Source organism: Micromonospora sp. NPDC049559, assembly GCF_040676675.1.
GTDB lineage: Bacteria > Actinomycetota > Actinomycetes > Mycobacteriales > Micromonosporaceae > JBFAPK01.
Genome location: NZ_JBFAPK010000029.1, coordinates 57,246 through 113,252, shown reverse-complemented (window position 1 = coordinate 113,252; position 56,007 = coordinate 57,246). Strand labels below are relative to the sequence as shown.

Below are 56,007 nucleotides of genomic sequence, written 5' to 3'. Positions count from 1 at the left end.
ACTCGACTCGTTGGCGGCCTCGACCGACTCGTCATCCGCCGCCGTCGCCACCGAGGACTGCTCGTCCACGGACTCGGCGGTCTCGTCGTACTCAGGCACGCTCGCTCACTTCCGTCACTATCTGCTGTGTCAGCTGCTCAGCCGCCGTTGCCGAAGACGAACAACACGCCCTTGGCGAAGCCGAAGTCCAGCCCGGCCACGATCGTCAGCATCACGGCCACGAACACGACCACCACGGCGGTGTAGGTCAGCAGCTCCTTGCGGGTCGGCCAGATGACCTTACGCAGTTCGGCCACGATCTCGCGGAAAAACCGCCCGAGCCGGCCGAATATTCCCACCCGACCGGTGCCGGCCTTGGCCTTCCGGCTGTCGGCGGGGTCCGCCTTGGTGCGCTCACGAGTGGCCGTGCCGCCGCCCCGGGCGGCCGGCTCGTCGGCGTCATCGTCGACGGCGTCGTCGATCGTCTCGTCGTCGAGGCGGTCGTCGGCGGCGTCGTCCTCGCCGCGCCGATTGCTCTCGGCCACTTCGCCCTCCGTCGCGGGTGTCGGTTCGCACGTCGGTGGACGCACGCGTACTGGTCCTACCGTCCCGGGACGGGCCGGCCGAACTCCGACCCCCGGGAACGGTCAGGCCTCAGGCGCAGGGGTGACAGGACTTGAACCTGCAGCCTGCGGTTTTGGAGACCGCTGCTCTGCCAATTGAGCTACACCCCTGTGCGGGAAGGAGCCACCCGCTCCGGCACGCATGCCTGGTCGGGAGGCCACTTGCCCCACGGCGGACCAGTGTACGGGTACGACCGCAACTTTCCCAACCGGTCCCGCGACGCGCGCCGGACGACCTCTCAACCCCGGCTACGCACGGTGGCCTTGGCCTGGCCCAGCACCTTCACACCCAGGCAGGTCGCGGTCAGTTCGAGCCGGGTCAGCCCGTCCTCGGTGACCTCCTTGACCACCGCGCTGACCTCGATCTCGGTCCCCTCGTCGTCGTCCGGTACCACCACCGGGCGGGTGAAGCGGACGCTGTAGTCCACCACCGCGTCCGGCGAGCCGGCCCACTCGGTGACCGCGCGGCCCACCAGCGCCATCGTGTACATGCCGTGCGCGATCACCCCGGGGAGCCCCACCTTCGTGGCGAACCGGTCGCTCCAGTGGATCGGGTTGAAGTCCCCCGAGGCTCCGGCGTACCGGACCAGATCGGCCCGGGTGATCCGGAAGGTCTTCACCGGTAGTTCCACGTCAGCCCTCTTCCCCGCGTACGACGAGCTTCGACCAGACGGTGACCACCGGCTCGCCGGCGACCGTCGCGACCTCGGTCCGGGTGGTCAGGAAGTCGTGCCCCGCCCGGGAGGTGATCTCCTCGATGGTGTTCACACAGACCAGCTCGTCGCCGGCCGCCACCGGGCGGGTGTACGCGAAGCGCTGGTCGCCGTGGACCACCCGGCTGTAGTCCACGCCCAGGGCGGGATCCTCGACGATCTGGGCGGTGGCCGCCATCGTCATCACGAACGGGAAGGTCGGCGGCGCCACGACGTCGGGGTGACCCAGCTCACGCGCGGCGGCGGGATCGTGGTACGCCGGGTCGGTGGCACCGATCGCGGTGGCGAACTCACGGATCTTCTCGCGCCCCACCAGGTACGGGGCGGTCGGCGGGTAGCTCCGGCCGACGAAGGACGGGTCCAAGGGCATGCCGGTGAAGATACCCGGCGGGGCCGCCGGGTCGGCCGGCCGGAGAGGTCGTGCGCCGGCGGGCCTCCCGCGCACGCGGAAACGCCGATCCGGTCCGAGGCGCGTCGGGCGCGCTCTCGGGCCGGATCGGCGTTTTCGAAGCTACGGGTGCGAGCGGTGCTGGGAGCCGGCGCGGGGCCGGCGGTGATCAGCGGGTCTCGCGGTGAACGGTGTGCCGGCCGTCCCGGGGGCAGAACTTCTTCAGCTCGATGCGGTCCGGGTCGTTGCGGCGGTTCTTGCGCGTGATGTAGTTGCGCTCCTTGCACTCCACACACGCCAAAGTGATCTTCGGACGGACATCGGTCGCCTTGGCCACGGCGGAGGGCCTTCCTCGCTAGCGGAACAACTACAACGCACCAGCGTAGACGCTAGCTGCGCGGACATGCAAAGCGGGCGCCACTGGCGCCCGTCACCTTCGGGACTCCGGGAAGATCCCGGCGGCCAGAAGTAGCGGTGGCCGGACTTGAACCGGCGACACAGCGATTATGAGCCGCTTGCTCTGCCAACTGAGCTACACCGCCGTACCTGGGTCCGGCTAGACCCACTGAGCCCCCTTACGGAATCGAACCGTAGACCTTCTCCTTACCATGGAGACGCTCTGCCGACTGAGCTAAGGGGGCCTCCGCGCGATCTCCCCGGGAGGCGCGCAGGGATTAGAGTACACGGCCCCGATCCAGAGGTGAAATCAGAGCCCCCACCCTCCGGCGCCGCTCGGGTTCGCGCAGCTCAGAGCGCTCGACGGCGGGCCGGCAGGCGCGGCACGGCAGCGCGAGCCTCCGGGCGGAAGGTGCGGCGGTGACGGCTGGGCGCGTGGTGGCCTCGGCGCGGTGTTCCGCCCGCTCGCTCGCGGGTCGGACCGGATCCGGGCGGGGCGGGCGGGAACCGTCAGGGAACGACCCGCAGCCGCCGTACGTCGGCCGGAACGGCCCCGTCCGCCTCCGGCTGCGCCCCGAACCAGGCCTCCAACCGTTCGTACGGCAGCGGCCGGCTGAACAGGAAACCCTGCCCGATCTCACAGCCGATGTCCTGGAGCAGTTCGAGGGTCAGCTCGCTCTCTACCCCCTCGGCCACCACGGTCAGCCCGAACTGCTGGGCCAGGGTCACCACCGCGTTGACGATCGCGAGGTCGCCGGGGTCGGTCGCCATGCCCTGGACGAAGGAGCGGTCGACCTTCACCTCGTGCACCGGCAACCGGCGCAGGTGGGCCAGCGGGGAGGAGCCGGTGCCGAAGTCGTCGACGGAGAGCCGTACGCCGATCTCCCGGAGCCGCCGGAGGGTCGGCATGGGCCGATCCGTGCCGTCGAGTACGCCGACCTCCTTGATCTCGAAGGTCAGCCGGTCGGGCGGCACCGCGTACTCGGCGAGCAGGTCCTGCACCAGGCCGGGGAAGTCGACGTCGCTCAGCGTACGGGCGGAGAGGTTGACCGCGACGGCGAGCGGCCGGTCGACGGCGCTCCAGTCGCGGCTGCGCCGCAACCCCTCCCGGAGCACCACCTCCGTCAGCCGGCTCAGCTGTCCGGTGTGCTCGGCGACCGCGACGAAGTCCTCCGGCGCGACCGCACCGTGGGCGGGATGCTCCCAGCGGGCCAGGCACTCCACCCCGACCAGACTCCGGTCACCGAGGGTCACCTTCGGCTGGAAGTAGACCTGCAGATCGCCGTTGTCCAACGCCTGGCGCAGGTCCGCGGCGAGGCCGAGCCGGCGCATGGACCGGGACTCGAGGCCGGTGCTGAAGAGCTGGATCCCGCCGGGGGTCGTCTTGGCGGCGGAGGCGGCGAGATCCACCCGCTGCAGCAGCAGGGCCGGGTCGCTGCCGTGGTCCGGGTGCACCGCCACCCCGACGGCCGTGTCCACGTCGAGGGTCAGCGCGTCGAAGACCATCTGGTCGCGGATCTGGGCGCGCAGCTCGGTGGCGAGGGCGAGCGCCGAGTCGGCGCTCTCGACCCGCAGGGTCACCACGAACTCGTCGCCGCTGAGCCGGCCGACGAGCGCGCCCGGGGGTGCGGAGGAGCGCAACCGGTTGGCCACCTCGACCAGCACCTTGTCCCCCGCGGCGTACCCGAGGGACTCGTTGACCCGGCGCAGGGCGTCGACGTCGAAGAGGAGTACGGCGACCATCTCGCCGGGCGCGCGTACCCGGACCGCCTCGTCCAGCGCCTCGGTGACCCGCCGCCGGTTCGGCAGCTTGGTCAGCCCGTCGTGGTACGCGTCGTAGCGCAGCCGGTCGACGAGCCGCGAGTTCTCCAGCGCGACCGCCACGTGCGCGGCCACGGTCTCGAACACGGGAACGTCGGCCGTCGCGAAATGGCCGAGGTCACCGAGCCGGTTCACCACCTCCAGCGTTCCGATCACGGCCTGGCCGGACCGGAGTGGAACAACGATCACGTCCTTCACGCCGCTTCCGCGGAGCTGTTCCCGGAGTTGCTCGTCGCCACGGACGCGCTCACCTAGGGCAATGGTGCGGCCCTGCTCGGTCGCACGCTCCCGGACGACCGAGGGTGCCTTCGCGAAGTCGAGCAGGCCCGGGTCGTGTACGCGGGCGGTGAGCAGGATTTCGGGGTGCCGGCCCTGCGCGGGCACCCACAGCGTCGCGTATTCGGCCTGCATCAGGGCTCGAACCCGGCCCAGTAACGAGTCCGCCAGCGTGCCGTCCTGCCGGCTCTCGGACATCGCGCGGGTCAGGTCGTACATGTCCGTGAGGGTGCGGTGCTGGCGGAAGAACCGCGCGTAGGACGCGTAAACGAAGATGAGGGCGGCGGTCAAGGCCCCCAGTGGGATCACAGACCACCAGGTGGCGACCAGCGTGATCAGGATGATCAGGCCGATCGCGACGTTGATGACCGCGGTCGCGAGGGCGGTCGAGGCCGCCCTGCGCAGCGCATCCCATCCGGCCTGCCAGCCTTGGACCAGCGTGATAACGCCGATCACGGAGGCGAGGGTGACGAGGGTGACGAGGGTGACCGCGGCGAAGAGGACGCCCCACGTGCCGGGTCCGGTGCCCTTGATCGGCGGCAGGGCCAGAAGCAGCAAACTTCCCAGCGAGGCGGCTGCGGCGGCGCGTGCGACGTTGAACCAGAACTTCGCCGGCCCGAGCTTACGGCGCAGTTGGATAATCAGCGCCGCAAGCGTGTAGACGAGCACCACAGTGAGCGGTGGCAGGAAGAAAAACGCGAGAACCAGGGGGATCTCGGTCAACGAGACGGAGAGCGCCTGCCCCCGGGTCACGAACGTCAGGATCGGCAGGCCGGCGGCCACCATGAACACCAGCAGAAGGCCGGCGCCGAACCACCCGCCGAACCAACTATCACCGGCCAGGCCCACCAGGATCGAGCAGAGTACTGTGAGAAGGCTCAGCGGGCCGGTGATCAGCCAGGCGAGCTCGTTGGATCTCTTCGTTGGCTTCTCGCGCCTGACCATCCCGCCCCCTCATCGCCCACGACGCGACTTCGTCAGCTGTGCGCTAAGGGGTCGCTCACACGCCGACGCCCCAGGGTTACAGATGCGACGCGTCGAGAACAGCCGCCGGCACCGAGGCCGACCATTCCCAGTCGTCGGTGCGCAGAGTGCCGTCGTCGGCGGCACCAAGAAGAACGGCGGCGATTGCCATGAGTGCCAGGGTCGTGCCGAGCAGCCGGCCCAGTCTTCGAGCAGACATCGGTTGCTCCTGTCGAGGATGGTGGAGAAAGAGGTGGCATGGAGGTTCCCATGATGGTGCCACAATCCCGGAAGGCGGCAAAGCTGCAGCAGCCCGGACGGGCCCCCGGCGAGAAAGTTTAACCGTTCGGTAGGGACAAGTCCGCCGGCCGGACGCAACCCCATCACCCCTCGAACCGGGGTCTGATTCACTCAACGCCCAACGAGACCTCTCGTGCCAATCGGCCTCCGCACACGAATGCGTCGTGTCCATCATGTACGACTTAACCAGGTATTTCGGGCATGCGATGCAACGTTTCCTGCGGCTGGCCACCCACCGGACCACGTTCGATGGTCCGGCAGCCCGGGCCTCGCCCCCAGCAAGGCGCACATGGGCGGCTCCCGCAACCACCCAGACGTCACCGCGCAGATCCGCACCAGGAACCGGTACGGAGTGGCGAAGGAAGCACCGAAAGTAGTGTCGCGGGCGCGGCAAGCCGTTCCATCGCAATTGTTGTATCCCATCCGGGTAACGCTGCGCACCTAAACGATCGCAATCATCGAAATACGTCTCATCAAATTTTCTGTACTCGGCGCCAGCGGTTCGTAATTCATTGCCAACTCGGTTTGGGTGGACACGGTCAGTGACCGGGAGTCGAGCCTTTCCGACCCCCGTGGTCGACTTAGGCGAACCTGGCGTGGCCGCCCGCCCTCCCGCCCCGCCGACCCGTACCGCTGCGACCGACAGCGCGCCGGCGGGCCCGCCGGCGCCGGCGCGGGCTGGGCGGCGTGGTTCGCCCGGCGTCGAGTGGGCGGGTCGGCCAGACGTGGAGTTCCGGGAGCAGGCCGCAGCGGTGGGACGAGGCGGCGAGGGCCGGCGCAACCCCGTAGGCGACCACCTCGTTACTGCCACAGGGCGGACAGGGACGGGAGATGGTGGCGGGACGCGGTGCCGAGCTGCTGCGCCCTGCGACGAGCTCGGGGCGCGCCACGTTCCTGGAGCTCTTCTTCGACCTGGCCTTCGTCGTCGCCCTCACCCGGGTCTCGCAACGGTTCGCCGACCTCGGCGGCGACACCGGCTGGGCGCTCGTTGCCGGGCTCGGTCGTACCCTGCTGCTGTTCCTGGCGCTCTGGTTGATCTGGTCGCACACCGCCTGGATCACCAGTCGGTACGAGCCGGAGCGGTCGATCATCCAGGCGGTCGTGGTCGGAACCATGTTCGCCGCACTGGTGATGGCGGTGACGCTGCCGCGCGCCATGGAGGAGCGGGCGTTGCCGTTCACGGTCGCGTACCTGCTGGTGACGGTGGTGCGGCCGCTGGTGGTCGCTGTTGCGCTGCGTGGCCATCCACGACGGCTGGTGCCGTTTCGGCTCGCCGCGTGGGCGGCGGTTTCCGCGCCGCTCTGGCTGCTCGGCGCGTTGGGCCCGGACCGGCTTCGCCTGCCGCTATGGGCCGCCGCGCTCGCCGTGGACTACCTCGCCTGGGCTCTCGGCTGGCCGCTGCCGTGGCTCGGGGCCGCGGCGGTGGGCCGCTGGCGGATCGCCGGGCAACATCTGGCCGAGCGTCACCAGCAGATGTTCCTCGTCGCGCTCGGCGAGTCGATTATGGTCATCGCCCTCGCCTTCAGTGGCGTGGACTACTCCGCGCAGCGCGCCGCCGCCTTCGGGGTCGCGTTCACCACGAGCGCGCTGCTGTGGCGGATCTACTTCCACCGCGCCGGTCTGTTGCTGACCGAGGCGTTGGGTCGGGCGGGCATGCCCGGCCAGTTGGGTACGGCGTTGGAACGGACGCACGTGTTGATCGTGCTCAGCGTGCTCGTCACCGCGGTCGGCTACGAGTTGGTGATCGCCCATCCGTACGGGCCGGTGCGGCCGACGTGGCTCCTGTTCGTGGTGGGCGGTCCGGTGCTCTTCCTCGGCGCTCGGATGCGGCTGGATTACCAGATCTTCGGCCGGGTCCCGCGGTCGCGGATACTCGGCTTGGTGGTCCTGCTACTGGTCACGGCGGCGTTGGCCCGCTGGTCGCCGATGGTCGGACTGAGCGTGGTGGCCGGAGTGCTGGCCCTTGTCGCGGTGCTCGACGCGTTGCGAAATCGGCAGCGGCCGCGGGAGGATCCCGCCTCGCCGATCGGGCGGGAGACGCCCGGCAGTCAGGGGTCCGAGGAATGACCGCGCGCTACCGACCAGCAAGAACGCCGATCAGCACGGACACGGCGGCGCGGATTGACACACGGGGCGCCAACTAAGATCCGGTAGCCACGTCGGAGGGGTCGGATGGAGACATGGCGGTTCCTGGCGGGCGTCGTCACGAGCCTGGCTCTGAGCCTCGCGGGCGTCTGCCTGGCCACCAACTTTCGCGGCGTCACTGAGTGGCACGTGCGGCGGTCAACGTCGAACGCGAGCGTGCTGCGGCGAGTTCCACCGTGGCGCCGGTTGCCGGACGACCCGCACGAGAGGCGTCTAGCGCGCTTCGTCCTGCTGGAGCGGCTGGTTGGCGCGGCCTTCGCGGTGACCGGCGTCCTGATCTTGGTTGGTGTCGGCTACGGCATCTTGACCGGCCAGCCCGTGCGGATGGTGAAGTAGGCGGGCGCATCTCAGTCTCCGGCCAACTCGACGAATACCGTAGCTATCGCTTCCATGCTCGTGATCACGACATCAGCCCCAGCGGCGCGAAGCGCCTCGACCTTGGTTGGTCGGTTCGCGTAGCCGATCACCGGCACGCCGGCGGCCCGCGCCCCCTCGATGTCCGACAGCGAGTCGCCCACGAGCACGCAGCGGCCCGGCGACTCGTTGAGGTCTTGAACGGCCCGCAGGATCGGTTCCGGGTTCGGCTTCATCCGGTCCGGGTCGGCATACGCCCGTCCGATCATGACCGAGACATACTCGGCGAGGCGGTGTGCGGCCAGGTACGCAGCGACGGCGCCCGCCGAATTGTTGCTGACCACTGCCACGGACCGCCCTGCCCGCCGGGCGGCCACGATGACCTCTCGGCTGTGGGCCGTAGGTTCGGCAGTCTCCACGGCACGACGCTCTGCGGCACAGAGCGCATCCTCAACGATCCGCGTGGCCTCTCGGTTGCCGGTTGCACCCATCCAGCGCAGCACTTCAAGGGGATCCGGCTCGATGGCGAGGCTCGCTGGGAAGTCGATGCCCTGGCGCCGGAGCACGTCGACCAGTTCGACCGCGATCCGCGGGGCGGGGTAGCCCGCGAAGACGCCGCAGACCGGGCCGTCGAAGTCGAGTAGCACCGGGCCCGTCTCAGCAACGAGCCGGCCGAGGTCGCCGAACGCGGTCATGTTGTCGATGATCCCGTCCGCCGCTCGCCGCGTGGTCCGTTCGGCCCGCTGCCGCACCGCCCGATCGTCCGCCTACGTCTCCCGCGACCCGGTAGCGGTATCGGCACGGCCATGTCCGAGTTCAGTGCGCGACGGCGAACGGTCTCCGGCGCCAGCCTGCCGACCCGCACGTTGTCGGCTCTCTCGGTCAACGCGTCCCGCAGCGTCGCGCCCGAGACCCCGGCGAAGTCGATGGTCACGAGTAGCCGTTCAAACGCCGGTTCGACGTGCGGGCGCGGCTCGACCGGCCGCTGTGTCTGCGCTCAGACGAAGGTGCCACTCCCCTGGCCACGCCCGTCAGAGTCGACCCGCCGGACCGACGCCCGGGAAACAGCGCCCCTGAGGGAGAGGCGTAGCCGGACGGGAAAGACGCTCTGATAGCTTCGCGGCACAGCCGAGCGAGGTGCGTGTGACGGAACAGCAGGAAGCTTCAGATTCGGCCGCCCATAACGCGAGGTTCTGGGCGATACCGGATCGCCGGCCAGTCCTCGGTGGTCTTGGCTTCAGCCTGCTCGGTCACGTGCTTGCCATCGTCGTTGTGGGTATCGCGGTCCGGGGAGCCGCCGCTGGCGACAGCAGTGCGGACCTCGACTCGGGCGGCCGAACCGCCGCCCTCTACCCGGCCCTGTGCACCTCCGTCGCCGCACAGATGATCCTGCTGACCGGCGTCGTCATCTTGTCCTCGTACGGCACTCAGCGGTTCAGAACCTGGCTACTCGTGGGGTGGGGCGGCGGGATAGGGCTGATCATCAGCGCGGTCGTCGGCTGGGCATTCCTCAACGCGCCGTAGTTTCCGATCTGGGCCGCGGATCAGCTCGACCTGCCCGGCCATGGCCCGACCTGGCACGCACAGCACACGAGATGCCTGCGGACCGGTGGCAGCGCCAGGTTGTTGCAGCGTCCCGGTCGGCCTGGTGCACGCACTGTGGCTGGGGACGCGTGGGGCCACTGGCGTGCCCTGCCCCACCAGGGGTTCGGATCCCCTCCGATCCGCACTCGACCCCGCCCGCCGTCGGCTCGGGTTAGATGTGGCCGTGACCGCTCATGATGTTGCTCAAGTCCTGCCGGACATCGCGACGCTCCGCGACCGGTGCCGCGCGTTGGCGATGCTGGACGCCATCATGAGCCCGGAGTGGGCGTTCCGCTATTACTCCTTCGACTCGCGCTGGGCACCGGGTGAGGAGATGGCGTCGATGCGGAACGGCTCGGGTGACGGCTATTCGATCGTGTTCTCGCCGGCCGGTGTGTTCGTCCGGGGGTTCGCCCACGAGTCGCCCATGAGCCCCGCCCGGAACGGCCTCCTGTGGCCGGGCCTGGTCGACAGCGTGCCGGAGGTGTTCTCCGCGCAGGTGCACGAGCCGGCGTTCACCTTCAAGGGTGTGTTGGAGGCGACGGTGTGCCTGTGGCGCCAGCCCGGCGACGACCGGTGGCAGGTCGGCGACATCGACCTCCCTGGCCACGGCGACTCCGACGGTGCTGACCGGCTGTTCAAGGTACTGATCGACTCCACGCCGATGGGATACCAACACTTCGCCGACGACTACTACGAGACGAGCGTGGACGTAGAGGCCGTTGGCGAAGTCCTCGCCCTACGCCCACTCACCGACGACCTCGTACATCGGTTGAACCCTCGGGCGACGACGAACGACCTCGCCGAAGACCTTGCCGAGATCGGGTATCCGTCGCCGCCGCGCACCCGCTCGGACGCCTGAGCGTGGCGAGCCGTGCACGGTGGCGAGAGCACGACCGCGCCGTTCCGGACACCCCAGAGACCGTCTCGGATCTGACCACCCCAGCCACGCCGCGGGGCAGCCCTAATGATCTTCACCCCGGTGCGTCCCGGACGGCCAGCAACAGCGAGATCCACTGAGACGGCGCGGGGCCCGACGACAACGGCCTCCGGTCAGCCTTTCGGCTGCTCGGAGGCCGTGTGTGCACCCTGGTGGCGGGTAGAGGATTCGAACCTCTGTAGCTTTCGCGACGGATTTACAGTCCGCTCCCATTGGCCGCTCGGGCAACCCGCCTGGGTGTGTTGCCGCGCGGTACGCGGCAGCGGAAGCAAGGATAGCGGGTGCACCCGGAGGTGTCATAACCGGGTACGGTCGGCAGAACGTGCCGCTGCTCAGCGGCGCGAGACAGTTACATATCGGTCAGACAGCAGGAGCATGATCATGGCAGCCAACCCGTCGTTCGACATCGTCAGCAAGGTCGACCGGCAGGAGATCGACAACGCCCTCCGGCAGACGGAGAAGGAGCTCTCCACGCGCTTCGACTTCCGTGGCACCGGCGCGGAGATCTCCTGGTCCGGGGAGGAGGCCGTCAGCCTCCAGGCCGAGACGGAGGAGCGGGTGAAAGCCGCGCTGGAGGTCTTCAAGGAGAAGCTGGTCAAGCGGAACATCTCGCTGAAGTCCCTGGACGCCGGCGAGGCCCGCCCCTCCGGCAAGACCCACAAGATCGACGCCAAGATCGTTCAGGGCATCGACTCGGACAAGGCTAAGGCGATCAGCAAGAAGATCCGGGACGAGGGGCCGAAGGGCGTACAGGCGCAGATCCAGGGCGACCAGCTCCGCGTCACCGGCAAGAAGAAGGACGATCTCCAGGCCGTCATCGCCCTGCTCAAGGGCGAGGACTTCGGCATCGCACTGCAGTTCACGAACTACCGGTAAGTAGTACCCGCCGCCGGCGAGCGGGGCCGCGGGCGGGCGGGAGATCGACCGACCCGGGTCGCGGCCGTACCCGGAAAAGCGACCGGTCCGCGGCCCGAACGGGCCACGGACCGGTGTGTGACTGAGGCCAGGCCCCGGGTCACCCGCCCTACCGCTGCGGGACGGGGCCGCTGGCCATCTCCTCCAGCCGGCGGACCCGCTGCTCCATCGGCGGGTGGGTGGAGAAGAGGGCGGAGATCCCGCCGCCCCGGAACGGGTTGTCGATCATCAGGTGGGCACTGCTGGTCAGCTGCCCGTCGGCCGGCAACGGCAGTCGCTGCGTACCGGTGTGGATCTTCCGGAGGGCGCTGGCCAGCGCCAGCGGGTCGCGGGTCAGGGTGGCGCCGGAGGCGTCCGCCTGGTACTCGCGGTTGCGGCTGATCGCCAGCTGGATGATGGTCGCGGCCAGCGGGCCGAGGATCAGCATCAGCAGCAGTACCGCCGGGTTCGGCGAGTCCTCGTCGTCCCCGCCGCCGAGCGGGATGAACCAGGCCAGGTTCGCCAGCATCGTGATGATGCCCGCGAGCCCGGCGGCGACGCTGGAGATCAGGATGTCGCGGTTGTAGACGTGGGACAGCTCGTGGCCGATGACGCCGCGCAGCTCGCGGTAGTCCAGGATCTGGGTGATCCCCTGGGTCACGCAGACCGCCGCGTTCGCCGGGTTGCGACCCGTCGCGAAGGCGTTGGGCTGCAACGTCGGGCTCACGTAGAGCCGGGGCATCGGCTGCCGCGCCTCGGCGGCCAGCTCCCGCACCATCTGGTAGAGCGCGGGGAATTCGGCCTCGCTGACCGGTTGCGCCCGCATCGAGCGCAGCGCCAGCTTGTCCGACCAGAAGTAGGTGGCGGCGTTCATCGCCAGCGAGATGAGTACGGCGATCACCAGACCACCACTGCCGCCGAACCCGTACCCGACGGCAAGGATCAACGCGGTGAGCAGGCCGAGCAGCGCGGCCGTCTTGAGACCGTTGTGATGGTGCACGATCACTCCTTCGATGTACGGACCTGGTGGGCCCGCCGTCTCGTGCAACAGTGCGATACCCGTTCCATAGTCCGGCTATGGCTGAGAGTTGCCTGTGAAAGCCGACGAACGGCGGAGCGGGGCCCGTACGGGAGTGCCGCTACCGCGCGGCGACGTCGAGGACGAGTTGCGGGGCGAACCCGACGACCAGCGCCACGACGGACACCGCGCCCAACGCGGCCACCGCCGGCCAGGCCGGCCGGATCCCGGCGGCCGGCTCCGTCGGCGACGGGGCGTAGAGCAGCGCGGCGACGCGTACGTAGTAGGCGAGCCCGACCACCGCGTTGAGTGCGACCACCACGGCGAGCCAGGTCGACGCCCCCTCCAGCAGCGCACGCACCACGGTGACCTTGGCGAACAGCCCGGCCAGCCCGGGCGGAAGTCCGGCCAGCCCGACGAGCGCCAGCACCAGGGCCGCGCCGGTGAAGCGGTGCCGCCGCCCGAGGCCGCGGTACCGGTCGATGGCGCCGCCGTCCGCGCCGGCCGGGCGGAGCACCACCACCGCGCCGAACGCGGCCAGCTCCAGCACCACGTAGAAGACGGTGTACGCCACCGTGGCCGCGAGCGCCGCCGCCACCGCCTCCGGGGTACGCCCGCCGGCCACCGCGAGCGCACCCAGCGGCGCGATCACGTACCCCGCCTGGGCCACGGACGACCAGGCCAGCAGGCGCACCATCCGCTCCTGGCGCAGCGCCACCAGGTTGCCGACCGTCATGGTCAGCACGGCCAGCAGCGCCAACACCGGGCCGGTGACCTCGGCCGGCAGCGCCGCCGAGACGACGGCGAGCAGCGCGACCACCCCGCCGAGCTTCGAGGCGGTGGAGAGATAGGCGGCGACCGGCAGCGGCGCGCCGTCGTAGGTCGCCGGCGCCCAGGCGTGGAACGGTACGGCCGCCACCTTGAACGCGAGCCCGAGCAGCACCAGCGCCACCGCCGCGGTGGCGAGGGGCGTGTGCGCGAGGGCGGACTCGCCGGCGAGGGCCGTACCGAGGGCGTCGAGGTGGACCGCGCCGGTGACCGCGTAGAGCAGCGCGGCCCCGAGCAGCGTGAGACTGGTGGCGACCACGCTGACCACGAAGAAGGTCACGGCGGCCTCGGCGCCGGACCGGCTGCGCCGCCGGAGGCCGACCAGGACGTACAGGGGCAGGGTCAGCGTCTCCAGCGCGACGACCAGGGTGATCAGGTCGTTGGCCGCGCCGAGGACCACGCCGCCGGTCATCGAGCAGGCGAGCAGGAAGCAGTACTCGCCCGGGGGGACGTCGCCCGTGCGCAGCAGCGGCGCGGAGAGCGCCAGCACGCCGAGGGTGAGCAGGCCGAAGAGCGCGGCGACCAGCGCGGCGCGCCCGGTCCAGTGGTACGAGCAGCCGGCGGCGGCGCAGAACGTGCCGCGTGGTCCGCCCCGGCCGACCAGTACCGCCCCCACGACGGTGGCGACCGCTCCGGCGGCGGCGACCGCGAGGGTCACGCCGCGCCGGGCCACCACCAGGTCGGCCAGGAGCACCAGCACCGCCGTACCGGCCGCCAGGTACGCCGGCAGCAGCGCGACGTTGTCGACCGCTTGTACCCCGCCGTTCATGGAAGTGCCTCCAGGAGCGATCGCACGGGCTCGCCGGCGATGCCGAGCACCAGCGCCGGGACCAGCCCGATGGCGAGCGCCAGCAGCACGAGCGGGCTCCACGCCGCCAGTTCGGCGCCGGCCAGTTCGGGCGTCAACCGGGCGACCCGGGGCGCGGGGCGGCCGTGGGTGACCCGCCGGAGCAGGCGCAGCAGGTACGCCGCCGTGAGCGCCCCGCCGGTCGCCGCCAGCACGCCGAGGACAGTCCAGAACGCGCCGCCCCGCTCCAGGGCGGCGACCACGGCGAACGCCTCTCCCCAGAAGCCGGCGAGCCCGGGCAGCCCCAGCGACGCGACGGCGGCGAACCCGAGCAGCCCGGCCAGGCGGGGCGCGGTCTCGCGCAGGCCGCCCAGCTCGGCGAGGGCGCCGGTGTGCGTACGGTCCTTGACGGCGCCGGCCAGGAAGAAGAGCAGGCCGGTGATGACGCCGTGGGCGATGTTGCCGATCAGCGCGGCCTGGATGCCGGTGGCGGTGAGCGTGGCGATGCCGAGCAGCACGAAGCCCATGTGCCCGACGCTGGAGTACGCGATCAGGCGTTTCAGCTCGTCCTGGGCCAGGCAGACCAGGGAACCGACGACGATCGCGGCGACCGCGAGGACGCCGAGGACGGGCGCGGCCCACCGGGCGCCCTCCGGCGCCACCCCGACGGCGACCCGGATCAGCCCGTACGTGCCCATCTTGAGCAGCACCCCGGCGAGGATGACGCTGCCGACGGTGGGCGCCTGGGTGTGCGCGTCCGGCAACCAGCTGTGCAGCGGCCAGAGTGGACTCTTCACCGCGAAGGCGAGCGCGAGCAGCGTGAACGCGGTCAGCTGCGTACCGCGGCCGAGGCCGGCGCCGCCGGTGAGCGCCACGATGTCGGCGGTGCCCGCGGCGGTGACCACCGTGAGGACGCCGACCAGCAGCAGCACCGAGCCGAAGAGCGTGTAGAGGGCGAACTTGCGGGCCGCGGCCTGCTGCGGCGTCGACCGTCGCGCGTCGGCGGGCGCCGGTCCGGGCGTACGCCCCGGCTCGGGGTCGGCCTCCGCCGGCTCGGCGGTACCGCCCCAGCCGGCGATCACGGCGTACATCGGCAGCAGGACGATCTCGAAGAAGACGAAGAAGAGGACCAGGTCGAGGGCGAGGAAGGTGCCGAGGATGCCGACCTCGACGACCAGCAGCAGCGCGACGAGGGTACGGCCGCGGCCCGCGCCGGACGCCGCGAACCCCTCCCGGGGCGTCCCGGGTACGTGCCAGAGCGTGTAGCCGCAGCAGAGCAGGGTCAGCAGCGCGGTGAGCACCACCAGCGGGTACGAGAGCCCGTCGACGCCGAGGTGGAACCGCAGGTCGAGGCCGGGCACCCAGGCCAGGTCCAGCTCGTGCCAGGGCCGTACCGGACCCGACGGGGCGGAGCCGGGCACCGGGGAGCCCGACGGGGCGTGCCGGTCGGCGTAGAGCAGCAGGCTGGCCAGGAACGTCACGGCCGCGAAGATCGTGCCGACGACCCGGGCGCCCCGGTCGGCCGCCGCGGGCAGCAGCGCGACCACGGCCGCGCCGACGGCGGGAAGCGCCGGGGTGGCCGCCAGCAGCACCTGCCCGACGCTCATCCGACACCTCCGAGGAGCACGGCCGCGAGGCCGATCAGCAGTGCCCCGGCCAGCACGGCGGCGGCGGCCCGGGGCAGCGCGGCCCGGTGCAGGACACCCAGCCGCGCGCCCAGCGCGGCGGCGCCCCGCCCGGCGCCGACCACCGCGCCGTCGATCACCGCCTCGTCGCCGCGCCGCAGCACCCGGGCGAGCGCGGCGAGCGGGCGTACCACCAGGGCGCGCTGGACCTCGTCGAGCCAGAAGGCGCGGGCGAACGCCGGCCGCAGCGGACCCAGCGCGGCGGCCGGGTCGGCGCCGGGGAGGCGGCGCCAGCGCCAGCCGGCCAGTCCCGCCCCGAGCAGCGCCAGCGCGACCGGCAGGAACAGCTCCGGACCGAGGTGCACCAGCTCCACCGGGAGCAGGGGGACCGGCGTTCCGGGCGGCGGCGCCGGGACCAGCCAGCGCACCAACGGGTCGGCGAAGCCCAGCAGCCCGAGCAGCGCGCTCGGCACCGCGAGCAGCAGCACGGGCCAGCGCATCAGGGCCGGCGGATCGTGCGGGCGGGCGGCCGGGGCGCGGGACGCCCCGAAGAACGTGAGCAGCAACAGCCGGGTGGCGTACCACGCGGTCACCGCGACCCCGAGCAGGCCGCCGAGCCAGACGAGCCAGGCCACCCAGGCCGGGGCGGGACCGCCGCCGTGCCGGGCCGCCTCGGCCGCCACCGCGAGAATCCCGTCCTTGCTCCAGAAACCGGCCAGCGGGGGTACGCCGGCCAGCGCGCCGAGCCCGACCAGGGTGGACCAGAAGGTGACCGGCATCGTCCGGCGCAGCCCACCCATGCCCGACATGAGCGTGGTACCGACGGCGTGGATGACGCAGCCCGCCGCGAGGAAGAGCAGTGCCTTGAAGGCGGCGTGGCTGAGCAGGTGGAAGAGCGCCGCGGTGGGCGATCCGACGGCGAGGGCCCCGGCCATGTAGCCGATCTGCGAGACGGTCGACCAGGCCAGTATCCGCTTGAGGTCGTCCTGCGCGGTCGCGGCGAACGCCCCGAGCAGCAGGGTGACCACCGCCATCACGCCGAGCACGGCGAGCGCCCCGGGGGCCCGGACGAAGAGCGGGAAGAGCCGGGTGACCGCGTAGACGCCGGCCGCCACCATGGTGGCCGCGTGGATCAGGGCGGAGACCGGTGTCGGGCCGGCCATCGCGTCCGGCAGCCAGGTGTGCAGCGGAAACTGGGCGCTCTTGCCGGCCACCCCGGCGAGCAGCAGCAGGCACGCCACGGTGAGCGTGGTGGGGTGGTAGTCGTGCCGCAGCACGTCGGCGACGCGGAAGCTGCCGGCGCCGATCCCGAGCACCGCGATGCCGAGCAGGAAGCCGACGTCGCCGACCCGGGTGACCAGGAACGCCTTCATCGCGGCGGCGGGGGCCTCGGGCAGCCGGCGGTCGTGGGCGATCAGGAGGTACGAGCAGATGCCCATCACCTCCCAGCCGACCAGCAGCATGACCAGGTCTCCGGCCACCACGACCAGCAGCATCGCCGCGGTGAAGAGGCTGACCTGGGCCGCGTACGGGGCGTAGCGGTGGTCCACGTCGGCGTCGTCGGCCGGGCCGCGCCGCAGGTACGCGACGGAGTAGACCTGCACGGCCAACGCCACCGCGCTGACCGCCACCGCCACCAGGGCGGCCGAGGGGTCGAGCCGGAAACCGAAGGTGACCGCGAGCCGTCCGACCTCGACCCAGCGGGTGGAGGTCTCCGCCGACCCGCCGTCGAGCGCGACCAGCAGCGCGATCGAGACGGCCAGCGCCACGCCGGCACCGGTGATGCCGAGCGCGGCGGCGGTCGCGCGCACGCCGGGCTGGGCGGCCGCGCCGCCGACGGTGGAGCGGCTGCGGGGCGCCGGCGGCAGGAGCAGGCCGGCCAGCGCCGCCGCGAACGGTACGGCCGGCAGCAGCGGCCCGAGCACGCCCGGGGCCGTCACGGCCGCTCACCCCGCGCCGTCGCCGGGGCACCTTCGCCGGCCGTGGCCCCGTCCCGGAGCGCCGTCCCGTCCCGCGGTGCTGCCTCGTCCCGGAGTGTCGCCTCGTCGGTCGGCTCGGTGCCGTCGCGGGGCCCGTCCAGCGGTACCTCGTCGATCGCGACGCTGGCGCGCATCCGGTAGAGCTGGAGCACGATCGCCAGACCGACGCCGACCTCGGCGGCGGCGAGCACGATGACGAAGAGCGCGAAGACCTGCCCGCCGTGCGGCAGGGCGGGAACGCCGCTCGCCGCCAACTCGGCGGGCAGCGGGAGCGAGGCGGTGACCAGGATCAGGTTGACCGCGTTGAGCATCAGCTCGACCGACATCAGCACCAGCACGGCGTTGCGCCGGCGCAGCACGCCGAAGACGCCCAGCCCGAACAGGAGCGCGGCGGCGACGTACGGGATGACCGGCCTCACGGGCGCCGCCCGGTCTCGCGCGGCCCGGCCTCGCGCCGCCCGACCTCGCGCTCGCCGGTCTCGCGCGGCGCGACCTCGCGCCGGCCGATCTCGCGCCGGGAGAGCACGACCGCGCCGACCAGCGCGGCGAGCAGCAGCACGGAGAGCACCTCGAACGGCAGCACCCAGGTACGGAAGATCTCCCCGCCGAGGCGGTCGGCGGTGCCCGGCGCGGGCGGCTCGACCCGGACCCAGCGGAACGCGTCCACCAGCAGCGCGGCGAGCCCGAGGCCGGAGCCGCCGCCGATCAGCGCGGCCGGCCAGAGCGGGCGGTCGAGGTCGTCGGAGGCGCCGATCGGCGCCCGGGTCAGCATGACCGCGAAGAGCAGCAGCACCACGACCGCGCCCACGTAGATCAGCACCTGTACCCAGGCCACCAGCTCGGCGGTGAGCACCAGGTAGAGGCCGGCGACCGCGCCGAGGCAGACGACCAGGTGCAGGCCGGCGCGGACCACGTGCCGGGTGGTCACCACCAGCGCCCCGGCACCGACCGCGACCGCGGCGAGCGCGAGCAGCAGCACGTCGGCGCCGGTCACCTCGGCTCCTCGTCGGGGCGTACCGGGCGGGTGCCGGGCCGGGCCGCGGGGGTGGTGGTACCACCGGCACCGGTGCGGCGGGCCGCCGTGCTCTCCTCCTTCGCCGGCTCCCCGTTCGGGTCGTGCGCGGGCGGCGGCGGCACGGTGGCCATCCACTGTCCCAGGTGGTCCTTGTCGTGCAGCAGGTCGCGGATGTCGTACTCGGAGTACTCGAACTCGGGCGACCAGTAGAGCGCGTCGAAGGGGCAGACCTCGACGCAGATGCCGCAGTACATGCAGAGCGAGAAGTCGATGTCGAAGCGGTCCAGCACGTTGCGCTGCCGGGCCCGCGCGGCGCCGGGTACCGACACCTCCTCCTTGTGGGAGTCGATGTAGATGCACCAGTCGGGGCACTCGCGGGCGCAGAGCATGCAGACCGTGCAGTTCTCCTCCAACAGGGCGATCACCCCACGGGAGCGCGGCGGCAGCTCGGGGGCTACGTCCGGGTACTGCTGGGTGTGCGAGCGGCTGGTCATCGTCTTGAAGGTGACCGCGAGCCCCTTCGCGAGTCCTTCTCCGGGCACACCCATGCCGCTTATCCTGCCGTGTCGCGGCCCCGGGCGCGACCACCCGGCCCGGCCGACCCGGTACGGTAGCGGTGGGTGACCGACTGGACCCGATCCGCGAGAACGGAGCGTCACCATGACCGCGGCTGTGAGCGACTACCCGCCGCCCGGCGGGTGGACCACCGACGACCTCGACGCCATGCCCGACGACGGCCACCGCCGCGAGCTTCTCGACGGAGTCCTGATCATGACGCCCTCCCCCACCGCGGCCCACCAGACCATCGCCGGACGGCTGATGGTCGCGCTCGAAGCGGACTGCCCGGAGCAGTACGACGTCACCCAGGCCGTCGAGGTACGGATCAACCGCCGCCGGTCGTTCATCCCCGACGTGCTGGTCACCACCGCCACCGCGGCGGCGCGGCGCACCTGTCGGTACGAGCCGCACGAGGTGGTGCTCGCCATCGAGATCGTCTCGCCGAGTTCGCAGAGCCTGGACCGGATCGCCAAGCCGGCGCTCTACGCGCAGGCGGGCATCCCGCACTACTGGCGGGTCGAGACCGAGGGCGAGCTGGTCGTGCACACGTACCGGATCGATCCGATCGCCGAGGTCTACCAGGAGACCGGCCGGTGGACGAAGTTCGTGGACGTCGGCGAGCCCTGGCCGGTCAACCTGTCGCTCGACCGGCTGACGCCCCGGCACCTGTAGCGGTCGCCGGCTCCTGGAGCAGGTGGAGCAGTTCGTTCACGCTCCACACATCGATGATCTTGCCGTCGGGGTCGAACCGCAGGAACGACGCCCCGGAGTAGCTGACCACCTCCCCGCTCGGCGGTACCGGTCCGAGCTGGCCGAGCTGGGTGCCGGCCGCGCGCCAGTGCAGTTCGGCCCGGTCGCCGGAGACCACCAGGTCCACGATCCGGTAGCGCAGGTCGGGGAAGGCGCTCCGGCGGACGCGGTGCCACGCCAGCGTCGCCTCGGGTCCCGTACCGTCCAGCCCGGGGCAGTCGGCGGCGACCAGCTCGAAGGCCGTCTCCTCGTGCCGCGCGTTCCACACGTCGGTCACGAAGCGCCGTACCGCACCGTCGATGTCCGTCACGGTCGGCCAGCGTAGCGCCGCCCCGCCGAGGGCGACCGCCCGGTCCGCCGCCGACCGGCCGGTCCTCGTGGAACGCGGGCTAGAGCAGCACCCGGACGACCGCGGTGAGGACCAGCTGCCCCAGCGCCACCGGTACCAGCACCAGCCAGCAGAGCCGCTGCAACTGGTCCTCGCGCAGCCGCGGGTAGGAGACCCGGACCCAGATGATCACGAACGAGACGGCGAAGACCTTGACCAGCGTCCAGAGCCAGCCGAGATACTCGTCGCCGAACGGCCCCTGCCAGCCGCCGAGGAAGAGCACCGTGGTCAGCGCGGCGATGACGACGATCCCGACGTACTCGGCGAGCAGGAAGAAGGCGAACCGCAGCCCGGTGTACTCGGTCATGTAGCCGAAGACCAGCTCCGAGTCGGCGATCGGCATGTCGAACGGCGGACGGCGGATCTCCGCGAGCCCGGCGACGAAGAAGACCAGCAGCGCGGGGGCCTGCCACAGCAGCCACCACGGCTGCCAGGCGGCGACGATGCCGGGCAGGCTCAGGGTTCCCGCCGCCATGGCCACGCTCGCCGACGCGAGCACCAGCGGCAGCTCGTACCCGAGCAGCTGCGCGGCGCCGCGCAACCCGCCGAGCAGGCTGTACTTGTTCGCCGACGCCCAGGCCGACATCAGTACCGCGACCACCCCGACGCCGACCACGGCCAGCACGAAGAAGAGGCCGATGTCCAGCGGCTGCCCGACCAGGTCGCCCGGGCCGAGCGGGATGACCAGCAGGGCCAACAGGTACGGCACGAGCGCGACCACCGGCGCGAGCCGGAACACCGCCCGGTCCGCCTCCCGGGGCGTGATGTCCTCCTTCTGCACGAACTTGACCCCGTCGGCGATGAGCTGGGCCCAGCCGTGGAAGCCGCCGGCGTACATCGGACCGAGCCGGCCCTGCATGTGTGCCATCACCTTGTGCTCCGCCTGACCGACGATCAGCGGCAGGGTGAGGAACGCCACCACCACGCCCACCACCCGGACGAGCAGTTCCAGCCAGAGCGGCATCAGGCACTCCCCTCACCGTCGTCGCCGCGGGCGGCACCGCCGGCGCCCGGCGGGCCGGCCGGCGGCTCGGCGGGCGAAACCGGGGGCTCGGCCGGCTGGGCCGGAGGCCGCGTGGCCGGCTCGGCCGCGGGTTCCGCCCGCGCCGTCGCGCCCGGCCCGGGCCGGGCGCCGGGCCGCCGCGCGGCCGGTCGCTCGCGGCGCGCCGGGGCGGGCCGGGCCTGGTCCGCCGGTCCCCACTCGCCCGGAGCGGGTACGCCCGGCGGGCGCATCGGCTGCCGCCGGGCCGTTCCCGCCTCGGACTCGCCCGGCTCCTTGGCGCCGGGCCAGGGCTTCGCCACCCGCGAGGCGAGGATGAACTCCTTGCGCAGCGGATGCCCCTCGAACTCCGGCGGTAGCAGCAACGGCCGCAGGCCGGGATGCCCGGTGAAGTCGATGCCGAACATCTCGTGCGTTTCCCGCTCGTGCCAGTCCGCGCCGGGAAAGATGTCGACCACGGACGGCACGCGGGCGGCCTCCCGGGGCAGCCGGGTCCGTACCAGCACGCCATGCCGGTGCCGGGTCGACCAGAGGTGCGCGAGCACGTCGAAGCCGCCGGCCAGCTCGTCCACGGCCGAGAGCCAGTCGAAGAAGTCGCAGGCCAGCTCGCCGTCGTCCCGGGCCGCCAGCAAGGCGTCCCGCCAGCTCGCGGGCGGTACGTCGACGGTGGCCCGGGCGTACGCCTGGCCGCCGGAGACCCCGACGGCGACCTCCGCGTCCGCGAGCAGCTCGCCCAGCCGCCTGCCGACCTCGTCCGGTGTCATGCCCGCGATCCTATGGCCACCGCACGTGGTCGCGCCCGACGCGCGCGGCCCGAAACGGACGACGGGACGCGCACGCACCGGACGACGGAACGCGCACGGACGGGGACGACAGGATGCGGACGGGCCGGACGACGGGCCCGGTCAGCCGGGGCAGCGTCGACCGTGGAAGGAGGCGTCGACGCCGTCCATGGGATGCCAGACCGGGTTGACCGCCAGCGCCAGCGCCGGCGCCTGCCACGCCCCGAACGCGCCCTGCACCGTCAGGTCGCCCACGGACAGCCTCGGCCGCCGGTCCCCGTCGCTGATCGGGTCGCGCCCGCGGATGAAGTCGACCACCCGCTCCGACACCCGCCGCTGGTACAGCAGCGTGCCGTGCAGCCCGGCGACCTCCAGAATCGGGATCTGGGCGTACATCGCCGGCGGGACCACGAGATAGTCGGAGCTGGCCAGAAACGCGATCATCCGTACGCCGGGAACCGGGCAGAGCGTCTCGTTGCGGTAGAACGGCGCGCCGTCGATGAGTGACCGGAGGAACGGCTCGTCGGCGCTGTCCGGCACGACTTCGAGGTCCCGCTCGGCGGCGAGCATCCCCCGCAGCAGCCAGCCGGTCCCGATCCCCCACCCCGTCTTCGCTCCGGGGGGCGGGTAGTAGGCCCGGCCGGCCCGGACGAGCGGGTTGATCAGCACGGCCGTGTCGACCGCGGGATGCCGGCGGTCCAGGTACCTACGGATGACCAGGGCACCCTCGCTCTGACCCACCAGCGCCACCGGACGGCCGGTGCGGGCGTGCAGCTCCGCGACCTGTACGGCCAGCAGGTTCGTGGCCGACTCGACGGACTGGTGCGTGTCGGCGGACGAGTACGGCCGGGGCGCCCCGTGTTCGTCGAGGCCCCGGTACGAGAAGCGGGTCACCGTGGGCCGCGCCGGGGTGGGCCGCCCGTTGTAGTTCGAGTCGTAGCCGTCCAGGTAGATCACTGTGTGCCCGGTCTCGCCCCGTTCGGGCAGCACGTCAAGGGGCTGCCGGTCGGGGGTGCCCGGCCCCGGGTTGCCGGCGCCGGTGTCGGCCACCAACGTGGCGGCCACGAGCAGCGCCACGAGCAGGGGCGCCACCGGTACGCGCCGCCACCGCAGCCGCCCGGGGTGCAGCACGGCGCGGACCAGCCCCCACCAGAGCAGCCCGTTGCCCGCCCCGGCGACGGTCGCCAACATCACCTGCCACCCGTCCGGAAGCAGCCGGACCAGCGCGCCCCCCAGCATCGGGGTCAGGAACGCGACGAGCGCCCAGCCGATGAGCCGGGCGGACGGCAGACCCCGCCACCAGTCGGCCACGATCCCGCCGCGCAGCAGCACCGGGGTCAGCAGCAGCAACGGTATGAGCTCCAGCAGCACGAACGAGGGCAGCGACACCTCGGACGCGACCACCGCGAGCCCGGCCCACGGGGCCAGCACCACCAGCAGGAAGGCCGCGAAGACCAGGTTCCGCCCGATCAGCCGGCGCAACCCGGGGCGCGGTACCTCCGGCGGCCAGGCGAGGGCGAGCAGCGCCGACGCGAGCAGCCCGCGGAAGACGATCGCGGCGAGCGCCTCCCCGACCAGGGCGGCCCAGGAGTCGTGGTAGACCAGCAGCCAGCGAAGGTCGTGGAACGACCCGTACGGCGACACGGCGCTGGCCTGGGGTGAGATCGGCAGCGCCGACCGGAACTCGATGACGCGCAGCACCGCGCCCTCGATCGCCGCCGGCACCGCGGCCACCAGCATCAGTCGTATCAGGCGTACCCGCGCCGCGGACACCGCTCCTCCTCGCCGGCGGCACCGCGGCCCCCGCGCCCGCCCGCCGCCGCGCGGGCCCTCCGCCGGACCGCGTGCCGCGCGTACCCTCTGACCGCCGGAACATTCGCGGCGCCGCGCACAATCGCGCCGCTCCTCCCCCGGTACGACGGCGGCGTCCGACGCCGCGCCGGGGACCGGGAGCGGATGGTCCGGTCCCGCCGGTGTAAGCGCCGTGCGGGCGGGAAAGATGGTCGGCGTGCGCGCGATCACCGTCAGGCCGGAAGTGCCCGAATCGCTGGAACTGATCGAGGACTTTCCCGAGCCGTCCCCGAACGAGGGCGCGGTGCTGGTGGAGGCCGTGGCGGTCGGGATCTGCGGTACCGATCACGAGATCATCTCGGGCAGCTACGGCGAGGCGGAACCGGGCGCCGAGCGACTCGTACTGGGACACGAGTCCCTCGGCCGGGTGCTTGAGGACCCGACCGGCACGCTGCGCCCGGGCGACCTCGTCGCCGGGATCGTCCGCCACCCGGACCCGGTACCGTGCCCGAACTGCGCGGTCGACGAGTGGGACATGTGCCTCAACGGCCGCTACACGGAACACGGGATCAAGGGGCTGCCCGGCTTCGCCCGCGACCGGTGGCGGATCCAGCCGAAGTTCGCCGTCGGCCTGCATCCGTCCCTGGAGTCGGTGGGCATGCTGCTCGAACCGACCAGCGTGGTCGCGAAGGCGTGGGACCACATCGAGCGGATCGGCGCCCGGGCCGAGTGGAAACCGCAGACGGTACTGGTCACCGGGGCCGGGCCGATCGGCCTGCTCGCCGCGCTGCTCGCCTCCCAGCGCGGCCTGACCGTGCACGTGCTGGACCGGGCCACGGAGGGCCCCAAGCCCACCCTCGTCGCCGCGCTGGGCGCGACCTACCACACCGGCCCGGTGCACGAGCTGGACTTCGCGCCGGACGTGGTGCTCGAATGCACCGGCGCGCCGACGGTGGTGCTCGACGCGATGTGCCAGGCGGGCCCGAACGGCATCGTCTGCCTGACCGGTGTCTCCAGCGGCGGCCGGACCATCGACTTCGACGCCGGGGCCCTGAACCGGCAGCTCGTGCTGGAGAACAACGTGGTCTTCGGCTCCGTGAACGCCAACCGCCGGCACTGGCAGCTCGCCGCCGAGGCGCTGGCCACGGCGAACCCCGACTGGCTCCAGTCGATCATCACCCGCCGGCTGCCGGTGGAGTCGTACGCCGACGCGTACACGCCGGGCAGCGACGACATCAAGGTGGTCCTCGACTTCACCCGGTGACGCCGGGTCAGATGCCGGGCAGCCGACCGTTGCGGAAGAGGTCCACGAAGATCTCGTGGTCCCGCCGGGCCCGCAGTCCGTAGTCGTGTGCGAAGTCGACCAGGTGTGCCGCGAACCCCGCCTCGTCCCGGCCGATCTGCGCCACGATCGCCTCCTCGGTGGAGAAGTCCACCAGGTCGTGGCTCGACTCGTCGTCGGCGACCGAGTGCATCCGGGCCACCGCCCGGCCGAGGTCGCCGATCACGCCGGCCAGCTCCGCCACCTCGTTGACGTCCGACCAGTCGAGGTCGGCCGCGTACGGGGAGACCTCGGCGACGAGCTGGCCCGTGCCGTCCAGTTCGGTGTAGCCCAGCCACGGGTCGGCGTGCGCCTGCAGGGCCCGCTGGGATTCCGCCGTGCGGTGTCCCTGGTGCTGGAAGTAGCCCCGGACCCGCCCATCGGCGATGTGCCGCGCCACGGCGGGGACCTGGGCCTGCTTCATGTAGATCACGACGTCGTTCTCCAGCGCCTGGGTGTGCCCCTCCAGCAGCAGGTTGTACGACGGCAGGCCGGCCGACCCGATCCCCACGCCCTTGCGCAGCACCACGTCCTTGACGTGCGCGGCGACCGGTCGCTGCGCGGCGGACGCGACGGGCAGGGTCGCCAGGTACCGCTCGAACGCCGCGACGACCCGCGCCCGGGTCGGCTCGTCGACCTCGAACACCCCCTCTCCCAGGGAGAAGCGACGCTCGTAGTTGTCGATCGTCGTCTGCGTGGCGAGCAGCTCCACCCGGGTGTTGAGCCGGGCCCGCTGCAACACCGTGCGCAGCACCCCGTCGGCGTTGGCCAGCGTGATCGAGCCGATCGCGTCGTCGCCCCCGGCCGCGAGCGCCCGCAGCTCGGTCAGGTAGGCGGCGGCGAAACGGGTCACCAAATCGGTGATGACCTGGTCGGAGAGGGCCTTGACGTACCCGATCAGCGCCACGCTGGCCGCGAAGCGCTTGAGGTCCCAGGAGAACGGCCCGACGTACGCCTCGTCGAAGTCGTTGACGTTGAAGACGAGCTGGCCGGAGGCGTTCATGTAGGTGCCGAAGTTCTCGGCGTGCAGGTCACCGTGGATCCACACGCGGCTGGTCCGCTCGTCGAGGTAGCGGTCGTCGGCGAAGTCGCCGATCAGGTCGGCGTAGAAGAGCGCCGCGCTGCCCCGGTAGAAGGCGAACGGGGAGGCGGCCATCTTGCGGAACTTGCGGCGGAACGCCGCGGGGTCCAGGGCCATCAGCGCGCCGAACTCGTCGATCAGTACGTCGACGATGCGCGCGGCCCGTTGTTCGGTCTCCACCAGCGGCAGGTTAGCCACCCCGCGCCACAAGAGAGATCATCTTCGCTCGACGGCGACCGGCCCGTTGGCCGGCCGGACCCCTCGGCCGTCCGCGGGGACACCCCCGCTCGGGTACGTTGGGATCAGTCGCCCGGGGGCGGTACCGGCTTCTCCGGGGGGCGGACCAGCGGCGCGGTCAGCGCCTCGGCGGTCGGCGTGGCCGGCAGGGTCGGTGCCTCCGCGGCCGGCGCCCCGGCGGCCGGCGCGGCGAGCGGGTCCGGCCGGTGCACGCCCCCGATGCCGGACCGCTCGGCGGCGATCTTCTCCTGTAGCCGCAGGATGCCGTGTAGCAGCGCCTCCGGGCGGGGCGGACAACCGGGTACGTAGACGTCGACGGGGATGATCTGGTCCACGCCCTTGGTCACCGAGTAGGAGTCCCAGTACGGTCCGCCGCAGTTGGAGCAGGCGCCGAAGGAGATGACGTACTTCGGCTCCGGCATCTGGTCGTAGAGGCGCTTGATCGCCGGCGCCATCTTGTCGGTGACCGTGCCGGAGACCACCATCAGGTCGGCCTGCCGGGGGCCGTGCGCGAACGGGATCACGCCGAGCCGGATGAAGTCGTGCCGGCCCATGCTGGTGGCGATGAACTCGATCGCGCAGCAGGCCAACCCGAAGTTGAAGACCCACAGCGAGTAACGACGCCCCCAGTTGAGCACGAACCGGATCGGCTCACCGAGCACTCCGGGCAGCTGCACGACACGCCTCCTTCCGGAACCGCCAGCCCACAGTCAACCACAGCCCGCCGATCCGGCCCGTGGGGCGACGGCGGGCGCCGTCAGTACGACTGGAGTTCGAGCAGGTTCCCCTCCGGATCCGCCGCGTGGGCGGTACGGGCGGTCGGGCCCCAGGCCGGACGGGCCCGCACGGGTACGACGGTCCGGCCACCGTGGTCGAGGACGAGTTCGAGCGCGGCGGAGACGTCCTCCACCTCGATCACCAGCACCGCCCGGCCCGGGACGTCGTCGGACTCCCCGGCACCACCCGCCGTGCCACCCGTACCCGCGTCGCCCGCGCCGCGGCCCGCCGCGTCGCCCGGGCCCGCGGCGCCGGTGCCACCGCCGGCCGGACCGGTGACGCCCAACGCCGCGCCCATCGCGTCGCGGTCGAAGAGGGCGAGCAGCGTGCGACCGTCGAGGTCCCAGCTGGCGTACGGACCGGACTCCTCGCCGCGGGCCAGTTCGGCGCCGAGCAGCGCCGGCAGGATCCCCCGGTAGAACCGGAAGGCGGCGTCGAACCGGCGGACCAGCAGTCGCGGATACAGCGAGCCCATGGCGTCCTCCAAGATAGTTGGGCTACTCCAATGATTGGTGCTGTCCTACCATAGGCGCGTGGACGAGAACTCCGGCTGGCCGCCCCGGCTCCTGGCCATCACGACGTTCCTGCTGTCGAAGACGGGCCGGCTCGCCCGGGCCCGGCTCGGCGACCGCCTCGCCCGGGAACAGCTCCGGCTCTGGCACGTGGCGGTGCTGACCGCGCTCGCCGACTTCGGTCCGGCCATCCAGCGGGACCTCGGTACCCGGCTCGGCATCGACCCGAGCGACCTGGTCGCGGTCCTCGACGACCTGGAGTCGGCCGGACGCGTCACGCGGCGCCGGGATCCCGCCGACCGGCGGCGCTGGCTGATCTCGCTGACCCCGGCCGGCGAGTCGGCGCTCGCGGCGGTGGACCGGGCCGCCGAGGAGACCCACGACGAGGTGCTCGCCCCGCTCAGCGCCGCCGAGCGCGACCTGCTCCACGACCTGCTCCGGCGGGTCCTGCTGCACCACGACACGCGGCCGTCCGCCCCGTGACGTACGAGGTTCCCGACGTCGCTGTTCTCGCGCCGCTCAGTAGGTCGGGCGCTGCACCAGGCTCAGGAACTCGACGAAGAGCCGCTCCCGTACCTCGGGCGAGACGGCGTCGAGCAGGGTGTTCAACACGGCCGTACGGTCCGGCAACGGCCCGCTTCCGAGTCCCAGCTCGGCGGCGAGCCCGGCCACCAGCTCGGGGGTGAGCCGCTCCGGGGCGAGCGAGCCGGCGAGGGCGCGCAGCTGCTCCGGGAGTCGTACCGGTCCGGCGGCGCGGGCCGCGACCGCCGCGGCGGCCAGGTCCGGGCCGAACTCCGCCACCCGGGGCGCCACCGAGGCGGTGACCGTCAGGTGGATGCTCGCCGGCAGCTCGCCGTACCGGAACTGGGGCTGGGTGTGCCAGCCGCGGGCGGTCAGCTCGTCGGCGAGGACGAAGAGGTCCAGCTCCGGGTCGGCGGAGGTGAAGCAGACCACGGTGGACTCCGGCTCGGCCACCGGGCGCAGCCCGTCGACCGAGGCGACGGCGGCGGCCAGGTCGCGGACCGCGTCGAGGGTGGTACGGGCCAGCGCGAGATATCCCGCGTCGCCGAGATGCCGCAGCGTGGCGTACGCGGCGGCGACCGGGCCGCCCGAGCGGGTCGACGAGATCACCGGATTGATCATGGTGTACCCGGGCCAGTCCGCGTAGGCGAAGAACTGCGGCCGGCGCAGCTCGGCGTCCCGGTGCAGCAACACCGAGACGCCCTTCGGGGCGTACGCGTACTTGTGCAGGTCGACCGAGATCGAGGTGACCCCCGGCACGGAGAAGTCGAACGGCGGCACCGGCACGCCGAGCCGGCGCAGCCAGGGCAGCGTCCAGCCGCCGAAGCAGGCGTCCACGTGGCAGCGCACCCCGGCGTCCGCCGCGACCGCCGCGATCTCGGCCACCGGGTCGACCACGCCGTGCGCGTACGACGGTGCCGAGCAGGCCACCAGCACGGTGGAGGGCCCGATCACGGCGGCGACGTCGGCCGGCTCCGGCCGCAGCGTCACCGGCGAGACGGGCACCGGGTCGAGCCCGACGCCGAGGTAGTGCGCCGCCTTGGCGAACGCCGCGTGCGCGGTGACCGGGGCGGTGATCCGGGGCGCGGCGACGTCGGGACGCGCGTCCCGGGCGGCCTTGACCGCGAGGATCAGCGACTCGGTCCCACCGCTGGTGACGCTCCCGACGGCCGCCTCGGCGTCGGTACCCGGTCCGGCGCCGAGCACCCGGGCGGCGGCCCCGACCACGGCGTTCTCCATCGCCAGCAGCGACGGGAAGGCCGTCGGGTCCAGGCCGTTGACGTGCGCCGCGAGGGCGTACGCCGACATGGCCAGCTCGTCCAGGCCGGGCACGCCCGGGTCGTAGACGTACGCGAAGAGCCGGCCGCCGTGGGTCGGCCGGTCCGCGGCGCGCAGCTCGCGGATCTCGGCGAGTACCTGTCCGGCGGGTACGCCCTCGGGCGGCAGCGCCTCGATCATGGCGGTCACCGTAACAGCCGGTACCGGCCCGCGGCTCGACCCGATCACGCGCGGCGGCCAGCCGCCCGGCCGCTACCGCGCGGCGGCCAGCCGCCCCACCGTCCACCGCGGACGCCGACCGCCGGGCCGCTACCGCACCGCGGCGAGGCGCTCGGGCGTCAGGTCGTACCCGCGCAGCGGCAGCACGGCCAGCCCGACCAGCAGCGCGGGCAGCACGGTGAAGCCCAGCAGCACGCCGAGCCGGGCCGAGGCGGGCTGCGCCGCGGCGACGCCGGTGGCCGACGAGACGTAGCCGGAGAGCTGGAGCACCAGGCCGTAGAGGCCCGGCCCGAGGGCCAGCCCGAAGGTCTCGCCCGCCGTCCAGAGCCCGGTGAAGACCCCGGCCTGGCGGCGCCCGGTGACCATCGTGTCGTACGCGATGCAGTCCGGCAGCATCGCCAGCGCGAAGACCTGCTGGCCCGCGTAGCCGGCGCCGACCGCGGCGACCATGGCGTAGACCGCGACCGGCGGCAGCACCGGCGCGGCGACCAGCGCCAGCGTGCCGACGGCGAGGATCGACGAGGCCCAGACCAGCGCCCGGAGCTTGCCGAGCCGGGCGCCGGCCCGGCGCCAGAACGGCATCACCAGCAGCGCCGGTCCGACGAAGCAGGCGAAGAGCAGGGTCGGCCCGCTCCCCGGGCTGCGCAGCACCTGTTCGGCGAAGTAGTCCACGCCCGCGAGCACCGTGGCCACCCCGGCCGACTGCACCACGAAACAGAGCAGTAGCAGCCGGAACGGCCGGTTCCGGGCGGCCACGGCGAGCTGCGCGCGCAGCGTCGGCTCGCTGCGCTCGACCCGCGCGGCCGGCGCGCCCCGGGTGCCCGCGAACGCGCCGAGCGCGCCGACCACGATCAGGGCCGCGACGAAGAGCCCCATCCAGCGGTGCCCGACGACGCCGCCCCCGCCGGCGGTGACCACCACCGGGGCGAGCGCGCCGGAGGCCAGGATGGCCAGCGCCAGCAGCGCGATCCGCCAGGTCATCAGGCGGGTCCGCTCCTGGTAGTCGTCGGTGAGTTCGGCCGGCATCGCCACGTACGGCACCTGGAAGAAGGCGTACGCCGTCGCGGTGGCCAGGAACGCGACGGCGACGTACGCGGCGGCGGCCGGCCCGGCGCGCCACGGCGCCGCGAAGATCGCCACGAAGAGCAGCGCCAGCGCGAGACCGCCGAAGAGCAGGTACGGCCGCCGGGCGCCCCACCGGGAGCGGGTCCGGTCCGAGATCCGACCGGCGACCGGGTTCACCAGCACGTCCCACGCCTTGGGGCCGAGCACCAGCAGCGCGGCGACCCCGGCGGCGACGCCCAGCGTGTCCGTCAGGTACGGCAGCAGCAGCAGACCCGGGACGGTACCGAAGGCGCCGGTGGCGAGCGAGCCGAGCGCGTACCCCGCGTGGACCCGGCGGGGCAGGCCCGGCGACGCCGGCGCGGGGTTCGTGGCGGCGGACGCGGCCGGCGAGACGTTCATGGCGGCGGATGCTAACGACGACACCGCCTCCGGCGGCACCCGCGTACGCCTCGAATCCGCCGCCCGACCCGTCGGTCAGGGTTCGTCGGGGTACCAGGCGGCGGCGCGCAGGTCCACCCCGGCGCCGCGCAGCGGAGTCCCCTCGGCGCGCAGCCGCTGCCGCGCCTCGTCCTCGTGGCCCGGCGGCAACCGGCCGGAGGCGTTGACCACCCGGTGCCAGGGAACACCGCCACCGTGCCGCGCCATGATCGTCCCGACCAGCCGGGCGGACTCCCGGCCCGACCGTTCCGCCAGGTGGTCCGCGATCGCCCCGTACGACATCACCCGCCCGGGTGGGATCCGCTCGACGAGGGCGAGCACGGCCTCGACGTACTCCTCCGGTGTCACAGCTGGCCACGATATGGGAACCGGGGCTGATCATGGGTACGCGACCGCGCAGAATGGGCGGGTGCGCGAAGCAGTCATCTCGGCACGACGGATCGTGATAAAGATCGGCTCGTCGTCGCTGACCACCGCGACGGGCGGTCTCGACGCCGGCCGGGTGGACGCCCTCACCGACGTACTGGGCGGCCTGGCGGCCGGCGGCCGCGAGGTCGTACTCGTCTCCTCCGGCGCGATCGCCACCGGCCTCTCCCCGCTCGGACTGCCGCGCCGACCGCGCGACCTCGCCACCCAGCAGGCCGCCGCCAGCGTCGGGCAGGGGCTGCTGATCGGCCGGTACGCGGCCAGCTTCGCCCGGCACGGGCTGACCGTCGGCCAGGTCCTGCTCACCGTCGACGACGTGACCCGCCGCGTGCACTACCGCAACGCGTACCGCACCCTGCGCAAGCTGCTCGACCTGGGCGCGGTGCCGATCGTCAACGAGAACGACACCGTCGCCACCGACGAGATCCGCTTCGGCGACAACGACCGGCTCGCCGCGCTGGTGGCCGCGCTGGTCGACGCCGACCTGCTGGTGCTCCTCTCCGACGTGGATGCCCTCTACACCGGCGATCCCGCCCGCCCCGGCACCGAACGGGTCACCGAGGTACGCGGCGAGGAGGACCTGGCCTCGGTCGCCATCGGCAAGGCGGGCCGCTCCGGCGTCGGTACCGGTGGCATGGTCACCAAGGTCGAGGCGGCCCGGATCGCCACCGGCTTCGGCATCCCGGTCGTCCTCACCGCCGCGCCGCTGGCCGGTGCCGCCCTCGCGGGCGAGCCCGTCGGTACCTTCTTCCACCGGGTCCGGCAGCGCCCGGCCGCGCGGCTCTTCTGGCTGGCCCACGCCACCTCGCCGCGCGGGCGGCTGCACCTGGATCCGGGCGCGGTGCAGGCCGTGGTGGCCCGCCGCAAGTCCCTGCTGCCGGCCGGGATCACGGCCGTCGACGGCGCCTTCACCGCGGGCGACCCGGTCGACCTGGTCGACAGCGCCGGCGCCCCGGTGGCCCGCGGGCTGGTCAACTACGACGCGGTGGAGCTGCCGGGCCTGCTCGGCCGCTCGACCGGCGAGCTGGCCGCGGCGCTCGGCCCGGCGTACGAACGCGAGGTCGTCCACCGCGACGACCTGGTCCTACTGTGAGTTAAGGGCCGTTTCCCGCACCGGGAGGCTCTGCCAGACACCCAGAGGAGCTCAAGATGAGCGTCACCGAGCAGGCGCGGCGAGCCCGCGAGGCGGCGAGCGCGCTGGCCACCGCCACCCGGGCCACCAAGGACCGGGCGCTGCACGCGATGGCGGACGCGCTGGTCGCCCGTACGCCGGAGATCCTGGCGGCCAACGCGGAAGACCTCGACGCCGGCCGCGAGAACGGCCTCTCCGCCGCGATCCTGGACCGGCTCGCGCTGAGCGAGGCGCGGGTCGCCGGCATCGCCGACGCGCTGCGGGAGATGGCCGCGCTCGCCGACCCGGTCGGCGAGGTGGTCCGCGGCACGACCCTGCCGAACGGCCTGGAGCTGCGGCAGATCCGGGTGCCGTTCGGGGTGGTCGGGATCATCTACGAGGCGCGCCCCAACGTCACCGTCGACGCCGCCGGCATCTGCCTGAAGTCGGGCAACGCGGCGCTGCTGCGCGGCTCGTCGTCGGCCGCGCGCTCCAACGCGGCGCTGGTCGAGGTGCTCCGGGACGCGGTCGCCGGCGCCGGCCTGCCGGCGGACGCGGTGCAGCTGCTCGACGCCAGTTCCCGCGACTCGGTCAAGGAGCTGATGCGCGCCCGCGGCCTGGTCGACGTGCTGATCCCGCGCGGCGGCGCCTCGCTGATCCGTACCGTGGTCGAGGAGTCGACGGTGCCGGTGATCGAGACGGGTGTCGGCAACTGCCACGTCTACGTGGACGCCGCCGCCGACCTCGACAAGGCGCTGGCGGTCGTGCTCAACTCCAAGACCCAGCGCCTGTCGACCTGCAACACCGCCGAGTCGCTGCTGGTGCACGCCGACGTCGCCGACGCCTTCCTGCCCCGGGTGCTGGCCGCGCTCGCCGAGGCCGGCGTCACCGTGCACGGCTCGCCCGAGGTGGCCGCCCACTCCGCGGCCGTCGTGCCGGCCACCGAGGAGGACTGGGGCACCGAGTACCTCTCCGCGGACATCTCGGCCGCCGTCGTCGGCTCGCTCGCCGCGGCGGTCGAGCACATCCGCCGGTACGGCACCGGGCACACCGAGGCGATCGTCACCGACTCGGTCGCGGCGGCGCGCGAGTTCGTGGCCCGGGTCGACGCGGCGGCCGTGATGGTGAACGCGTCGACCCGCTTCACCGACGGCGGCGAGTTCGGCTTCGGGGCCGAGATCGGCATCTCCACCCAGAAGCTGCACGCGCGCGGCCCCATGGGCCTGCCGGAGCTGACCTCGACGAAGTACGTGGTGACCGGCGACGGCCACCTGCGGGGCTGACCGGGCCGGAGCGGGGTCGCCTGCCGGTCGCCGCCGGTCTGCTCGCCTGAGCCCCACCGCCGGTCCACGTCGACGCGGGGCCCCTTCCGTTGGGAAGGGACCCCGCGTCGACGACCCGGTGTTCGGGGACGGCGTGTTCGGGGACGGCTCAGTACTCAGGCAGCGACGGGTCGACCGTCTTGATCCAGGAGAGGATGCCGCCCTGGACGTGCACGGCGTCGCGGAAGCCGGCGGCCTTGACCGCGGCCAGCGCCTCGGCCGAGCGGACGCCCGACTTGCAGTGCAGCACGATCTGCCGGTCCTGCGGCAGCCGGGCCAGCGCCTCGCCGGAGAGGATGTCGCCCTTGGGGATCAGCGTGGCGCCCGGAATGCTGACGATCTCGTACTCGGCCGGCTCGCGGACGTCGACCAGGAAGAAGTCCTTGCCGGCGTCGGTCCAGTCCTTCAGCTCCCGCGCCGTGATCGTCGAGGAGACCACCGCCGCCTCGGCCTCCGGCGAGACCGCGCCGCAGAAGTCCTCGTAGTCCTCCAGCAGGTCGGTCACGGTCGGGTTCGACCCGCACAGCGCGCAGTCCGGGTCCTTGCGGACCTTGATCTTCCGGTACGACATCTCCAGCGCGTCGTAGACCATCAGCCCGCCGACCAGCGGCTCGCCGATGCCGGTGAGCAGCTTGATCGCCTCGGTGACCTGGATCGAACCGATCGAGGCGCAGAGCACGCCGAGCACGCCACCCTCGGCGCAGGACGGGACCATGCCGGGCGGCGGCGGCTCCGGGTAGAGGCAGCGGTAGCACGGACCGTGCTCGGCCCAGAAGACCGACGCCTGCCCGTCGAAGCGGTAGATCGAGCCCCAGACGTACGGCTTGCCGAGCAGCACGGCCGCGTCGTTCACCAGGTACCGGGTGGCGAAGTTGTCGGTACCGTCAACGATCAGGTCGTACTGGGAGAAGATCTCGCGTACGTTGTCGCGGTCCAGCGCGGTGTCGTGGATCACCACGTTGACCAGCGGGTTGATCTCCCGGATGCTGGCGGCGGCCGACTCGGCCTTGGGCCGGCCGATGTCCGACTGGCCGTGGATGATCTGACGCTGCAGGTTCGACTCGTCGACGGTGTCGAACTCGACGATGCCGAGCGTCCCGATGCCAGCCGCGGCCAGGTACATCAATGCCGGCGAGCCGAGGCCACCGGCGCCCACGCAGAGGACGCGGGCGTTCTTCAACCGTTTCTGCCCCTCGACCCCCACGTCCGGGATGATCAGGTGGCGCGAATACCGACGGATCTCGTCAACGGTCAGCTCGGCGGCGGGCTCGACGAGCGGGGGCAACGGCACGATGGACTCCCCGGTTCCGAATTCTCGCTCAGCCGGGGAGGCTGAGCGTTACGACTGTGGTGTACCCGGGCCATTGTTGCTCGACCGATCGGCGTTCGACCATGAGGTGGGACACCCATCCGGCAGGTGGAACCGGGAACGACCGCGACGGCGCTGGCCGGTCAGGACACCGGCGGGCCGCTGTAGCGCCGCCCGTCCGGGTACGGCCAGGGGTTGGCCAGGCAGCCCTCCAGCCCGTACGTCTGCTGCTGCATCACCGGCGCCGGCCGGCCCTCGCCCGGGCACTCCTCGTGCCCCTCGCCCAGCTCGTGCCCGACCTCGTGGTTGACCGCGTACGCCTGGTAGACCCCGAGCGGGGCGCCGTACTCCGGGATCGCGCCGAACCAGCGGGCAAGATTGATCACGACCTGGCCGGGCAGCCGGCACGAGGTGAACCCCTCGGTCTCCAGGCCCCCCTCGGCGCACATCCGCTCCGAGGTGGCCGGGGTGGCGAGGTAGACGGTGAACTCGGCGGCGACCGCCGGGGGCACCCGCTGGAACCGGACCTGCTCCGACGCGATCCAGCTCCGCGAGTCGCCGAGGATCTCCTCGACCGCATCGGCGAAGCCGGCCGGCTCCTGGCCGGTGTCGTCCTCGGTGGCCACGTGGAAGCGGTGCAGCGTACCGGCCGTACCGAGGATCGGACCCCGGCCGGTGGCGTACCCGAACGTGCCCGGCCCGCGCACCGGCGGTTCGACCCCGGCACCCCCGATGTCGGGGTTGGCCGCGCCGTCGTCCGGTCCGCCGCCCTCCCGGGCCGATCCCGTCGGCTCGTCCCGTTCCAGGGTCGGCGCGGTCGGCCCGCCCCGCTCCCGGGTCGGCGCGGTCGGCTTGTCCCGCTCCCGGGTCGGCGCGGTCGGCCCGCCCCGCGCGGGACCGGCCGCCCGCTCCCCGGTCCCGCCGGACGGCCGCTCGGCGCCCCGCGCCACCGTCGTCGCCGGGGCCGGCGGGCGCTGCCCCGGCACGACGCCCCGGTGCAGCAGGACCACGCCGAGCAGCCCGACCACGAGCAGCAGCAGTACCAGCGCGGCGGCGCGCCCGGGCCGCGGCAGCGCGCGGACCCGGTCCGGGCGGGACCGGGTACGGCGCGGACGGAACGGACGTACTCCCATGGCCAACCCAGACTGCACGAGTCGCACCCGCGCCACGCCGGCTTCGCCGCGGAACGTGAAGGATCACCAGATTCGGTGGTGTCGCGGAATCCGCCCGGTCACAGCGGCGGGCCGGCGTACCGGGCGCCGTCGAGGTACGGCCACGGGTTGGCGGCGCAGCCCTTCAGGAACAGCGTCTGCTGCATCATCACCGGCGCCGGCCGGCCCCGCCCCGGGCAGCGCTCGTGGCGGTGCCCCAGCTCGTGCCCGACCTCGTGGTTCACCACGTAGAGACGGTAGGTGTCGAGCGGGATGCCGGCCGCGACGAAGTGGTCCACCGAGGCGCGCCACCGGTCCAGGTTGATGATCACCTTGCCCGGGGCGCGGCAGGAGGTGTACGGCCGCCCCCCGACCCGGATGTCCACCCCGCCGGCCGCACACATGACCCGCGCCGTCTGGGCGGTGGCCAGGTAGACGGTGAACTCGTACGGGGCGCCGGCCGGCACCCGCTGCAACCGCAGCCGCCCGCTGCCGATCCAGCTAGCGGGATGGGACAGCGCCCGGTCGACCGCGCCGGCGAAGACTCCGACCTCCTCGGTCGCGCCGTTCTCCACCGCCACCCGGTAGCGCCGCAGCGCGCCGGCCCGCCCGAACACCTCGCCCGGCCCGTCGCCGTACCGGAAGCTGCCGGCGCCGCGCTGCGGCACGGGTCCGGGCAGGCGCAGCAGCGGCGTCGCGCCCGGCGCCGGTACCCCGCCCGGGGCCGGCGTGGCACCACCGGCGGCCGGATCGCCGGTACCGGCGGCGGCCGGATGCTCGGCGCGGCCGATCGCCGGCTCGGCGCCGCCGGCGAGCCCCGGAGGTCCGGGCGAGCCGCTCGCGAGCCCCAGCACGCCGGCCCGGGGCGCCCCGGCGCCCGTGCGGGTCGCGATCTGGACCACGGCGACCGCGCCGGCCAGCCCCAGCAGGCTGACCGCGAGCGCGGCGCTCCAGCGTGAGCGCCGTCGCCGGGCCCGGCGACGGCGCTCACGGACGGAAGGGGTACCGGCGGGATCAACTCCCGGAGGCGGCGGCGAGTTCTGCATCACTGGCTAAGAGATCCCCAACCGCCGGAAAGGTTGCACCGGACGCCGGCCGATCGTGTGCGCCAGCCGCGCCGGCTCGGTGCCGCGCGCGGGCGGCTCGTCCAGCAGGGCCGCCACGGCGCGGGCGACGGTACGGGGCAGCTCCATCTGGGCCACGTGTCCGACGTCGAGCATCAGCAGCCGGCTGTCCGGGATGGCCCGGGCGACCTGGGGCGCCACCCGGATGTCCACCACCCGGTCCTGCCGGCCGCCGATGACCAGCGTCGGCGCCTGCACCTGCCCGGCGATCCGCCACAGCGAGCCGGAGCCCGGCAGGTACGCCCGGACGAAGCTGGCCACCAGCCCCCGCAGCGATGCGAGGTACGCGGACGCGTAGTGCTCGACGTCGTAGCGCACCCGGATCTCCTCGATCGCCTCGCGGCGGCGCTGCTCGCTGATCCGGCTCACGTCGGCCACGCACGCCTCGATCACCTGCCGGACCTGCTCCTCCGGCGCGACCGAGGTCAGCTGCCGCTGGGCGAGCCGCACGGCACCCGGCACCGCCAGCAGCGGCACCATCCGCCCCTGCAACGAGCGCCGCGGGTCGAGGAACGGCATCGCCGGCGAGACCAGCGTCAGGGTGCGTACCAGGTCCGGGCGGAGCCCCGCCACCCGTACCGAGATCGCCCCGCCGAGCGAGTTGCCGAACAGGTGCACCGGGCCGCGCCCGGAGTACTCGATGTAACGGATCAGCCAGTTCGCGAAGGCGGGGATCGTGTACCGGCGCGCGGGCTCGCTACGGCCGAATCCGGGCAGGTCGACGGCCTGCCCGTCGAGCCGGTCGGCGAGCAGGCCGGCGAGGTCGGTCCAGTTCTGGGACGAACCGCCGAGCCCGTGCACGTAGAGCGCGGGCTCGGCGCCGGGCGAGGTCGCCGGGGTGTCCCGCACGTAGGCCACCGAGCCGTCGAGCAACACCGGACGGCCCGGCCAGGGTGGCGGCGCGGCCCCCAGCGGGAAGAGGTCGTCCGCCCCGAGAATCGCGCGTTTCATGAATCAAGTGTGCCCCGCGTCGCGGTACGTACCGGCGGACTGACGGTACGCACCCGGCGCGGCGGGCGGGGACGGGTCAGGCCAGCAACGCCTCCAGCCGGCGGTTGACGGCCGCGAGGGTGGCCCGCACCACGGCCTGCCGCGGGTCGCCCGCGACCAGCGCCGAACCGGCGAGCTGCTCGACCCAGCCGTCGCAGACCAGGAGCACCACCACGGTCGCCACCTCGCAGCTGCCGAACGGCACCACCGCCGCGTGCTCGACGAAGCAGCGGCCCCGGTCGGTCAGGCGGGACGAGGTGCGCAGCAGCTTGTCGATCGCCGTCGCCGCGGAGACCGCGCAGAGCCGCAGCACGTACCCGTCCACCGCGGGACCGGTGGCCAGGCCCGCGGCCTCCAGCTCCCCGGCGATCAGCCGTACCTCGACCGTCGCCTCCAGGCCGAACGTGCTGACCTGCACGTGGTCGAGGACGACCCGGGGCCCGGGCGGTCCCCCCGGGTTCAGCGGCCGCGAGGGCGCCGACTCCGTGGTGGTGACCTGGCTGCCCGAGTACGACGTGTTCGCCTTGACCGGGTGGCCGGCGAACGGCCCGACCGGGCCGGCCGGGGTGGGCGAGCCGGGCGGGGCGGCCCGCGTCTCGGTCCGCTCCTCGGTCACGCTCTGCCCTCGGTGCGACGCGGCGCCCCGACGTCGCCGCGACGCGTCCTGGGCCGGCGCGGTGGGCGCCTGGGCGTCGGCCGACCGCCGCTCCGCACCGGCGCGCGGCCCCGGCGGCGGGCTCTGCTCCTCGGCACCGGGCAGGTTCTGCGGCGCCGCGGCCAACCCCATCCGTTCCTGGAGCAGGCGGGCGACGTGCCGGCTGACCTCGGCCGGATCCGCCCCGTCGGAGAGGTCCAGCCGCAGGCTGTGCGCGCCGGCGGGGGTCTTGCGCAGCGAGGCGTCCCGCACTCCGGCGACCCCCCGGACCGCCGCGAGGATCGCCTCGACGTCGAAGCCCTCCGGCCGGTCCTGTACCGGGGTGGGCGCCTCCTCGCGGCGCAGGTGCGTCGCGGTCCGGGCCAGTTCCGGGGTCTCCGCGGCCGACTCGGCCGGCGGCTCGGGCGCGGTCGGCACGTCGGGCTCGGCCGGTACGCGCTGCGGCAGCGCCTCGGGGGCGTGCTCGACGGGCCGGGCGGCCGGCGGCGGTACGGGCTCCCCGGCCGGCCGCTGCGGGGGCTGCGGGGGCTGCGGTCCGGGGTACGCGGGCGCGCCGGGGTAGCCCGGCTCACGCGGGGCCGGGTACGCGGGCCCGCCGGAGACCGGCGGGTAGCCGGGCGCCTCGCCCTGGTACGGATGGCCCCCGGGGCCGCCCGCGGGCGGCGGATACGCGATCCCCTCGGGCTGCGCCGGATAGGCCGCGAGTTCGGGCTGTCGCGGGTACTCCGGCTGCTGCGGGTACGCCGGCCCACCGGAGGCGGGCGGGTACGCCGGCCCACCGGACGCGGGCGCGTACGCCGGCTCCTCCGGCTGCTGGTGCGGATCCGGCGCGTATTCCGGCTGCCGGGGGTAGCCCGGGGGCTCCGCGGTCGCCCCGTACGCCGGGGGCGCGGATGGCGGCTCGGGCAGGCCCTGTGGGGCATCGCCCCAGCGCGGCGCCCAGTCCGCCCGGCTCCGTCGCCCGCCGCCCTCCGCGGCGGCGGCGGACCAGGACGGCGCCCAGCTCGCGGCCCACTCGCCGGTGGCCCGGGGCGCGGGCTCGACCTCGGCCGGGGCGGCGCTCACGGGGGCGCGATCCGGCTGCTCGCTCCGCTCCGGCCGCTCGGGGCCGCCCCGCGCGGGCGCCGGTTCGCGCTCGGCGGGCCGGAATCCCGGGGGTGGCTCCGGTGACTCGCCCGGACCGGGCGCGGGCTCCGCGCCGGGTCGTTCGTGGCCGGCGGGCTGGAACCCCGGCGGCACGTTCGCTCCCGCCTCGAACTCCTGCCGGCCCGGAACCTCCCCGGGCGGCTGGGCCGGCCCGCCCGGCCGCGCGTCGGCGGCGGGCTGCGCCGGTATCGCCGGCGGGGTGGCGCTGGCCGGCGGCGCCGAGGCCGGGGCCGAGCGGAGCCGCTCCCGCCACCGCGACAGCTCGGTCGGCTGCCCGGGGGCGGCCGGCGCGGACTCGTCGAACGCGTGCCGGGCCGCCTCCGCGTTCTCCGACGACTCAGCCTGCGGCGCCTGGACGGCGGGGCGTTCGGCCGGCGGCTCACTCGCCGGCGCGGGCCGCTGTGCCGGCACCGCGAGCCGGTCCCGAACCGGCTCGTCCGGCTCCGCGTCCTGCGGGTACGGCGGACCGCTGGCGGGCGCGCGTACCGCCGTCAGCGGTGGCTCGGCGACGTGCCGCTCGTCCCGTCCGGCACCGTTGGCCGGTTGCCGGCCGTTGCTGGCCGTCCGGGTCTGCGGCGCCGGTATCGCCGGCGGGAACGGGGCCGGCAGGTCGGCGTAGCGCGCGGACACGTCCGCCCATCCCGGTGTGGGAATCGCTGTCGCCGGTTGTGCCCAGCTGGGTCGGGTCGGCTCGGCTCCGGGTTCCGCGGCGGGCTTTGGCCAGCCGGCCCCGGCCGGTTCCCAGCCACTGGCCGGCCGGGCCTGGTCCCCCTGCGGACCTGCCCCGTTGCCGTTCTCACCCGGTGCGGCGGCCCCGGGTTGCCCTGTTTCGTCCACCGTGCGCTCCTTGGTCGCCCCCGCTGAGGCTACCGTGTGGTGACAGTGGCGATAAGTTACAGCGGCGGGCTAATTCGACGAGCGGGCGATGGGGTCCGATCGGTTCGATCAAGGTCGAACGCGGGCGAGGTTGACTCGGAGGTACCGATGACAGTGGCGGGCAACGGCGCACAGACGGCGGGCCGACCCACCCGGCTGCCCCGGTCCGCGCGGCGGAAGCAGTTGCTGGCCGCGGCTCAGGAGGTGTTCGTCGCCCAGGGTTACCACGCCGCCGCGATGGACGACATCGCCGAGCGGGCGGGCGTCTCCAAGCCGGTCCTCTACCAGCACTTCCCCGGGAAGCTGGAGCTCTACCTGGCGCTGCTGGACACCCACTGCGACGCGATCGTCGCGAAGGTCCGCGGCGCGATGGCGGCCACCACCGACAACAAGGACCGGGTCAGCGGGGCCGTCCGGGCGTACTTCGACTTCGTGGACCACGAGAGCGAGGCGTTCCGGCTGGTCTTCGAGTCGGACCTGCGCAACGAGCCGGCCGTACGGGAGCGGGTGGAGCGGGTGGAGCAGGGCTGCATCGCCGCCATCACCGACACCATCATCTCGGACACCGGCGTCAGCCGGGCCCGCGCCGAACTGCTCGCCTCCGGCCTGGTCGGTGCCGCCGAGACCGCCGCCCAGTTCTGGCTGGCCAGCGGCCGTCAGGTGCCGAAGGACGAGGCGGAGAGCCTGCTGAGCGCCCTGTCCTGGCGGGGCATCGCCAGCTTCCCACTCCAGGGCGAGCCGGCCTGACGGCGCGGGGCGACGGCGTGCCACACGCGTTGCGTGCGGCGGTACCCGCGCAGCTGCGGCACCGGCGCGAGGACCACGAGGCACCCGGCGCCGGCCGCGCGAACGACGGCGGCCCGGCGAACGGCGGTGTGGCGAATCCGGACCCGGGGCGCCGGGGTACGACGATCGTGACAGACCGACCCGAACGTGACAAAGCGAGTCGGCCTGACAGTTGCCCGCCACGATCGGCTAGCCTTCCCAACGGCGCAGTTTCCGCTCCAATTGAGGAGGCTCCAGTGGAGGTCAAGATCGGCGTGCAGTACGCGCCACGTGAGCTGGTGTTGGAGAGCGGGCAGACGCCGGCCGAGATCGAGCAGATCGTCGCCGACGCCATCGCCAACCAGGGCACCCTGATGCTGACCGACGAGAAGGGTCGTCGGGTCATCGTCCCGGTCAGCAAGGTCGCCTACGTGGAGATCGCCGAGGCCGCTCCGCGGGCGGTCGGCTTCATCGCCCGCTGACCCCGGCCGCCGGCCACGCCCGCACCGCCCGCGGCACCACCCGCCGCGGGCGGGCCCCAGCGAGCAAACGCAGAGATTCAGCGAGCAAGCGCAGCGGCGCCGGCGTCACCCGAAGCCGAGGAGCGCGCCCGCGAGGCCCGCGTCCGAGCACACGCGGGCGAAGCCCGTCGTGCGCGCAGGACGCCCCAGCGAGTGCGCGTAGCGGCGCCGGCGTCGTCCTGAGCCGAGGAGCGCGCCGCGAAGCGGTCGCGCCCCGCAGGCGAAGGACGATCGCCTCTCAGGCGCCGCGAAGCGCACGAGCGCAGCAAAACAGCAGTTCAGTTGTTCAGGCCCACGGCGGCCATGCGGGACGTGTGTGCCGTGGTGAGCCGCGTGAACAACTCCGAGACCTCGCCGCCGGTACGGGCCACGACCAGGGCGGTCAGGGCGTCCCGCTCGCCCGCCACCCGTACCGCCTGGGAGAGCCCCTCTCCGACCAGCCGGCGGGCCCACATCGACAGCCGGTTGGCGACTTTCGGGTCGGCCGCGATGGCCGCCCGGATCTCTCCTCCGGCGAACTCGTCGTACTGCGGGTCGTGCAGCACGTCGAGGACGAGGCGCCGGTCGGGTTCGGCGAGCGATCCGGCGATCTCGCGGAAGAAGTCGTCGGCGATGGCGTCCCCGACGTACGCCTTGGTCACCGCCTCCAGCCAGTCCTTCGGCTCGGTCGAGTCGTGGTACGCCTGGAGCGCGTCCACGTACGCCGCCATGGCCGCACCGGGGTCCGCCCCGAGTTCCACGATGCGGTCGGCGAGCCGCCGGTAGCTGCCGATCTTCTTGGCGGCCATCTCGCTGAGCAGGGCGCGACGGCGCAGGTCCGGTGCGAGCCGCGCGTCGGCGGCGATCCGGTCGAAGGCGAGCAGTTCGCCGTAGGCGACCAGGCCCAGCAGGTCGGTGACGGAGCCGGGCACTGCGGTGGGGGCGGGCACGACCGGAGGTTACCGCCCCGACGGGACGCCCACGGTTACCCACGACATAACGGGCCTCGTCGATCTAGGGCAAATCCGCGTGATTGGAGATCAAACCACAAGGATTTGCCCTAGATCGACGAGGGGGTCAGCGCGGTGCGACCGCCGGAAAGTGTGAAATGCCACACGGACTCACCCCGCGCGACAGGTGCGAGTTCGGAGTCGGGACGGCTTCTGCCCGGCTCAGGTAGCATGGAGCAGTTGCCGCAGGACTTGACATCTTCGACCTGCCTGTCCGCGGCGCGCGTGCGGCCCGGTCCGATCTCGGCGTCACGCCGTCGAACCGTGTGGCCCGCGCCATACCGAAACCGCGCCCTATGGACTGACGGGGCGCACCACGAGAGGGCACCCCCACAATCACATGAGCGAACACATCCAAGACAGCACCACATCGGGCGCGGAACCGACCGGCACCATGCCGGTACGTCCCGAGGCGCCCACCTTCGCGGATCTCGGCGCGCGGCAGGAGACCGTCGAGGCGCTGGCCGCCGTCGGCATCACCCGCGCCTTCGCCATCCAGGAGTACGCGCTGCCGATCGCGCTGCGCGGCAGTGACCTCATCGGCCAGGCGCCGACCGGTACGGGCAAGACGCTCGGCTTCGGCGTTCCGCTGCTGGAGCGCGTCTTCTCGCCCGCCGAGGGCGGCGACGGCCTGCCCCAGGCGCTGGTGGTCGTACCGACCCGGGAGCTGGGCCTGCAGGTCGCCAAGGACCTCGCGGCGGCCGGCCGCACCCGGGGCGTACGCGTCCTGCCGATCTACGGCGGCGTGGCGTACGAGCCGCAGGTCGACGCGCTGCGGCGCGGCGTGGAGATCCTGGTCGGTACGCCCGGTCGACTGATGGACCTGGCGAAGCAGAAGCACCTGCGCCTGGACCGGGTACGCGCGCTGGTCCTCGACGAGGCGGACCGGATGCTCGATCTCGGCTTCCTCGACGACGTCGAGAAGATCCTGGCGATGCTGCCGGAGGACCGGCAGACCATGCTCTTCTCGGCGACCATGCCGGACCCGATCGTCGCGCTCTCGCGGCGCTTCCTGCGCCACCCCGTGACGATCCACGCCGGGCACACCGCGGAGACCGGCCCGTCACCGCTGACCCGCCAGCTCGTCTACCGCACCCACTCGATGAACAAGATCGAGATCGTGGCCCGGATCCTGCAGGCACACGGGCGCGGCCTCACGATGATCTTCACGCGTACCAAGCGCGCGGCCGACCGGGTCGCCGAGGACCTGGACTTCCGCGGGTTCGCGGTCGCCGCGGTCCACGGTGACCTGGGCCAGGGTGCCCGGGAACGGGCGCTGCGGGCGTTCCGCTCCGGAAAGATCGACATCCTGGTCGCCACCGACGTCGCCGCCCGCGGGCTGGACGTCACGGGCGTGACCCACGTGATCAACTACGACTGTCCCGAGGACCAGGACACCTACACGCACCGGATCGGGCGTACCGGCCGGGCCGGCGCCACCGGCGTCGCCGTGACCTTCGTCGACTGGGACGACATGCCCCGGTGGCGGATCATCGACAAGACGCTGGGGCTGGAGATGCCCGAGCCGCCGGAGACGTACCACACCTCGGCGCACCTCTACACCGACCTGGACATCCCGACCGACGTCACGGGCACCCTGCCGAGCGCCGACCGCACCCGCGCCGGCCTCTCGGCCGAGGTCGAGGAGGACCTGGGCAGCCCGAGCCGCGGCGGACGCCGGGGCGAGGGGCGTGGCCGGTCCCGCCCCCGCCGCGCCGGAGGCCGTGCCGGCACCGCCCCGGCCGGGGAGGCCGAGGAGACCGAGGAGGTCGCCCGTACCCCGCGCCAGCGGCGACGTCGGCGCGGCGGTCAGGTCGTGACCGGGGCCGAGGAGGGCGGCGCCGTCGAGACGGCGGCACCGGCCGACGCCGAGCAGCCGGCGGCGAGCGTGGCCACGGTGGCGGGCGACGACGAGGGTACGGCCAAGCCCCGCCGCCGGCGCCGGCGCCGCTCGGGCGGTTCCCGTACCGGATCCGGCGCCGGCGACACCGGTGCGGCCGAGACGAACCCGCCCGCGACCGCCTGACGCCATCCGGTGGCGGCGGACCCGCCGCCGACCGACTCCAGACAGGGACGGCATCTCGCCGTCCCTGTCTCTTTCGCCCTGGCCCGCTCCGGCACCCCGCCGGAGCTGGGCAGGGCAGCCCGGCGGGGCGCCGGTGCGACCGGGGTCGCACGGGCCACGGTCCCGCCGGCCGGGACACGGCCTAAGCTGGAACGCCGGGCCGGCCGCCGGAGGCCACGGCCAGGCCGGGAAATCGATGCGGACGGAACGGACGGACGTGCCAGAACAGCTTGAGGCGGCCCTCGCCGAGGTACGCGGGCTGCTGCTCGACCCGGGGCTGACCCGGGCCGTGGCGGCCGGGCGCCGCCGTGGGCAGACGCCGTCGGTGGTCCGGGCCGAGCTGCGCCCGGTACGACTCAAGTCCGGGCCGAAGTTGCAGATCGCGACGTTCGACGGCGCCCGCCCGTACACGCGCAACGTGGCGCCCGGCGACGAGGCGGGCGTGGCGGTGGACCAACTCCTCGCCGAGCCCTTCGGCAACTGGCACGTGGAGACCGCCACCGCGACCGTCCAGGTCCGGGTGACGAAGAAGGGCGACGCCCAGGTGCACCGGGCCGCCACGCAGCGCCCCGCCACGCCGCCGCAGGAGCACGACCGCCGCAAGGACTACCTGCTCGATCCCGCGGACCCGCTCTTCGGCGCGATCGGCGCCAGCGCGGCGAAGCGACGGCAGGTGGACGCGTTCCTGCGCGCGCTGGCCGCTACGTTGCCGGACGACCTGGAGGGTCCGCTCCGGGTCGCCGATCTGGGCTGCGGCAACGCGTACCTCACCTTCGCGGCGTACCGCTACCTGACCGGTCGCGGAATCGACGTGGAGCTGGTGGGGGTCGACGTCCGCGACGACCAGCGGCGACGCAACAGCGCGCTCGCCGCCGAGCTGGGCTGCGCCGACCGGGTACGGTTCGTCGCCGGCACCATCCTCGACGCGACCGTGACACCGGCCCCCGATCTGGTGCTGGCGCTGCACGCCTGCGACACCGCGACCGACGAGGCGCTGGCCCGCGCGGTCGGGTGGAACGCCCGGTGGGTGCTCGCCGCGCCGTGCTGCCACCACGACATCGCCGCACAGTTGCGCGCCCGGCCCGCGCCGGGGCCGTACGACCTCCTGACCCGCCAGGGGATCCTGCGGGAGCGCTTCGCCGACGTGCTGACCGACGCGCTGCGCGCCGCGCTGCTGCGGCTGCACGGCTACCGCGCCGAGGTGGTCGAGTTCGTCGACTCCCGGCACACGCCGCGGAACCTCCTGCTGCGCGCCCGGCGCACCGACGCCGCGCCCACCGAGGAGCAGCGGGCGGAGTACCGGTCGCTGGTGGACCAGTGGCGGGTCAGCCCGCGCCTGGAGACGCTACTCACCCCCCGGTGACCACCGGCGGAGGGCCGGCTCGGACGGGCGGTGCGAACCCCCGCCCGCGCGCCTAGGTAGAGAAGCTCTCCGCGTAGGTATCGCCCTGGTGAGAGCCTGAGTAATCCGACGCGCCGTCGGTTCCGGCGGAACCTTTCCGGATGGCAGATCATTGCCCGTACGCCAGTAGGCTCGGGGAGACCGGCCGTCAGGAAAGGGCTATCCACGGGGCATGGACGCCGAAGAGGGGTCGCCGCAGGCGGCATTCGCGCGCTTCGTACGGCGCGCGATCGACGCCGCCCGCAGCCAGTACGGCTGGACGATCAGCGAGGTCGCCGCCCACACCGGGGTCGGCCGCTCGACGGTCTTCCGCTGGCTGGGCGGCGACTGGCAGGACTATCCGGAGCTGGCGAAGGTGCGCGGCTTCTGCGCCGCGTTGGAGGTACCCGTCGCGGAGGCGTTCCAGGCGCTCGGGCTGCCCTCCACCGCCCGGGAACCCGTACCGCCGCGCCGGCCGGCGCTGCCGGAGACCGGCATGGAGGCGGACATCCGGGTGATCCTGGGGCGCCTCGCCGACCCGGCCGTACCGGCGGCGGAGAAGAAGCTGATCCGCGACCTGCTGCACTACCTCGCCAGCCGCCCTGTCCGCCGCGCCGGCTGACCGGCGGCGCGGGCCGGCGACGCGAGCGGCCGTCCGCGCTCAGGGCACCACCAGGGTGAACTCGGCGGTACGCACCGTCCCCGCGAGCTGGAAGTCGAAGAAGAGCCGGTACCGCCCCGGGCTCGGCGCGGTCAACCAGAACTTGACGCCGCCGTCGGCGAGCTGCGGCTCGGGATGGACGTGCAGGTAGCCCAGGTCGCCCTCGCGCAGCGCCACCAGGTGCCCGTACGCGCCGAGGTACGGCTGGAGGTCGGTGACCGGGACGCCGCCCCGGGACACCCGGAAGAGCAGCGGCTGCACGGCACCGAGCCGCGGCGTTCCCTGGTACTCGACGGTCAGCCCGTCGAGGGTGGCGGTACGGGCGGCCGGCGGCAGGGCGCGCGGCGCGTGGTCGCCGGGCACGACCAGGTCCACGCCGAGCGTGAGCGCGGTCTGCCGGCCGGTGGCGTCCACGGCGGTGAAGTCGGCGTACGCCCGCCAGCTGCCCGGTTCGGGCAGGGTCAACGGCACGCTCCAGGTCCCGTCGAGGCCGAGCGCGGGGTGCAGGTGCTGGTAACCGGAGAGGTCGCGGCGCGCCACGATCAGGTGCATCGGCTTGTCGTGGACGACCGCGTAGCTGGTCACCGTCCGGCCGTCCGCGCCCCGGATCCGGAAGCGGAACTCCTCGGAGCGGCCGGCCGGGAACTGGGTCCTATCGGCGACCAGCGTGTACCCGCCCGCGCTGAGGGTCACCCCGCCCACCTCGGCGCCCGCGCCCCCGGTATCCGGGGCGGCGGAACCATCCGGGCCGGCGCCGTGGTCGTGCGCCGCGGCACCCGACGGGTGGACGTGCCCGGGGATCGCCTCGGCCGCCGCCGGCGCGCCGGGGCCCGGCGCGCCGCCACCCCCGCCGGTGCCGGGGTCGAGCCGGCCGAGCCCGAAGCCGGCGAGCAGGGCGAGCACGGCCCCACCCAGGACGAGCCCGATCCGGAGGGTACCGGCGTCGACCGGCAGCGCCGGCCGGACGGACCCCCGCGTCTGCGACATCGACATCCCGCAACTCCCCACGATCTCCACGGACCCGCCGAACAGTATCCCCGGCCCGTCCCGCCCCCACCGGCACAGCCCCGACAAAAAGGGACAAATCAATGCGTACGGTGAAGGCTCGTCGATGCCTTTCCGCCCCTGACCTCGACGTGGATCGTTGCCTACCCGCGGGCCGGGTCGTTGTACCCGACGTGCCGACAACCACCTTGCCGCGCCGCGCTGCCCTGGCAGCCGGGGTGACCGTGGCCCTCGCACTAGCCCCCGCTCCCGTGATCGCCGACCCGGGCGACGGATCGCTCGACGAGCAGATCGCCGCCGCCGCGGACTCGCTGGAGATCGTCGTGGAGCAGTACAACGACCTGCGGGAGAGACTGCGGGCGAGCCGGGCGCGCGCCGACGAACTCACCGCGCAGATCACACCGCTGGAGCAGCTGATGGCGGTGCACCGCGAACGGCTCGGCACCATCGCGGCCACCGCGTACCGCAGCAACGGCGCCCAGCCGGCGGCGGCGCTCTTCGCCGCCGCGACGGCGGACGACCTCGTGGACCCGCTGCTCATGCTGGAGCGGCTCGGGCGGGAGCAGGAGAAGGTGCTGGCGGACCTCGCCGAGACCCGCCACCGGCTCGGCACCGCCCGGCGGACGGTGCGCGCCCTCGCAACCGAGCAGGCGGTGCAGGAACGCCAGCTCTCGGCCCGGAAACGCAAGATCGAGGGCGATCTGCTCCGCCTCGGCCAGCTGCGGTCGGCCTCGGGCCGGCCCGGCGAGGCCCTGCTGGCGCTCCCGACCGGACCGCCGGACCTGCCGCCGGGGGCCGCCGCCACGGCGGTCCGGTTCGCGTACGCGCAGCTCGGCAAGCCGTACCGGTGGGCGGCCGAGGGCCCGGACGGCTACGACTGCTCGGGGCTGACCCTGGCGGCGTGGGCCGTCGCGGGGGTACGGCTGCCGCACAACGCCGCCCGCCAGTTCGGCGCCGTGCGCCGGATCGGCCGGGCCGACCTGCGCCCGGGTGACCTGGTCTTCTACTACCGGGACATCCACCACGTGGCGATCTACGTGGGCGACGGCCGGATCATCCACGCGCCCAAGCCCGGGGACCGGGTCCGCCTGGACCGGGCCGACTACCAGCCGGTCGCCGGCTACGGCCGCCCCGCCGGCTGACCAGCCACCCCGGTGGCGGCGACACCGGCGGCCGGGCCGTGCCGACGCGCCACGGCGAGCACCCAGAGCATCACCAGGCACAGCACGGCGACGACGCCCGCGAAGCACCGCACGGCGTCCAGCAGCCCGGCCATGGTGGCGAGCAACCCGACACCGATGACGGGCAGCCCGACACCGAGGTAGATGACCACGTAGAAGCTGGACAACACCTCGGCCCGGCGGTCGGCGGAGGTTGCCTGGTTGACCGCGGTGAGACCGCCGAGGAACGCGAGGCCCTGCCCGACCCCGGCGATCGCCGTCGCGACGAGCAGCAGCGGCAGCGAGGACCGGCCGCCCGCGACGGCGAGGACCACCAGTCCGACGGCCAGCAGGGGCAGGCCGAGCAGCTCCAGCGTCCGGGCCGGCCTGCCGTAGCCGACGAGTTGGGCGAGGGCGGAGCAGGTCAGCATCAGCGCCACGGCCGCGCCGCCGAGAAGAAGGTTCCCGCTGCCGGAGAGGGTCGCCACGTAGGCGGGGACGAGGGTGAGGAAGACCCCGATCACGGCGAACGCGAGGAAGCTGGCCGCCCCGCTGGTCGCGAACACCGCGCGCAGGTCACCGGGGATGGTGGGACGGCGAGGGCGCCACCGGGCCCTCGCGCGTGCCGCCGGCAGCGCCAGGACGGCCGCCGCCGCCGGCACCAGCAACACGATCTCCACCACGAACGGCAGGACGTGCGGCGCCGGTCCGTACTGGGCGAGCAGGCCGCCCAAGACGGGCCCGAGGCCGAGGCCGCCGACGGAGGTCACGGTGGAGACCAACGCCGCCCGGCGGCGGTTGCCGGTGGGTTCCAGTTCCGTCAGCGCGGCGGTCAGCGGGCCCGACGCGGCGCCGAGTGCGAGACCCTGCAGGATACGGGCGACGAAGAGCCACACCGTGTTCGCGGCCAGGGCGAAGACCAGCGATCCCAGCACGGCCGCGGCCACGGCCGGCAGCAGCACGCCGCGCCGGCCGATGGCGTCCGACAACGGTCCCGCCAGCAGCAGGGTGGGGATCAGCGCCGCCACGTACGCGGCGAAGATCAGTGTGACGACCAGCGGCGAGAACCCGAATCGCTCCTCGTAGCCCCGATACAGGGGCGTCGGCAGGTTCGTGCCGGTCAACAGGACGAGGAGTGCGTAGGCCATGGCCCAGAAGCGCCAGCGCCCTCCGGCGCCGGGTTGTCCGTCCGTGTTCGGCGAGTTGGGCGCCCGCCCGGCCGGCCGCGAGCGGTGGGTGGGCCGATCGTGCCGCGCGGCCGTACCGCGATCCAGTGGCATGGGTTCCTCCAGACCATCATGTTCGGATTCGCCGAACATAGCAGATGTTCGGGTTCGTCGAACATAGAGATGTTCGGCGGACCTGAACATGGCGGCTACCCTGGAGACATGGCCAGCCGTACCGCGACGGAACTCGTCCACCCCGAACGCACCCAGCTGCGGTTCACCACCGTGCTGGCGGCGCTGAGCGACCCCGTACGGCTCGCCATCGTCGCCCGACTCGCCGAGGCCGAGCCCGACGGCGAACTGGCCTGCACGACCTTCGCGCTGCCGGTGAGCAAGTCCACCCAGAGCGGCCACTTCAGGGCGCTCCGGGAGGCCGGCGTGATCCGCCAGCGGGACGAGGGAACCCGGCGACTGAACCGGCTACGCCGGGAGGAGCTCGACGCCCGATTTCCCGGCCTGCTCGACCTCGCCATCGCGGCGGGGAGTGAGGTGATCGCCGGCTGGCGGTAACGACGAAGGGCCACCCGGCGCCGGCCGGACGCCGAGCAGGGCACGTGGTCGGCCGAATTCGGCCGACCACCGGCCGGCTCAGCCGGCCAGCGCGAGCGCGAGCGGCAGCACCGCCGGCGCGCCGGCCGCGCGCAGCAGCCCGCCCACCATCGTCATGGTCCAGCCGGAGTCGACCATGTCGTCGACGAGCAGCACCGGGCCGGCCAGCCCGGCCAGCGCCTCGGCCAACCCGTCCGGGACCGCGAAGGCACCGTGCAGCGCGCGTACCCGCTGGGCGCTGTTGCCCCGGGCCGCCGGTTCGCCCGGCGCCGCCGTCCGCGCCGGCACCTCGCCGAGCAGCGGCAGCCGCCCGACGGTCGCGATCCGCCCGGCCAGGCTCCGTACCAGCTCGGGGTGGCGGCGCGACCCGACGGCGACCACCCCCACCGGCCGGGCCGGCCAGGGATCGTCCCCGTGCGCCCACGCCTTGAGCACCTCCACCACGGCCCCGGCCACGTCGTCGGGGAGCGCGGTGTCCGGCGCCTCCGGGCCGACCAGACCCCGCAGCCGGCCGCCCCAGCCCAAATCGGAGAGGCGCCCGACGGCCCGGCCGGGCAGCACCTGCTCGTCCGGCGGGATCTTGCCGCGCAGCGGTACCCCGACCGCCTCCAGCCCGGTCGGCCAGAGCTTCTTCGGCGCGATCTCCACTCCGGGCCGGCCGAGGAACGCCTGGGCGGCGGCGAGCGCGGCGGGCGAGACGTCGAGCGGGTAGCGGGGCCCCGCGCAGCGGTCGCAGCGGCCGCAGGGGGCCGCGTCGACGTCGTCCAGGCAGCGCCGCAGGAACTCCATCCGGCAGCCGGGGGTGGTCGCGTACTCGCGCATCGCCTGCTGTTCGGTCGTCCGCGCCTCGGCGACCCGCCGCAGCCGCTCGCCGTCGTACCGCCACGGCTCGCCGGTGGCCACCCAACCGCCCCGGACCCGGCGTACCGCCCCGTCCACGTCGAGCACCTTGAGCATCAGCTCCAGCCGGGCCCGGCGCAGGTCGACGATCGGTTCCAGCGCCGGGGTGGAGAGCGGGCGGTCCTCGCTCAGCGCCGCGAGCACCGCGCGCACCTGCTCCTCGGGCGGGAAGGCCAGCGAGGCGAAGTAGCGCCAGATCGCCTGGTCCTCCCGGCCCGGCAGCAGCAGCACCTCGGCGTGCTCCACGGCCCGGCCCGCGCGCCCGACCTGCTGGTAGTAGGCGATCGGCGACGGCGGTGCGCCCAGGTGCACGACGAAGCCCAGGTCCGGCTTGTCGAATCCCATGCCCAGCGCGGAGGTGGCCACCAACGCCTTGATCTTGTTGTCGAGGAGGTCCTGCTCGGCCGCGCGCCGGTCGGCGTCGTCGGCCTGCCCGGTGTACGAGGCGACGGCGTACCCGCGCGAGCGCAGGAACTCGGCCGTCTCGCCGGCCGCCGCCACCGTGAGCGTGTAGACGATCCCCGAGCCGGGCAGTTCGTCGAGATGGTCGGCCAACCAGCCGAGCCGGTGCGCGGGGCTCGGCAGGTCGAGTACGCCCAGCCGCAGCGACTCCCGGTCGAGCCCGCCGCGCAGCACCAGCGCGTCGCCGAGCCCGCCGTCGTTCAGCTGCTCCGCGACGTCCTGGGTGACCCGGGCGTTCGCGGTCGCGGTGGTGGCCAGCACGGGGGTACCGGCCGGCAGGTTCGCCAGGAAGGTACGCAGCCGGCGGTAGTCGGGCCGGAAGTCGTGCCCCCAGTCGGAGACGCAGTGCGCCTCGTCCACCACGAGCAGCCCGGTGGTGGCCGCCAGCCGGGGGAGCACGTTGTCCCGGAAGTCCGGGTTGTTCAGGCGTTCCGGGCTGATCAGCAGGACGTCGACCGTGCCGGACCGGATCTCGGCGGTGATCTCGTCCCACTCGTCGAGGTTGGCCGAGTTGATGGTCCGGGCCCGGATCCCCGCCCGCGCCGCCGCCTCGACCTGGTTGCGCATCAACGCCAGCAGCGGCGACACGATCACGGTCGGCCCGGCGCCGACGCCCGATCCGGGCGCGCTCGCGGCTGCGGGTCCTGGCGCGCTCCCGGCTCCGGGCCCGGACTCGCCGGCGCGGAGCAGCGCGGTCGCCACGAAGTAGACCGCGGACTTGCCCCACCCGGTGCGCTGTACGCAGAGCACCCGCCGCCGGTCGACGACGAGCGCCTCGATCGCCCGCCACTGGTCGTCGCGCAGCCGCGCGTGCTCGCCGGCCAGGCGGCGCAGCACCGCCTCGGCTCGCTCGCGTACGGCGCCCCGGTCCTCACCCATCCGGCATTTCTACCAGCGCCGTCCGACCAACCCCAGCCTCGGCGCCAAGGTCACGCCGGATCGGGAAGACCGGGGCCTCCGGCACCCCGGAGCACCCCTGCCGTCCCGAACCGGAACCTCCGGCGCACGGCACACCCCGCCTCCCGGCAGTAGCGCGATCCCGACGCGGAGTCGAAGATCAGAGACAAGTGTCGTCCGCCTTGACGGCGGCGGCGAGCTCGGACATCCAGGGCTGCGGGGGCACCGCGTCGGGGCCGAGCACCCGCATCGAGGCCAGCACGGTGAGCAGCATCCCCGTCGACAGGAAGTCCCGGGCCTGCTCGGGGTCCGCGCCGGTCAGCCTCCGCACCTCGGCGTAGATCCGGCCGAAGCACTCCCGGACCCGCTCGCCGATCTCCGGCTCGGAGCTGGCCGCGAAGCCGTGCAGGAGGACCGCGAGCAGTTCCCGCTCGGCGAGCAGCCGCTCGTACGCCGTGCCGAGGCTCTTCAGGTCGGCCCGCTCGGCCGCCGCGTCGCGGAACGCCTGCTCGATCCGGGCGCTCGCGTGGTCGATGGCGGCGATGAAGAGCCGCTGCTTGGAGCCGAAGAGCCGGATCACGTACGGCTGGGAGACCCCGGCGAGCCGGGCCACGTCGTCGGTGCTGGTGCCGGCGTACCCGGTCGTCGCGAACGCCCGCACGGCCGCCCGCACCAGCTGTTCGCCGCGTTCGGCGGCGGTCATCCGGGTCCTTGCCATCGTGCCCTCCTCGGTTCGGCGGTTGACATGTTATCAGTCGATAACTACTTTGGCTTCAGCACAAGTTATCAGTGGATAACAACAAGGAGCCCTCCCATGACCAGCGCCGTCCTGGAAACCGCCGCGCCGCCCGATCCCGGCCCGTCCCGGCCGGCCGCGGCCCGTCCGCTGGCCGCCGTGCTCGCCGCGGTCGGCGTACCGATGTTCATGGTCACCCTCGACAACCTGGTGGTGACCACGGCGCTGCCGGTGATCAAGACCGAACTCGGCGCCTCCCTGACCGACCTCCAGTGGTTCGTCAACGCCTACACGCTGCCCTTCGCCGCGCTGCTGCTCACCGCCGCGGCGCTCGGCGACCGGATCGGCCGGCGGCGCCTGTTCCTCGCCGGCATCGCGCTCTTCACCCTCGCCTCCGCCGCCTGCGCGCTCGCCACCGAACCCTGGATGCTCACCGCCGCCCGTGGGGTGCAGGGCGCGGCCGGAGCCGCGGTGATGCCGCTGTCACTGACCCTGCTCGCCGCCGCGGTCCCCGACCGGCTGCGCAACGCCGCGGTCGGGATCTGGGGCGGGATCAGCGGCCTCGGTGTCGCGGTCGGCCCGGTCGTGGGCGGCGCCGTCACCAACGGACTGCACTGGAGCTGGATCTTCTGGCTGAACGTCCCCGTCGGGGTGGTCGCGCTGGTGCTCGTCGCCACGGTGCTGCGGGAGTCCCGGGGGACGGCTCCCCGGCTCGACCCGGTCGGCCTGGTCCTCTCCGCCACCGGCATGCTGGCGCTGATCTGGGGCATCGTGCACGGCCAGGACCACGGCTGGACCTCCGGCCGGGTGCTGGGCGCGATCACCGCGGGAGTCGTGCTGCTCGGCGCCTTCGTGCTCTGGGAGCGGCGCGCCCCCGCCCCGATGCTGCCGTTGCGGCTCTTCCGCTCCCGCGCGTTCAGCCTCGTCAACGCCGTGTCGTTCGCCTTCTCGCTCGGCGTCTTCGGCTCGGTCTTCCTGCTCGCCCAGTACTTCCAGGTGGCGCAGGGCTACGACCCGCTCGGCGCGGGCGTACGGACGATGCCCTGGACGATGGCGCCCATGGTGGTCGCCCCGACCGCCGGGCTGCTGGTCGGCCGGGTCGGCGCCCGGTCGCTGGTCGTCACCGGGCAGGTGCTGCTCGCCGCCGCCCTCGGCTGGCTCGCCCTGGTCAGCACCGCCGACGCCGACTACGCCACGATGGTCGTCCCGCTCGCGCTGGCCGGCATCGGCATG

The 56,007-nt window shown here is 73.5% G+C and carries 53 protein-coding genes, 4 tRNA genes and 1 pseudogene (2 of these 58 running past the window's edge); 18 read left to right on the top strand and 40 right to left on the bottom strand.

Annotation, left to right across the window (positions count from 1 at the left end):
* From nusG to AB0J86_RS27050, 10 genes are all read right to left on the bottom strand, one after another.
* Positions 1-99, bottom strand: the start of a protein-coding gene (gene nusG / locus AB0J86_RS27095; RefSeq protein ID WP_363860424.1) for a transcription termination/antitermination protein NusG. 630 nt of this gene lie to the left of the window's left edge; only the first 99 of its 729 coding nucleotides appear in the window; the start codon lies at positions 97-99; its stop codon lies beyond the left edge, outside the window.
* A gap of 38 nt (positions 100-137) precedes the next feature.
* Positions 138-524: a preprotein translocase subunit SecE gene (secE, locus tag AB0J86_RS27090; protein ID WP_363860423.1), complete on the bottom strand. Its 387-nt coding sequence runs from the start codon at positions 522-524 to the stop codon at positions 138-140.
* Positions 525-640: 116 nt separating this feature from the next.
* Positions 641-713 (bottom strand) — tRNA-Trp (locus AB0J86_RS27085).
* 128 nt (positions 714-841) lie between these two features.
* A complete protein-coding gene (locus tag AB0J86_RS27080) occupies positions 842-1,234 on the bottom strand; it encodes a MaoC family dehydratase (RefSeq protein WP_363860422.1) in 393 nt (130 codons plus the stop codon).
* Position 1,235: 1 nt separating this feature from the next.
* Positions 1,236-1,685 carry a MaoC family dehydratase N-terminal domain-containing protein gene (locus AB0J86_RS27075; protein ID WP_363860421.1) on the bottom strand — a complete coding sequence of 150 codons (450 nt, stop codon included), beginning with the start codon at positions 1,683-1,685 and terminating at the stop codon, positions 1,236-1,238.
* Between the two features lie 187 nt (positions 1,686-1,872).
* Entirely contained in the window at positions 1,873-2,040 is a 168-nt protein-coding gene (gene rpmG, locus AB0J86_RS27070) for a 50S ribosomal protein L33 (protein WP_007073056.1), read from the bottom strand.
* Between the two features lie 132 nt (positions 2,041-2,172).
* A tRNA-Met gene (locus tag AB0J86_RS27065) sits at positions 2,173-2,245 on the bottom strand.
* Positions 2,246-2,271: 26 nt separating this feature from the next.
* Positions 2,272-2,344, bottom strand: a tRNA-Thr gene (locus AB0J86_RS27060).
* Positions 2,345-2,609: 265 nt separating this feature from the next.
* Positions 2,610-5,141 (bottom strand): bifunctional diguanylate cyclase/phosphodiesterase, encoded by a 2,532-nt coding sequence (locus tag AB0J86_RS27055; RefSeq protein ID WP_363860420.1) that lies wholly within the window; start codon positions 5,139-5,141, stop codon positions 2,610-2,612.
* Between the two features lie 76 nt (positions 5,142-5,217).
* Entirely contained in the window at positions 5,218-5,379 is a 162-nt protein-coding gene (locus AB0J86_RS27050) for a hypothetical protein (RefSeq protein WP_363860419.1), read from the bottom strand.
* A gap of 911 nt (positions 5,380-6,290) precedes the next feature.
* On the opposite strand from AB0J86_RS27050, the gene AB0J86_RS27045 reads away from it, so the two are divergent.
* Entirely contained in the window at positions 6,291-7,526 is a 1,236-nt protein-coding gene (locus AB0J86_RS27045; RefSeq protein WP_363860418.1) for a low temperature requirement protein A, read from the top strand.
* A 105-nt stretch (positions 7,527-7,631) separates the two neighbouring features.
* Positions 7,632-7,940 carry a hypothetical protein gene (locus AB0J86_RS27040; RefSeq protein WP_363860417.1) on the top strand — a complete coding sequence of 103 codons (309 nt, stop codon included), beginning with the start codon at positions 7,632-7,634 and terminating at the stop codon, positions 7,938-7,940.
* Between the two features lie 11 nt (positions 7,941-7,951).
* On the opposite strand, the gene AB0J86_RS27035 is transcribed toward AB0J86_RS27040, so the two are convergent.
* On the bottom strand, positions 7,952-8,605 hold the full coding sequence (locus AB0J86_RS27035) for an HAD-IA family hydrolase (protein ID WP_363860438.1): 654 nt from the start codon (positions 8,603-8,605) through the stop codon (positions 7,952-7,954).
* Between the two features lie 6 nt (positions 8,606-8,611).
* Positions 8,612-8,979: pseudogene (locus AB0J86_RS27030) on the bottom strand (GntR family transcriptional regulator); the annotation flags it as partial.
* 122 nt (positions 8,980-9,101) lie between these two features.
* Here AB0J86_RS27030 and AB0J86_RS27025 point away from each other — a divergent pair.
* Together AB0J86_RS27025 and AB0J86_RS27020 are read left to right on the top strand one after the other, a co-directional pair.
* A complete protein-coding gene (locus tag AB0J86_RS27025; protein WP_363860416.1) occupies positions 9,102-9,482 on the top strand; it encodes a hypothetical protein in 381 nt (126 codons plus the stop codon).
* A gap of 238 nt (positions 9,483-9,720) precedes the next feature.
* Complete coding sequence (locus AB0J86_RS27020) at positions 9,721-10,404, top strand: hypothetical protein (RefSeq protein ID WP_363860415.1); 684 nt, start codon at positions 9,721-9,723, stop codon at positions 10,402-10,404.
* A gap of 228 nt (positions 10,405-10,632) precedes the next feature.
* Here AB0J86_RS27020 and AB0J86_RS27015 read toward each other — a convergent pair.
* Positions 10,633-10,716, bottom strand: a tRNA-Tyr gene (locus AB0J86_RS27015).
* A gap of 147 nt (positions 10,717-10,863) precedes the next feature.
* Between AB0J86_RS27015 and AB0J86_RS27010 the strand changes: the two genes are divergently transcribed.
* Entirely contained in the window at positions 10,864-11,358 is a 495-nt protein-coding gene (locus AB0J86_RS27010) for a YajQ family cyclic di-GMP-binding protein (RefSeq protein ID WP_363860414.1), read from the top strand.
* A 148-nt stretch (positions 11,359-11,506) separates the two neighbouring features.
* On the opposite strand, the gene htpX is transcribed toward AB0J86_RS27010, so the two are convergent.
* The 7 genes from htpX to AB0J86_RS26975 form a co-directional block, all read right to left on the bottom strand.
* Positions 11,507-12,379 carry a zinc metalloprotease HtpX gene (gene htpX, locus AB0J86_RS27005; RefSeq protein WP_363860437.1) on the bottom strand — a complete coding sequence of 291 codons (873 nt, stop codon included), beginning with the start codon at positions 12,377-12,379 and terminating at the stop codon, positions 11,507-11,509.
* 136 nt (positions 12,380-12,515) lie between these two features.
* Positions 12,516-13,991: an NADH-quinone oxidoreductase subunit N gene (locus AB0J86_RS27000; RefSeq protein ID WP_363860413.1), complete on the bottom strand. Its 1,476-nt coding sequence runs from the start codon at positions 13,989-13,991 to the stop codon at positions 12,516-12,518.
* Positions 13,988-15,616 (bottom strand): NADH-quinone oxidoreductase subunit M, encoded by a 1,629-nt coding sequence (locus AB0J86_RS26995; protein ID WP_363860412.1) that lies wholly within the window; start codon positions 15,614-15,616, stop codon positions 13,988-13,990. The genes AB0J86_RS27000 and AB0J86_RS26995 overlap by 4 nt, the downstream gene beginning before the upstream one ends.
* A complete protein-coding gene (locus tag AB0J86_RS26990; protein WP_363860411.1) occupies positions 15,613-17,574 on the bottom strand; it encodes an NADH-quinone oxidoreductase subunit L in 1,962 nt (653 codons plus the stop codon). The genes AB0J86_RS26995 and AB0J86_RS26990 overlap by 4 nt, the downstream gene beginning before the upstream one ends.
* Entirely contained in the window at positions 17,571-18,032 is a 462-nt protein-coding gene (nuoK, locus tag AB0J86_RS26985) for an NADH-quinone oxidoreductase subunit NuoK (protein ID WP_363860410.1), read from the bottom strand. The genes AB0J86_RS26990 and nuoK overlap by 4 nt, the downstream gene beginning before the upstream one ends.
* A complete protein-coding gene (locus AB0J86_RS26980) occupies positions 18,029-18,607 on the bottom strand; it encodes an NADH-quinone oxidoreductase subunit J (RefSeq protein WP_363860409.1) in 579 nt (192 codons plus the stop codon). The genes nuoK and AB0J86_RS26980 overlap by 4 nt, the downstream gene beginning before the upstream one ends.
* Complete coding sequence (locus AB0J86_RS26975; RefSeq protein WP_363860408.1) at positions 18,604-19,176, bottom strand: NADH-quinone oxidoreductase subunit I; 573 nt, start codon at positions 19,174-19,176, stop codon at positions 18,604-18,606. Before AB0J86_RS26975 ends, AB0J86_RS26980 begins: the two co-directional genes overlap by 4 nt.
* A gap of 112 nt (positions 19,177-19,288) precedes the next feature.
* Between AB0J86_RS26975 and AB0J86_RS26970 the strand changes: the two genes are divergently transcribed.
* Positions 19,289-19,858 (top strand): Uma2 family endonuclease, encoded by a 570-nt coding sequence (locus AB0J86_RS26970; RefSeq protein WP_363860407.1) that lies wholly within the window; start codon positions 19,289-19,291, stop codon positions 19,856-19,858.
* Here AB0J86_RS26970 and AB0J86_RS26965 read toward each other — a convergent pair.
* The 4 genes from AB0J86_RS26965 to AB0J86_RS26950 all read right to left on the bottom strand — a co-directional run bounded on the left by AB0J86_RS26965 (position 19,818) and on the right by AB0J86_RS26950 (position 23,879).
* Complete coding sequence (locus AB0J86_RS26965) at positions 19,818-20,246, bottom strand: ester cyclase (protein WP_363860406.1); 429 nt, start codon at positions 20,244-20,246, stop codon at positions 19,818-19,820. The two genes, AB0J86_RS26970 and AB0J86_RS26965, sit on opposite strands and share 41 nt — an antisense overlap.
* A 79-nt stretch (positions 20,247-20,325) precedes the next feature.
* Positions 20,326-21,288, bottom strand: a complete 963-nt coding sequence (locus AB0J86_RS26960; protein ID WP_363860405.1) for a complex I subunit 1 family protein — start codon at positions 21,286-21,288, stop codon at positions 20,326-20,328.
* On the bottom strand, positions 21,288-22,088 hold the full coding sequence (locus tag AB0J86_RS26955; RefSeq protein ID WP_363860404.1) for an NADH-quinone oxidoreductase subunit C: 801 nt from the start codon (positions 22,086-22,088) through the stop codon (positions 21,288-21,290). The genes AB0J86_RS26960 and AB0J86_RS26955 overlap by 1 nt, the downstream gene beginning before the upstream one ends.
* A gap of 141 nt (positions 22,089-22,229) precedes the next feature.
* Positions 22,230-23,879: a hypothetical protein gene (locus AB0J86_RS26950; RefSeq protein ID WP_363860403.1), complete on the bottom strand. Its 1,650-nt coding sequence runs from the start codon at positions 23,877-23,879 to the stop codon at positions 22,230-22,232.
* Between the two features lie 235 nt (positions 23,880-24,114).
* Here AB0J86_RS26950 and AB0J86_RS26945 point away from each other — a divergent pair, with 235 nt between their 5' ends.
* A complete protein-coding gene (locus AB0J86_RS26945) occupies positions 24,115-25,161 on the top strand; it encodes a glucose 1-dehydrogenase (protein ID WP_363860402.1) in 1,047 nt (348 codons plus the stop codon).
* 7 nt (positions 25,162-25,168) lie between these two features.
* Here AB0J86_RS26945 and AB0J86_RS26940 read toward each other — a convergent pair whose 3' ends face one another.
* The 3 genes from AB0J86_RS26940 to AB0J86_RS26930 form a co-directional block, all read right to left on the bottom strand.
* Positions 25,169-26,416, bottom strand: a complete 1,248-nt coding sequence (locus tag AB0J86_RS26940; RefSeq protein ID WP_363860436.1) for a DUF2252 domain-containing protein — start codon at positions 26,414-26,416, stop codon at positions 25,169-25,171.
* A gap of 185 nt (positions 26,417-26,601) precedes the next feature.
* Entirely contained in the window at positions 26,602-27,213 is a 612-nt protein-coding gene (locus tag AB0J86_RS26935; RefSeq protein ID WP_363860401.1) for an NADH-quinone oxidoreductase subunit B family protein, read from the bottom strand.
* Between the two features lie 80 nt (positions 27,214-27,293).
* On the bottom strand, positions 27,294-27,788 hold the full coding sequence (locus AB0J86_RS26930) for a VOC family protein (protein WP_363860400.1): 495 nt from the start codon (positions 27,786-27,788) through the stop codon (positions 27,294-27,296).
* A gap of 58 nt (positions 27,789-27,846) precedes the next feature.
* Between AB0J86_RS26930 and AB0J86_RS26925 the strand changes: the two genes are divergently transcribed.
* Positions 27,847-28,308 (top strand): MarR family winged helix-turn-helix transcriptional regulator, encoded by a 462-nt coding sequence (locus AB0J86_RS26925; protein ID WP_363860399.1) that lies wholly within the window; start codon positions 27,847-27,849, stop codon positions 28,306-28,308.
* Between the two features lie 36 nt (positions 28,309-28,344).
* On the opposite strand, the gene AB0J86_RS26920 is transcribed toward AB0J86_RS26925, so the two are convergent.
* The 3 genes from AB0J86_RS26920 to AB0J86_RS26910 all read right to left on the bottom strand — a co-directional run bounded on the left by AB0J86_RS26920 (position 28,345) and on the right by AB0J86_RS26910 (position 31,695).
* Positions 28,345-29,805, bottom strand: coding sequence for an aminotransferase class V-fold PLP-dependent enzyme (locus AB0J86_RS26920; RefSeq protein WP_363860398.1), 1,461 nt, complete (start codon positions 29,803-29,805; stop codon positions 28,345-28,347).
* A 129-nt stretch (positions 29,806-29,934) separates the two neighbouring features.
* Complete coding sequence (locus AB0J86_RS26915; protein ID WP_363860397.1) at positions 29,935-31,308, bottom strand: MFS transporter; 1,374 nt, start codon at positions 31,306-31,308, stop codon at positions 29,935-29,937.
* A gap of 75 nt (positions 31,309-31,383) precedes the next feature.
* A complete protein-coding gene (locus AB0J86_RS26910; RefSeq protein WP_363860396.1) occupies positions 31,384-31,695 on the bottom strand; it encodes an MGMT family protein in 312 nt (103 codons plus the stop codon).
* 61 nt (positions 31,696-31,756) lie between these two features.
* Between AB0J86_RS26910 and proB the strand changes: the two genes are divergently transcribed.
* Together proB and AB0J86_RS26900 are read left to right on the top strand one after the other, a co-directional pair.
* Complete coding sequence (gene proB, locus AB0J86_RS26905) at positions 31,757-32,866, top strand: glutamate 5-kinase (RefSeq protein WP_363860395.1); 1,110 nt, start codon at positions 31,757-31,759, stop codon at positions 32,864-32,866.
* 56 nt (positions 32,867-32,922) lie between these two features.
* Positions 32,923-34,167, top strand: coding sequence for a glutamate-5-semialdehyde dehydrogenase (locus AB0J86_RS26900; protein WP_363860394.1), 1,245 nt, complete (start codon positions 32,923-32,925; stop codon positions 34,165-34,167).
* A 148-nt stretch (positions 34,168-34,315) separates the two neighbouring features.
* Here the strand turns inward: AB0J86_RS26900 and moeZ are convergent, their stop codons facing one another.
* From moeZ to AB0J86_RS26875, 5 genes are all read right to left on the bottom strand, one after another.
* A complete protein-coding gene (moeZ, locus tag AB0J86_RS26895) occupies positions 34,316-35,497 on the bottom strand; it encodes an adenylyltransferase/sulfurtransferase MoeZ (RefSeq protein WP_363860393.1) in 1,182 nt (393 codons plus the stop codon).
* Positions 35,498-35,658: 161 nt separating this feature from the next.
* Complete coding sequence (locus tag AB0J86_RS26890; protein WP_363860392.1) at positions 35,659-36,648, bottom strand: DUF3152 domain-containing protein; 990 nt, start codon at positions 36,646-36,648, stop codon at positions 35,659-35,661.
* Positions 36,649-36,746: 98 nt separating this feature from the next.
* Positions 36,747-37,712, bottom strand: a complete 966-nt coding sequence (locus AB0J86_RS26885) for a DUF3152 domain-containing protein (RefSeq protein WP_363860391.1) — start codon at positions 37,710-37,712, stop codon at positions 36,747-36,749.
* A gap of 6 nt (positions 37,713-37,718) precedes the next feature.
* Positions 37,719-38,741 (bottom strand): alpha/beta hydrolase, encoded by a 1,023-nt coding sequence (locus tag AB0J86_RS26880; protein WP_363860390.1) that lies wholly within the window; start codon positions 38,739-38,741, stop codon positions 37,719-37,721.
* 76 nt (positions 38,742-38,817) lie between these two features.
* Positions 38,818-41,211 (bottom strand): hypothetical protein, encoded by a 2,394-nt coding sequence (locus AB0J86_RS26875; protein WP_363860389.1) that lies wholly within the window; start codon positions 41,209-41,211, stop codon positions 38,818-38,820.
* Positions 41,212-41,565: 354 nt separating this feature from the next.
* Between AB0J86_RS26875 and AB0J86_RS26870 the strand changes: the two genes are divergently transcribed.
* Together AB0J86_RS26870 and AB0J86_RS26865 are read left to right on the top strand one after the other, a co-directional pair.
* A complete protein-coding gene (locus AB0J86_RS26870) occupies positions 41,566-42,204 on the top strand; it encodes a TetR/AcrR family transcriptional regulator (protein WP_363860388.1) in 639 nt (212 codons plus the stop codon).
* A gap of 275 nt (positions 42,205-42,479) precedes the next feature.
* Complete coding sequence (locus AB0J86_RS26865; RefSeq protein WP_363860387.1) at positions 42,480-42,704, top strand: DUF3107 domain-containing protein; 225 nt, start codon at positions 42,480-42,482, stop codon at positions 42,702-42,704.
* A 317-nt stretch (positions 42,705-43,021) separates the two neighbouring features.
* Here the strand turns inward: AB0J86_RS26865 and AB0J86_RS26860 are convergent, their stop codons facing one another.
* A complete protein-coding gene (locus tag AB0J86_RS26860; protein WP_363860386.1) occupies positions 43,022-43,672 on the bottom strand; it encodes a ferritin-like fold-containing protein in 651 nt (216 codons plus the stop codon).
* Between the two features lie 400 nt (positions 43,673-44,072).
* Here AB0J86_RS26860 and AB0J86_RS26855 point away from each other — a divergent pair, with 400 nt between their 5' ends.
* The 3 genes from AB0J86_RS26855 (at position 44,073) to AB0J86_RS26845 (ending at position 47,800) form a co-directional block, all read left to right on the top strand.
* Complete coding sequence (locus AB0J86_RS26855; protein ID WP_363860385.1) at positions 44,073-45,758, top strand: DEAD/DEAH box helicase; 1,686 nt, start codon at positions 44,073-44,075, stop codon at positions 45,756-45,758.
* A 256-nt stretch (positions 45,759-46,014) separates the two neighbouring features.
* A complete protein-coding gene (locus AB0J86_RS26850) occupies positions 46,015-47,160 on the top strand; it encodes an SAM-dependent methyltransferase (protein ID WP_363860384.1) in 1,146 nt (381 codons plus the stop codon).
* A gap of 211 nt (positions 47,161-47,371) precedes the next feature.
* Positions 47,372-47,800: a helix-turn-helix domain-containing protein gene (locus AB0J86_RS26845; RefSeq protein ID WP_363860383.1), complete on the top strand. Its 429-nt coding sequence runs from the start codon at positions 47,372-47,374 to the stop codon at positions 47,798-47,800.
* A 39-nt stretch (positions 47,801-47,839) separates the two neighbouring features.
* Here AB0J86_RS26845 and AB0J86_RS26840 read toward each other — a convergent pair whose 3' ends face one another.
* On the bottom strand, positions 47,840-48,826 hold the full coding sequence (locus tag AB0J86_RS26840) for a hypothetical protein (protein WP_363860382.1): 987 nt from the start codon (positions 48,824-48,826) through the stop codon (positions 47,840-47,842).
* A 236-nt stretch (positions 48,827-49,062) separates the two neighbouring features.
* On the opposite strand from AB0J86_RS26840, the gene AB0J86_RS26835 reads away from it, so the two are divergent.
* Positions 49,063-49,986 (top strand): C40 family peptidase, encoded by a 924-nt coding sequence (locus AB0J86_RS26835; RefSeq protein WP_363860381.1) that lies wholly within the window; start codon positions 49,063-49,065, stop codon positions 49,984-49,986.
* Here AB0J86_RS26835 and AB0J86_RS26830 read toward each other — a convergent pair.
* Entirely contained in the window at positions 49,965-51,152 is a 1,188-nt protein-coding gene (locus AB0J86_RS26830) for an MFS transporter (protein WP_363860380.1), read from the bottom strand. The two genes, AB0J86_RS26835 and AB0J86_RS26830, sit on opposite strands and share 22 nt — an antisense overlap.
* 240 nt (positions 51,153-51,392) lie before the next feature.
* Here AB0J86_RS26830 and AB0J86_RS26825 point away from each other — a divergent pair, with 240 nt between their 5' ends.
* Positions 51,393-51,740 carry a helix-turn-helix domain-containing protein gene (locus tag AB0J86_RS26825; protein ID WP_363860379.1) on the top strand — a complete coding sequence of 116 codons (348 nt, stop codon included), beginning with the start codon at positions 51,393-51,395 and terminating at the stop codon, positions 51,738-51,740.
* A gap of 78 nt (positions 51,741-51,818) precedes the next feature.
* On the opposite strand, the gene AB0J86_RS26820 is transcribed toward AB0J86_RS26825, so the two are convergent.
* Both AB0J86_RS26820 and AB0J86_RS26815 read right to left on the bottom strand, forming a co-directional pair.
* On the bottom strand, positions 51,819-54,020 hold the full coding sequence (locus AB0J86_RS26820) for a DEAD/DEAH box helicase (protein ID WP_363860378.1): 2,202 nt from the start codon (positions 54,018-54,020) through the stop codon (positions 51,819-51,821).
* 178 nt (positions 54,021-54,198) lie between these two features.
* The gene (locus tag AB0J86_RS26815; protein WP_363860377.1) at positions 54,199-54,756 is read right to left on the bottom strand and encodes a TetR/AcrR family transcriptional regulator; all 558 of its coding nucleotides are present in this window, start codon (positions 54,754-54,756) and stop codon (positions 54,199-54,201) included.
* 96 nt (positions 54,757-54,852) lie between these two features.
* On the opposite strand from AB0J86_RS26815, the gene AB0J86_RS26810 reads away from it, so the two are divergent.
* Positions 54,853-56,007, top strand: the 5' portion of a protein-coding gene (locus AB0J86_RS26810; RefSeq protein WP_363860376.1) for a DHA2 family efflux MFS transporter permease subunit. The gene runs 270 nt beyond the window's last position; 1,155 of the gene's 1,425 nt are visible here — the first part of the coding sequence; it begins with the start codon at positions 54,853-54,855; its stop codon lies beyond the right edge, outside the window.

What these genes read in the sequence shown, in the direction of transcription:
- AB0J86_RS26920 (WP_363860398.1), bottom strand. Translation starts at nt 29,805, where the DNA reads ATGATCGAGGCGCTGCCGCCCGAGGGCGTACCCGCCGGACAGGTACTC.
- AB0J86_RS27045 (WP_363860418.1), top strand. Translation starts at nt 6,291, where the DNA reads ATGGTGGCGGGACGCGGTGCCGAGCTGCTGCGCCCTGCGACGAGCTCG.
- AB0J86_RS26940 (WP_363860436.1), bottom strand. Translation starts at nt 26,416, where the DNA reads ATGGCCCTGGACCCCGCGGCGTTCCGCCGCAAGTTCCGCAAGATGGCC.
- AB0J86_RS27055 (WP_363860420.1), bottom strand. Translation starts at nt 5,141, where the DNA reads ATGGTCAGGCGCGAGAAGCCAACGAAGAGATCCAACGAGCTCGCCTGG.
- AB0J86_RS26885 (WP_363860391.1), bottom strand. Translation starts at nt 37,712, where the DNA reads ATGCAGAACTCGCCGCCGCCTCCGGGAGTTGATCCCGCCGGTACCCCT.
- AB0J86_RS27010 (WP_363860414.1), top strand. Translation starts at nt 10,864, where the DNA reads ATGGCAGCCAACCCGTCGTTCGACATCGTCAGCAAGGTCGACCGGCAG.
- AB0J86_RS26840 (WP_363860382.1), bottom strand. Translation starts at nt 48,826, where the DNA reads ATGTCGCAGACGCGGGGGTCCGTCCGGCCGGCGCTGCCGGTCGACGCC.
- AB0J86_RS26820 (WP_363860378.1), bottom strand. Translation starts at nt 54,020, where the DNA reads ATGGGTGAGGACCGGGGCGCCGTACGCGAGCGAGCCGAGGCGGTGCTG.
- AB0J86_RS26845 (WP_363860383.1), top strand. Translation starts at nt 47,372, where the DNA reads ATGGACGCCGAAGAGGGGTCGCCGCAGGCGGCATTCGCGCGCTTCGTA.
- AB0J86_RS26890 (WP_363860392.1), bottom strand. Translation starts at nt 36,648, where the DNA reads ATGGGAGTACGTCCGTTCCGTCCGCGCCGTACCCGGTCCCGCCCGGAC.
- AB0J86_RS26880 (WP_363860390.1), bottom strand. Translation starts at nt 38,741, where the DNA reads ATGAAACGCGCGATTCTCGGGGCGGACGACCTCTTCCCGCTGGGGGCC.
- AB0J86_RS26975 (WP_363860408.1), bottom strand. Translation starts at nt 19,176, where the DNA reads ATGGGTGTGCCCGGAGAAGGACTCGCGAAGGGGCTCGCGGTCACCTTC.
- AB0J86_RS26900 (WP_363860394.1), top strand. Translation starts at nt 32,923, where the DNA reads ATGAGCGTCACCGAGCAGGCGCGGCGAGCCCGCGAGGCGGCGAGCGCG.
- AB0J86_RS26995 (WP_363860412.1), bottom strand. Translation starts at nt 15,616, where the DNA reads ATGAGCGTCGGGCAGGTGCTGCTGGCGGCCACCCCGGCGCTTCCCGCC.
- AB0J86_RS27000 (WP_363860413.1), bottom strand. Translation starts at nt 13,991, where the DNA reads ATGAACGGCGGGGTACAAGCGGTCGACAACGTCGCGCTGCTGCCGGCG.
- AB0J86_RS26960 (WP_363860405.1), bottom strand. Translation starts at nt 21,288, where the DNA reads ATGCCGCTCTGGCTGGAACTGCTCGTCCGGGTGGTGGGCGTGGTGGTG.
- AB0J86_RS26830 (WP_363860380.1), bottom strand. Translation starts at nt 51,152, where the DNA reads ATGGCCTACGCACTCCTCGTCCTGTTGACCGGCACGAACCTGCCGACG.
- AB0J86_RS26915 (WP_363860397.1), bottom strand. Translation starts at nt 31,308, where the DNA reads ATGAACGTCTCGCCGGCCGCGTCCGCCGCCACGAACCCCGCGCCGGCG.
- AB0J86_RS27075 (WP_363860421.1), bottom strand. Translation starts at nt 1,685, where the DNA reads ATGCCCTTGGACCCGTCCTTCGTCGGCCGGAGCTACCCGCCGACCGCC.
- AB0J86_RS26970 (WP_363860407.1), top strand. Translation starts at nt 19,289, where the DNA reads ATGACCGCGGCTGTGAGCGACTACCCGCCGCCCGGCGGGTGGACCACC.
- AB0J86_RS27040 (WP_363860417.1), top strand. Translation starts at nt 7,632, where the DNA reads ATGGAGACATGGCGGTTCCTGGCGGGCGTCGTCACGAGCCTGGCTCTG.
- AB0J86_RS26815 (WP_363860377.1), bottom strand. Translation starts at nt 54,756, where the DNA reads ATGGCAAGGACCCGGATGACCGCCGCCGAACGCGGCGAACAGCTGGTG.
- AB0J86_RS27050 (WP_363860419.1), bottom strand. Translation starts at nt 5,379, where the DNA reads ATGTCTGCTCGAAGACTGGGCCGGCTGCTCGGCACGACCCTGGCACTC.
- AB0J86_RS26870 (WP_363860388.1), top strand. Translation starts at nt 41,566, where the DNA reads ATGACAGTGGCGGGCAACGGCGCACAGACGGCGGGCCGACCCACCCGG.
- AB0J86_RS26825 (WP_363860379.1), top strand. Translation starts at nt 51,393, where the DNA reads ATGGCCAGCCGTACCGCGACGGAACTCGTCCACCCCGAACGCACCCAG.
- AB0J86_RS26855 (WP_363860385.1), top strand. Translation starts at nt 44,073, where the DNA reads ATGAGCGAACACATCCAAGACAGCACCACATCGGGCGCGGAACCGACC.
- AB0J86_RS26930 (WP_363860400.1), bottom strand. Translation starts at nt 27,788, where the DNA reads ATGGGCTCGCTGTATCCGCGACTGCTGGTCCGCCGGTTCGACGCCGCC.
- AB0J86_RS26955 (WP_363860404.1), bottom strand. Translation starts at nt 22,088, where the DNA reads ATGACACCGGACGAGGTCGGCAGGCGGCTGGGCGAGCTGCTCGCGGAC.